Below are 57671 nucleotides of genomic sequence, written 5' to 3' on the forward strand. Positions count from 1 at the left end.
TTAATTTTAAGTTCTACAACTTAAAATTACCTTACACTTGTAATCAAAATCTTGTTCAGTTTTCAAAGATCTACTCTTGATTGTTGCCGTTTGATTCTTCCTTAACGCAACATACATAACTATACTACGTTGTGTTTTCAATGTCAACAGATAAACTCAATTATTTTAAATTTATTTGTTAGCAATCGGCAAAACCATTATTGCAACATCAAATATAATACAGTATTTTGCACTTTAGTGCAAGAGCAATATTTATGATAATTAACTTAGTTCATAATCAGTGACTTATTAATTATTATCAAATCATTTTTCTCTCTCACTGAGCATTTACTACTATACATGCGCTCAAATACTTTGTCAACACTTTTGGTCAAAAAAGGTCAAACTTTTTTCAATTTTTATTTTCCATCTAATAAATGAACATAATCGGACAAGTGATCAATCTTTACAAAAGCTACTCTAACAATGTTTCAAATCATTTTTGTACAAATAAAAAGAGATGATAAAAATCATCTCTTTTTCTATCAAACAAATCTATTTTTTATTATCTTCATCCTGTGGATTATCAGAATTATCTTCTGGTCTCATAGTTGGGAACAAGAGAACATCACGAATGGATGGTGCGTCAGTCAAAAGCATTACCAAACGATCAATTCCAATTCCTAATCCACCTGTAGGAGGCATGCCATACTCAAGTGCTTCGATAAAGTCTTCATCGATACCCTGAGCTTCATCATTCCCCTCTTCACGTTCCTTAGCTTGAGCTTCAAAACGTTGACGTTGATCAATTGGATCATTTAATTCAGAAAAAGCATTAGCATATTCATTACCAAGAATATATAATTCAAAACGGTCCGTAAATCTTGGGTCATCAGCATTTTTCTTTGCCAAAGGAGAAATTTCAATTGGATGACCATAGACAAACGTTGGCTTCTTTAGCTTTGGTTGAACGAACTGTTCAAAGAAAGCATTAATGATATGACCAACTTTCCAGTATGATTCATAGTGCACACCGTGTTTATCAGCCAACTTCTTAGCGTCATCATCCGACATCTTAGGCCAAAAATCAACTCCCGTATATTTTTTCACGGCATCAACCATATGAATTCGATCGAATTCTTGGTTCAAATCAACTTCTTCACCCTGATACGTAACCTTACCATTATCACTAACGGCTTTGGCAGCGGCTCTAAAAATTCCTTCAGTTTCATCCATTACATCATGAAAATCAAAGTATGCAGCATAGGTCTCAAGTTCAGTAAATTCAGGATTGTGTTCCTTATCCATCCCTTCATTTCTAAACACACGGCCAATCTCGTAGACACGTCCCATGCCACCTACAATCAAACGCTTCAAATGAAGTTCCAGTGCAATTCGCAAATATAAATCAATATTTAAGGCATTATGATGAGTTATAAATGGACGAGCGGATGCTCCACCGGCAGTAGTGTGTAATACTGGCGTCTCAACCTCAGTAAAGTCCATCTTATTATCCAAAAAGTTTCGAACTGCCTTAATAATTTTACTCCGCTTCTGGAAACGCTCAAAACTATCACGATTTGAGATTAAATCAAGGTATCGCTGACGATACTTTTGTTCCTTATTTTGTAATCCGTGATACTTATCAGGAAGTGGACGAAGTGCCTTTGATAGGAAAGTAATGGACGTAGCACGAACGGTTAGTTGTCCCATGTCTGTCTTAATTACTTCACCAGTAAAGCCAAGAAAGTCCCCGATGTCAGCACGTTTAAAGATATGATACTGTTCTTCTCCAACAACATCTTTTCGAACGTAAACCTGGATTTTGCCAGAACGATCAAGGATATCGGCAAATCCAACTTTACCTTTGCCCCGTTTAGCTACCATTCGTCCAGCAATCGTAGCCTTGACATCTTTTTGTTCTAATTCTTCCTTATCGTACTTATCAAACTCTTTGTCTAAATCTTTTGCCAAATAAGTTGGCTTAAAGGCATGACCAAAAGGATCAATTCCCTCATCTCGTAGCTCTTGCATCTTTTCTCTACGAACTTTTAATTGGTCATTCATTTTCTTCTCTTGTGCCAATTCAAATCCCCCAAACTAGTAACTTACATTCATAATAACATAGTTAAGCATCGTAATTATGCATTTTTCCGTGCGTTTCTCATCGCATCTTTTTCTAGAAAATCATCGAAGATCTGGTCCATCTCTACTTCAGACTCAGCATTGTTTAACTTCACTTTGGTTCGAGCCGAATGAGAAATTCCCTTCAAGTAATAAGCTGCCTGACCTCTGAATTGTCTTGGTCCAACATATTCACCCTTAATTCGAACTAACCCATGCAAATGTTCCTTAGCAGTGTTGATTTTTTCCTCAACACTTGGTTCCGGGATTAATTCACCAGTTGCTAGATAGTGCTCAGTTTGCCTCAAAATCCAGGGATTTCCTTCAACGGCACGGCCCATCATTACTGCATCACAACCTACTTCATCAATCATTTGTTTAGCCTGTTGTGGAGTAGTCACGTCACCATTTCCAATGAACGGAATCGTCAATGCATCGGCAACTTCTTTTAAAATCTCCCAGTTAGCATGTCCGGTATACATTTGTTTTCTAGTTCGACCGTGCATCGCAACAGCAGAAGCCCCAGCCGCCTCAGCAGCAAGCGCATTTTGCACCGCATAAACATGATCCTCATCCCAACCAGTTCGCATCTTAACCGTTACTGGCTTTTTAACGGCAGCAGTTACATAAGACACCATTTCATAAACCTTATCAGGATCAAGGAGCCACTTAGCCCCGGCATCGGTCTTAACGACCTTATTTACGGGACAACCCATGTTGATATCGATAATATCAGCAGCCGTCTTCTGATCAATAAACTTAGCAGCCTCCACTAAAGTTTCTTTGGTTCCACCAAAAATCTGAATACTCATTGGGTGTTCATTAGGATCAACGTTAACCATGCTTAACGTTTTTTTGTTGTTATACATAATTCCACGATCGGAAATCATTTCACAAACAACTAATCCCGCACCAAACTTTTTACAAATGATTCTAAAGGCTGAGTTCGTAACTCCAGCCATTGGAGCTACTACTAGTTGATTTGGAATCGTTACGTTTCCAATTTTCCACTCCATTTTTTCACCTCATCTAAATTGTTTCCAAACATTTTATATAATACCATACCAGTACAAAAAAGAGCGAACCGTATGACAGCACGCTCTTTGATACTACTTATCCCTCTCATTCAGTAAATCAACCAATTCATCTTCCGAAAAGTTATACTTTTTACCACAAAAATTACATACAACCTGTGCCCCATGATCTTCATCAATCAATTGCTGCAGATCCTTCTTACCAATTCCCGCAATGTCTTTGGCAAATTTTTCTTTGGAACAATTGCAGACAAATTCGACTGGCATATGATCAATAACGTCCAGATTATCCGTACCAAATAACTCATCCAAAATGTGATCAGGATTAGGATCCTTTTCTAACATGGACGAAATACTGGGCGCATTCTTTAAAGTCTGCTCCAACTTATCAATTGCCTCGTCAGAAGCACCAGGCATGACTTGAATCAAATATCCCCCGGCACTTTGGACGTTGTTTTCTCCGTCAATGTCAACTGAAACTCCAACGGCTGATGGAATCTGTTCTGACTTTGCTAAATAAAAGGTAAAATCATCACCAATTTTACCGCTTGCGAGTGGAACATCACTAGTGTAAGGCTCACTTGTTCCCTGATTTTTAACGACTTCTAAAAAACCATTCGTTCCTACACCCTTAGAAACATCAACTTTCCCATCCTTTGTGAGTGGCAAGTTAACGTGAGGATTCTGAATGTATCCCTTAATGTGTCCCTTAGCATCAGCATCAATAACCATTCCGCCGACTGGACCACGTCCATTTAAGCGAACGGTCATGCTTTCTTTTCCCTTTAACACTGAGGCCGACAGCATCAAGGTTGCAGCAATCGTTCTTCCAAGTGCTGCCGTTGATGTACTCCAGGTATCATGAATTTTTTGAACATAACTGACAATTCCAGTCGCGTTTAAGCCGTAAACCCGAAACATCCCATCTTTAGTAAGTGCCTTAACTAATACATCATTTTTATCATTCATTTTATTCCCTCCTTAGATTAAAAAAGAACGTGGGCTTTGATCCCAACGTTCTTTTCGTTTATTGATCTTGATTATCAGAATCTTGGTGATCTGAATTACTATCATGATTTTCATCGTGTTTTTCTTCAGAATGATCAATTTCTTGTTCAAGTTTCTTTTCGTGCTCGTGCTCCTTAGCGTCAATGGCTTTCTTAGCTTGTTCAAAGGTTTCATTTTCACTAGGGTACTCATCACTATTAGTTGAATGTTCAGGCATTTTACCGGTCTTGTAGAGACTCAAAATTTCCTTTTCATCCAACGTCTCATATTTAAGCAACGCATCCGCAATTGCCTTGTGCTGATCACGATGACCCTCAATAATCTCCTTAGCTTCACCATGAGCTTCATCAATAAAGTACTTCACTTCATCATCAATCTTAGCTGCGGTTTCCTGTGAGTACTTAGGAGCAGCGTATGGATCTTGGTTAGGACTTTCGAGTTCCACGGTTCCAATCTTGTCACTCATTCCATATTGAGTAACCATGGCACGAGCAAGATTAGTGGCTTGCTCAAAGTCATTTGAAGCACCTGATGATTCAGAATGGAAAACGACTTCTTCAGCAGTTCTACCACCCATTAACCCAGCTAATTGTTCTTGAGCGTTCTTCTTTGAGATCAATTGTTGGTCTTCCTTAGGCAGCATGATGGCATATCCACCAGCACGACCTCTTGGAACAATGGTAACCTTATGAACAACTCGAGCGTCATTTAATACTAAACCAACGATGGTATGACCAGCTTCATGGTTAGCCACAATTTGACGTTCGTGTTCGTTAATAACCTTATTACGTTTAGCCGGTCCAGCAATAACACGATCCTCAGCTTCATCCATATCAGCCGCATTAATCTCATTATCACCATTTCTCGCGGCCAGTAAGGCAGCTTCATTTAGCAAGTTCGCTAAATCAGCACCAACAAATCCGGGAGTCTGTTTAGCAATTTCATGAAGGTCAACATCAGAAGCAAGTGGTTTGTCTTTGGCATGAACTTTCAAAATTGCTTCTCGTCCACGAACATCAGGCTGACCAACTAAGATTTTCCGATCAAAACGACCTGGACGAGTTAAGGCTGGGTCTAAAACATCAGAACGGTTCGTGGCGGCAATGACAATAACACCTTCATTACCAGTAAAACCATCCATTTCAACCAACAACTGGTTAAGGGTTTGTTCACGTTCATCGTGACCGCCCCCCATTCCGGATCCACGTTTTCGTCCAACGGCATCAATTTCATCAATAAAGATGATGGCCGGTGAATTCTTCTTAGCTTGAGCAAACAAGTCTCTAACACGACTCGCACCAACCCCAACGAACATCTCAACGAAATCAGACCCTGATAATGAGTAGAATGGAACGTTTGCTTCACCGGCAACCGCCTTGGCTAACAGCGTCTTACCAGTACCCGGAGGTCCTTCAAGCAAGACACCTTTTGGTATAACGGCACCCAGCTTAGTAAACTTCTTGGGATCCTTTAAAAATTCAACAACTTCGACCAGTTCTTGTTTTTCTTCATCTTCACCAGCAACGTCACTAAACTTAACGTTACTCTTAACTGGTTTAGCCTGGCTCTTTCCGACTTTCATGACGCCACCAGCGCCACCACCTGCTCCACCAGCTTGCTTCATCATAATGTAGAACAAGTAAATGAAGATTAATAATGGTAGAACTGAGATTGCTAAGTTTAACCAAAAGCTATTCGATTGTGTTTCTTTAGTACTCATCGGCACCTTATTCTTATTAGCTAACTTGGTAATCTGACTAACCGATGAGTCATTCTTTAAAATGCTAGTAGTGAATCCATTTACCTTAGTGTAAGTATTGTTGCTCGACTTGGTAAGTTTTCCATTACTAAAATTAAGCGGAATTCCGTTATTTTTCTGCTTAACATTTTGGGGCTTCTTGTACTGACCAGTTATTTTATATACACCGCCAGAAGGTTGAACAGAGAAGTTTTTAACCTTGTTCGTCTGCAAATCATTTGTAAATTGACTTGAACGAATTCCCTGAGTTTGAGTTCTTTGTGATCCGCTGCCACCACCAGTGACAAGCATAATCACACCCATGACAACCACAAAGATGATGATATAAAATAGGCTACTCTTAAAAAGCCCATTTTTATTATTTTTCATTTGTGCCTCCCAATCTAATTTCTCGAAAAGATAACAAATAGAATGTTATCACTTTTACTTTAAATGGACGACCGTTTAGGCCGAATAAATTGAAGGTTTTAAAATTCCAATGTACGGTAAGTTACGATAAAAACCCTTGTAATCAAGTCCATAACCGACAATAAATTCATTTGGAACGTTAAAACCCACATAATCTGCCTTGGCAGGGACAACTCTTCCCTCAGGTTTATCAAAAATGGTACAAACTTTAATTGAATTAGCTCCTCGATCTGAAACCAAATCCTCAAGAAATTGAAGGGTGCGTCCTGTATCAATAATATCTTCAACAAAAATGATATCACGGCCACTAACATCACCATCAAGATCACGGATGAGCTCAACTTTTCCGGTTGAAGCAGTCCCACCCTTATAGCTTGAAACATCGACAAAATCAAGATCTAGGTATATGTCCATCTGGCGAATAATATCGCTCATAAATAGCACTGCCCCAGTCAGCACACAAACTACTAGTGGCTTTTTGTCTCGATAATCATTACTTAACTGCTTCCCTAGCCTTTTTACTGCAGAAGCAATGTCTTTTTGACTATATAAGACCCGCTCAATATCGTCATTCATTTGTTATATCCTTTCGCGTAATTAAAAGTTCATACCCGTGAGTTGCACCCTTAGGCAACCACTTGCTTTCCTTATAACCAATGACGGCCAACACACTCTCCTTACTGTCCACCAGTACTTGCACGTGACGTCGCTTGGCACTTGGAACTTTCTGATTAATTAACAATCTTCTTAAACTCTGATGACCGCCATTCTTGAGTTCAACGGTATCATCCGGTTTAAAGGCTCTTTTTGACAAAGGAAACTGAGAGTCCGCCAAATCAAAATGACTTCGACGCCAAAAGTTTCCCTTTGGAACATGATTTTCATCAAAAATACCAAAATTAAATCCGTTAACGTTGCGGTTCCACTGGTTTAATTCTACCACAAACGAACTTTCATCACGGTGATCATCGTAATTGTTAGGAGATTGTTTAAAAAACATGATTTTATTATAACTTTTTTCAAAAAAATAAGCATTTGAAATTCGCAATTTCCCCTGTGGTTTTCCAAAATCTTTAACTAAAGTCAAAATTTCAGTAATTTGATTATCAGAAAGAGTAACCGTTGACGTCAACTGTTTTAACAATGCGCGAAGTAAAATGGAAAGTTGATTAATTGACGTTGTATCGTACTCGGCACTTACGCAGTCTCTTTTAACCTTTAAGTCATGTCTCAAAAGATCGGCTTGAGCGAAACCACTTGATCCGTCGAGTTCCGACTGCAAATTACTAGCAAACTTAGCAAAATGAGAGATAACATTAGGATTTTCTTTAATTAATTCTGGTAAAACCTGGTTGCGAATCCGATTACGGAGGACCGTATTTTCAAAGTTAGTTTTATCATCATACCATGTTAACGAATGATTTTTAGCATACAAACGGATGGATTCTTTCGAAAACTGTAGTAATGGTCGAACCATCGTTCCTCCATTAAAGGGATGACTCTCTTTAATTCCTTGAACCTCAAACAAATTCCCACTGCGAATGAGTTTCATAAGGATGGTCTCGGCTTGATCATTTTCTTGATGAGCCGTTAACAAGACTGAAGCATTAAAATCATTCATGACTTCCGCAAAAAAATGATAGCGAAACTTACGAGCTTGATTCTCCACCCCACTACTAATCTGGTCGTGATTCCAATTGCCAACCCGCAAATCAAGGTGGTGTTTCTTACAGTAATCAATCAGAAACCGTTCTTCAACCTCACTTTGTTTTCGTAAATGGTGGTTAACATGAGCAACAATAATATGAGGTTTAAAATCTTTTAAGTGTTGGAGTAAATCTAACAAAGCCATGGAATCAACTCCAGTTGAGACCCCAATCACAACATTTTCGTCTTTTTTCCACCACTGTTTCTTCTTAACCAACGAATTAATTTGATTACGTAAATTCAAATTAACCTCCAAAACAAAAAAGCCGAGCAATTTGCCCAGTTATTCGTTCATTAACTACGACGACCACCACGACCGCCGCGTTTTCCTTCTGTGTTTTTCTTAATGACGGACATCCGACTTTCGCTTTCTTTCATGAAGTCTGAAAGCAAATCATCAAAGCTTTCATTCTTACCCTTATGGCCATTACGATTGTCGCGGCCACTGCGATGTCCATGATTCCCGTTATTTGAGTGCCCGTAATGTGAATGCTCATCATGATTATGTTCACCATGATGTTGATGTGATTCTTTTTCTGGATGATCGGAAGCTTTGCGAATTGATAGGCCAATCTTACCGTCATCCCCAATGCTCAAAACCTTAACGGTCACTTCATCGCCAACCGACAGAATATCATGAATATCTTTTACGTAACCATCAGAAACCTCACTGATATGAACTAGTCCAGTCTTATGATCGCCTAGATCAATGAAAGCTCCAAAATTAGTAATTCCTGAAACTTTCCCAGTGACCTTCTCTCCAACCTTAATTGTCATAAAAAAGCCATTCCTCCTAATAAATGTTGTGTTAATTATAACATAATCCTTTAAAGTAAAATAAAAGAAGATTACATCCTAGTAATCCTCTATTCATTACCAATCTTACTATTCTGTGGGAAACTGTAAACAGTTTCGCCTGGTTTTGTATAATAATATTTAGCTCGCATCAATTCTTGAAGATAATTCTTGTTATTTAAAAGCTTAATTTGTTCATTAAGATTCTTTTCTTTTTGTTTTTCAACCTGGTAATCCTGTTTTTTTCTGGTAATTTGGGCATTCACACCGTGAATTTGATTCATTCCACTAACAATTTGCCACCCGAGCGCCAAAAAAGCCACGGCAAATATTGCCACGAGAGCAACCAGTCGCTTGGTTCTTTTACTTAACTTCTTATTATCTCTTTGCTGTTGGTTTGCTTTACTTTTCCTTGAAGCAGAATTCAAGTATTCAACGTTGTTATTTCTGTTCATCAGGAATGCCTCCACGAATTTATATGAACATAGTACCACATGTAAAGCCAGAATATAATATTAATTCAACAATAATTATTCTAATTCATCATTTTCAGCCCGATAGTCTCGATCATAGGTTTCACTGATGGTCTTATACATGGTGTCTGAATCAGACTTTTTGGTGGTATCTAACAGTTGTAGCACCTCTACGGTTAAATTTTTATTTCCAAACTTAATCAGAATTTGATCGCCAACCGAAACCTTACTTGATGATTTGGCTGGCTCGCCGTTTACAAAGACTCGCCCTTGATCGGCAATCTTTTTGGCAACTGGACGACGTTTTATAATCCGTGAAATTTTTAAAAATTTATCAATTCTCATTTTTGCTTATCTCCTACAAACCGTTTCATAATTGGAACCATCGCTAACTCCGAAGCAGTCAAAACTTTTCCTTTCAGACACATTCCTAAAAACACGAATGCCCCAATCGGAATAACAATCATTAATTTAATAACATCCACCAGTCGACTGGTATCTCCAAGGACGTGGTTCAATCCTAATTCAGTTAAAACAACGACAATCACCATTACCATACTGATTAATGATACCTCTAATAGGAACTTCCAACTAAAAATGTGCTCATGAACCCGCTTTGGACTAGTATACCAGTTAACTAATAACACGATTAACAGAGCAATGATAGTTGATAATGAAGCACCAATGATTCCGAAATGAATTACGCACCACTTAGTGATCATTATTTTACAAATTAGGCCCAACAAAATAGCGGTCACCGTACTTTTAAAGTCATCAATACTCTGTAAAACCGAGTTAAGGGCTGTCACCATCGTAGCGAAGAGGATGCTCAAACAGTATACCGAAAGCGTGATGTCTAAATCATAACTCCCAAACAAGAGATGATTTAATTGAGGCATAATACTAATCAGTCCGAAGGTAACTGCCATCGTCACTACCAGTGTAATGCGCATACTGTATTTTACAAGGGTCTTAAATGACCTTTCTTTTCCAGCATGATGATAATACGCCATCTGCGGCAAGACGGTTGAAGAAATGGCCGTTCCAATCACTAATCCTAGTTGAACAATGGGCTGAGCGCGATCATAAATCCCCTTTTGGGTCTGAGCCATTAGATTACTTACACCACTTACTACCAGCCCATTTTTTACCGTAAATGAATCGACCAATTGCATTAACACCATTAGAGCAGCTAAAACACTAAGCACACCACCCTGTAAGATGATTTGCTTCGCTAATTTCAGGTAGTTAAATTTCAAATCTTGAAAGTGAAAATGAGCAAGTATGTCACGTGCATAATATCCCAAGATAAGTGCTGAAAAAATCGCTGCTAATGGAGCCGATAACATTGCTAACGTCCCCATCTTGTATAAGTTCCAGTGCTGGACGGCTGCTAAATAGGCTACCACAATGATCATTGAAACCCGCACAAACTGCTCTACCACTTGAGAAGTCGCCGTTGGAATCATCTGCATGCTAGATTGAAAGTACCCCCTCACATCCGCTAAAAGGGGCATCAACAAAAACATCCAGCTTACCGCTTGAATTACGGGTTTTAATTCAAAGTCTCCCATTAAAGTAGCAATTTCTGATGAAAATAACTGTAATCCACCAAAAATAATCACCGAAATGATCATTAAGATCACCATGATTTGGAAAAACAACGTTTGTTTCTCCCCTTCAGTCTCCCGTTCCACAATCATCTTGGAAACAAACGCTGGAAGACCGGTCAAGGCAAACGCAACCCCAATCCCATAAATAGGATAAACCTGCTGATAGATGTAAAATCCAACGTTTCCAACAAAATTTTCCAGTGGAATCCGATAAACGGCACTTAGTACCTTTGAAATAATGGCAGCTACCGAAAGGATCAAGGTTCCACTAACAATCTTTTTACTTGTCTTTTGATTCATGTTCTTCTTGATCCAATCTTATTTTACTCAAGCTTTTGACAAATTGATAAAGCTGTTTCAACCAATCGGCATCTTTCATCGTTGGTTGAACAACTAACTTAATTTGAAAACACCCGTTAACCATTTTCACTGAGGAACGAAAATCCGTATCAGCAATGGCTTTCAAAATTTCCTTACTAGTGAATCTTTGGGTTCCTACCTTACTCATGGTAACGGTTAAATTATTTTGATCTTTGCGAATTTTATCAATCAGATCATAATCGGCAAGCATCTTAATGCGGTCAATTTCAAGCAGATTAGCTACTTCATCAGGATATTCACCAAACCGATCAATTAAATCACTTTGTAGTTCGGTAAATTGTTCCTCACTATCCATCTGTCGGATTCGCTTGTATAATTCAATCTTTTGTTGCTGATCCTCAATGTAAGTCGCCGGAAGATAAGCTTCAATCCCGAGTTCAACCTTCGAATCAGACTTTTCAACCACGCGATGCTGGCCCTTCTTCTTGGAGACAGCGTCAGACAACATCTTAGTATACATATCATAACCAACTGAATTAATAAAACCGTGCTGCTGCTTTCCGAGCACGTTTCCAGCCCCACGAATCGAAAGATCACGCATGGCCACCTTAAATCCTGAACCCAATTCAGTGAAATCCTTGATGGCTTCTAGTCGATTCTCAGAAACTTCGGTCAACGCTTTATTTGGCTGGTACATAAAGTAAGCTTGTCCTACTCGATTACTTCGACCAATTCTTCCCCGAATCTGATAAAGCTGGGAGAGTCCCATCCGATCCGCATCCTCAACGAACAGGGTATTCGCATTAGGAATGTCAACTCCCGTTTCGATGATGGTCGTCGTAACCAACACATCATAATCTCCGTTAACAAAGTCGTACAGGATCCCTTCCATTTGATTTTCGGACATCTGGCCGTTGATGGAAGCAATCCGCGCATCAGGCAAAAGGGTCTGCAACTTGTCGACCGTCTGATCAATATCTTTAACCCGATTATGCAAATAAAAGACCTGTCCCCCGCGTTGCATCTCCCGTCTGATTCCGTCCACAATCGAACCCTCATTTTGCTCCATCACGTAGGTTTGAATCGGATAGCGATTAGCCGGAGGAGTTTCAATAACTGATAGGTCACGAACGCCCATCATTGACATGTTTAAAGTCCGTGGAATTGGTGTGGCAGTTAGCGTCAACACATCGACATCCGACCTCAATTCCTTGATTTTTTCTTTGTGTTTAACCCCAAATCGTTGTTCCTCATCGACGATTAAAAGACCTAAGTCATTGAACTTCACGTCTTTAGACAGCAAACGGTGGGTGCCAACCACGATATCAATTTTTCCGTCCTTTAGGTCTTGAATGGTTTGGCGGGTCTGTTTGGGCGTGTCAAAACGCGAGAGAACTCCGATTTTAACCGGAAAGCCATTAAATCGTTCAACCATGGTCTCATAATGTTGTTGAGCTAGTACCGTTGTGGGCACCAGAAAAGCCACCTGTTTCCCGGCTTCAACGGCTTTAAAGGCCGCTCTCAAGGCTACCTCAGTTTTCCCGTAGCCCACGTCTCCAACCAGTAAACGGTCCATCGGATGGGGACTCTCCATGTCTTTTTTAATTTCATCAGTACTTCGAAGCTGATCGGGTGTCTCCGTGTATGGAAACGCCTGCTCAAACTCAGCCTGATATTGGTCATCAACCGGAAAGGCATAACCCGACTCGGCCTCCCGTTTGGCGTATAAGTCAACCAGATCATCAGCAATGTCTTCCACCTTAGAAGCCACCGAACGCTTCGTCTTGGCCCATTCCGTTCCACCAAGTTTATTAATCTTTGGATGTTTGTCCTCTGACGAAACGTATTTTTGTACCAAATTCAGTTGGTCAACGGGAACGTAGATCTTGGCACCCTTTTGATAGGTTAAAGTCATATAGTCCTGATGCCTACCATCGACTTCCATAGTCTTCATCCCATCGTATCGTCCAATTCCGTGATTAACGTGAACAACGTAGTCACCGGGTTTTAAATCGGTATAGCTTTTGATTCGCTCCGCATTAGAAAAGGTCTGTCTTCTAACTCGTTTCTTTTTCCCTTGTTCATTCACCCGTTTAAACATATCTGATTCAGAAACAATCGCTAGGTTAGCGGCCGGCAAATCAAAGCCATTTTTTAGGTTAGCTAAAACAATCTGAGTCTTTCCCTTAATAATGTTATCAGTGGTTGATTGAATGGCATCAACACCAAAATCACTCAACGTTGACGAAACCTTTTCCACTCGTTTTTCATCACTAACGGCAATGACCACGGTTCGTTTCTCAGCTTGATAACGTTGCATTTCTGCTTTAAACATCGGCATTTGTCCAAAAAAACGCTGCATTGGGTGAACCTTGATGTCGATGATGTCAGAAAGCTTCATTCGCCCTAGTCCTTTTTGAAACAAAGAAAATAACAAGGTCGCATGATGATCAGTTCCGGTTACCGTTCTAAAATTAAGCGACAGTTTCTGGTCAGAAAACAGTTCATGATTATCTTCAACTGAATCACGCCAGTTCTGTTCGTCACTTTCAAGTTGCTTATTAGCATCCCTTATGCGACTGTAGTCATCATAGACTACCATCCCATTTTCAGGTAAATAATCTAAAATTGAGGTTTCCTTTTCAAAAATAAACTGACTGTACTCACTCCATTTTTGGTCAATCGATTGGCCTTTGAGCCCGTCAATCACCTGTTGAATGTTATCAACTAAAACGTCACTGCCGTCGTCTTTGATGGTTTGGTTCAATCGTTTGGAAAGTTCCTTGATTCCATGCTTGCGATCGCTTTCGCTGGGTAAAAAATCAGAAGCTGGTAGCACACTAATCTCATCAATATTTGCCACACTTCGTTGGGTAGCAGCATCAAAATAACGCATGGAATCCACTTCCGTATCAAAAAAATCAATCCGAATTGGATAGTCCGAATTAAGTGGGTAGATATCCAAAATTGACCCACGATTAGCAAATTCACCGGGGGCGGAAACCATGTTCTTCTTCTCGTAACCCATTTGAACCAACTGTTGTTGAAGTTTTATAAGGTCCAAGTCGTCTCCAACCTTGACGTGTAATTGGCTTTGATTAAAACTAGCTGGCTCTGGTAGATATCGTTTAAGACCAGCCGTTGAAACAATCACCACCACTGGTTTCTCTGACTCAAGCGCGTTTAGGGCCCGCACTCTTTGAGCTCGATACTGCGGAGAGCTGGTTGCAATCTCTGCCGCGACGAGTTCTTCAGCCGGGAACTCAAAGACCTGATCTGAATCCATTACTTCATTAAAAGACTCGGTAATTTGATCCGCATGGTTCATCGTATCGGTTACGTATATCGTAGGTTTTTGCTTATCATTAATTAATTGTTTTAATAATAGAGTACGAGCGGATCCACTAGTCCCAGTGATCAGTTGCTTGGTATCAGGAGCAAGATTAGAACTGATTTTTTCATACTGTGGCATTTCTTTTAACGTTTCATCTAGCTTCAAAAACTCATCTCCTCTTTTATTAATTATACGAATTAATTAAACTGATTTTCTAACTTACTGAAGGGAGTACCAGAAACCCACTCGTCTAATGCTTTAACCGCATGATCCTCCGCTTCTAAAAACGGTGCCCGTTGTTCCAGACTAAATTTACTCAAGACATAGTTCACAACACTTTCACGTTTGGGATGACTGGTTCCAATCTTAATCCGATTAAACTGATCGGTCCCAAGGTGAGCAATGATGCTTTTGATTCCATTATGACCACCAGCCGAACCGTGGTTTCTTAGCCGAATTCGTCCCACTGGTAAATCCATGTCATCGTAAACAATTACTAAATCATCAAGATCTAATTTGAAAAATTGCATCAAGGGATGAACTGCGCGCCCTGAATCATTCATCATCGTCGTTGGTTTGACTACCATTACCTTTTCACCATTGACTATTCCCGTACCATACATGGCATCCATCTTTTGTTTATTAATCGCGATCTGGTTTTGATCAGCAAACTTATCAACCACCATAAACCCCGTGTTATGCCTGGTACCATCAAATTCAGCACCAACGTTGCCTAATCCCACAATCATTTTCATTGCTATTGTCTCCCATTTACTTCTAATTAACCTAAAATGGCCGAAATGAATAATTACTCACTCGGCTTAATCATGTTTATTGTATCATAATAGATTAACGATTTGAGCTGATCCCGTACCATTAAGAATATGGTTCTGTATAAATAAATTCGTTCATGATATAATCAGTTTGTGAACAAACTAATTTCAAAAGGGAGAAATATTATGGCTGAAAAACACGAAAAAGTTGTTTTAGTTGGTGATGGTGCCGTTGGTTCATCATACGCATTCGCAATGATGCAACAAGGGATCGCCGAAGAATTTGTCGTTGTTGATATCGACAAAAACAGAACTGAAGGAGACGCATTGGACCTTGAAGATGCCCAACCTTTCACTTCTCCAAAAAAGATCTACTCTGGTGACTACAGTGACTGTAAAGACGCTGATTTAGTTGTGATCACTGCTGGAGCTCCACAAAAGCCCGGTGAAACTAGACTTGACCTGGTTAACAAAAACTTGAAGATTTTGACTACCATCGTTAAGCCAGTTGTTGATTCTGGTTTTGATGGAATCTTCTTAATTGCTGCTAACCCAGTTGACATCTTAACCTACGCAACCCAAAAGATTTCTGGCTTTCCTAAAAACCGTGTCTTTGGTTCAGGTACATCACTTGATACCTCACGTTTCCAAGTTGCCGTTGGTAAGAAGTTAAACGTTAACCCACAAAGCGTTAATGCTTACGTTATGGGTGAACACGGTGATTCAGAATTTGCTGATATTGATGAAGCTTCAATCGGAAACGTTCCGTTGGTTGAATTTGCTAAACAAAATGGTGTTAGCAAGGACGACTTATTGAAAATGGAAGACGAAACTAGAAACAAGGCCTACGACATCATTAACAAGAAGGGTGCTACTTTCTACGGAGTTGGAACTGCTTTGATGAGAATTTCAAAGGCCATTTTAAGAGACGAAAACACCGTTTTACCAATCGGTGCCCCAATGAATGGTGAATACGGTTTGTCCGATATTTACATTGGAACTCCTGCCATTGTTAATGCTTCAGGAGTTGCCAAAGTCCTTGAAGTTCCATTAAGTGATGACGAAAAAGACAAGATGAGTGCTTCAGCTAAAACTTTAAAAGAAACCATTGCTAAAGGTATGAAGACCATCAACCTTTAAAAATAAGTTTAAAAAGAACAGACATTTATGTCTGTTTTTTTATGCTCCCAGTTATTTTGTGTTAATATTAATTAGAAATTACTTATGTGAGGAGCCTTAGCCATGATTTTGCAATCTTTAGTTAAACCTAAAAGTGACCTGATTACTGTTGATGAAAACACTGATCTCGACACCGCATTAAAATTAATGGAAAAGAATCATTTTCGTTGCATTCCCGTTTTAGATGCCACTCATAAAGCCTTCAAGGGTAACATTTATCGCATGCACATCTACAAACACGAAGCCGATGGCGGCAAGATGTCCGACTCGGTTATGACCCTGATTAGAAACGAAACTAAATTTGTTAACCTGAATTCAGCTTTTTTCAAGGTCTTCTTTACGATTAAGGATCTTCCATACATTGCCGTTCTTGACGAGTTCAATAATTTTTATGGCATTTTAACTCACACGAAATTGATGGAAAGCTTGTCACAATCATGGAACGTGAAATTTGGTAGCTACGTGATTTCAGTTGTCTCACCTGGTGAACGTGGGGACTTAGAAGAGATGGCTCACATTATTACTAGATATACCGCCATTTCAAGTGTGATCAGCTTGGATTCAGTTGATCGTTCTGGTAAAACGGTCTATCGAACCATGTTTACCCTCCCGTCTAAGGTGACTAAGGATCGTCTGGACCGCATCATTGCAGCTCTAGAACGAAAGGGATTCAAAGTTCCAGAAGTTGAAGATCTAAAACAAGAATCAAAAGAAACTCCAATCGAAGAAAATTAGATACAAAAAAGAACGTGGAATAATTCCACGTTCTTTTTTGTATCTTATGTATCATCAGACTTCGTGCGTGCTCTGACTGAGCCCTAGACTTAAACTAAGACCAGCATCAACTTTTCTCATGATATCTTTACTTAAATGAGTGACATGATCTTTAAGACGCTGCTTATCAATCGTCCTAATTTGTTCTAACAGAATCACCGAACTCTTCTCAATTCCGGCATTCTGAGGTGTAATACCCACATGAGTAGGCATCTTTGGCTTAGTAATCCGAGCCGTAATTGCGGCTACAATCACAGTGGGACTATAATGATTTCCAACGTTATTTTGGACTACCAAAACTGGTCGCATTCCACCCTGTTCAGAACCAACGACTGGAGATAAGTCTGCATAGAAAATATCGCCACGTTTAATTTCAACGTTTTCCATAGACTATTCCTTCCGCATAAATAAACTTACAACCGTGACTTCTCGTCTTCATAATTGTCAAAGAGCCGTCTTGCAATCTCATCCTCACATGGAGAATATTCATCAACAATTATTGAATTTAGATTGGCCATGATTGAGTAGCCATAAATTAAAGAATTAATTAGAGGGTCTTTATCAAACGAGTCACAGTCCATGGCAACTTTGTGGTTGTCAAAAGAAAGTCCTAGTTTGGTGAAATATTCTTCATTTTTCTGAGACCAAATAGCATCAATCGTGTATTTGTATGTCATGGAGAACTCCTCCTTACAAATAGTTACTTCAAATGATTACTTGATTTATACACCCGTGGTAATCGATCCGAATACCCACATGCAATCTCATAGTGAATAGTATGACAGTAGTCAGCAACGTCTTGGAGAGTAATAGTATGACCGTGATCAGTTCCCACCAAGGTCACCTTCGTTCCAATTGGTAACTGATGTGGTAACTTCACCATCAGTTGATCCATACATACTCTTCCGACAATTGGACAATACTGTCCATCTACTAGAAGTGAAAATCCCTGCATTGAGCGACGAACTCCGTCTGCATATCCAACAGGAACCGTTCCAATCCACTCCTTTGAGTTGGATGTATAAGTTGCACCGTATCCAATTGAACGACCAGCATTAACTTCTTTAACGTAAACTAAATCACTGGTAAAGCTCAGTGCTGGTTTCAACTTAAATGGTGAAGCAATCTCAACCCCCGATGGATTCAAACCATAGCCAGCCACTCCAAAGCGGACCATGTTTCCACCCGCTGCTTTATGCCACATACTAGTAGCTGAATTTGCCACGTGAACATAACGAGGTTTATCGGGAATCGCAGTCATCAATTCGTTAAAATTATCCAATTGATACTTAAAATAATCATCATTAGCGCTATCTGCGGTAGAAAAATGAGTAAATACTCCCTCAAAGTCAATATACTCGCTAGTTCGGTTCAACTCAACTATTGCATCTCTAACTTCTGAAACAGTTTGGAGTCCGATCCTTCCCATTCCAGTATCCAAAGCCAAATGAACCCTAATCTTGTTCTTTAATTTCAGTTGCTCAGCTAACTTAGCTGCCTGCTTAATCCAATCAATCGAGCTCACCGTAACCGAAACATTGTACTTCGCAATTAATGGAACATTTGAAAGGTCACAAAGACCCAAAACAAGAATGGGTTCAGACACAAATCCAGCTTCTCGAAGCTGAATTGCTTCGTCTAAAATGGCAACACAAAAACCAGTAGCTCCTGCTTGTTTAGCAATCCTCGCTACTTGAACCGCACCGTGTCCATAAGCATTAGCCTTGACAACCATGAATAGATCCGACTTGGCATCCAATCGTTTTCGTTCCTCACTAATGTTATGAAAAATGGCATCTTCATCAATAACTAGTTGTGCATTTCGATTTCTTCCCACTGCCATAACGTATACTTCCTCGAATAAAGTACTATCTAATTATTCTTTGATAATTATTATAACACTTAATAAATTAATTTTCTAAATAAAAGAGAGAACCAAGAAGGCTCTCTCTTTGCTACTTATTCTTAATAACAAAATTCTTTGATTTACCGTGGTTACCACCATTATGACCTCGTGAATCACGACGTCTTGAGTCGTGACCACCGCGATGATTGCCAAAGCGTTTGTGACTGTTCCGGTCATTTCTCTTACCGCGATAACCGCCACCACGATGACCACCAAAGCCACCATGATTTTTAAGTGGTTTTTCGGCCGTAATGTGAACCTTAACCTGATCTCTTGTCATGTCATTCAAAAGAGCAGAAACCAAATCGACACTGTCATACTTTTCAAGGAGCTTTTTTGCGACCCGCTCAAACTTGGCAGTATCCGTCTTCTTTACTAACTTTTCAATATCATCTTCAGCAAATTTTAACTGACCAGCAAGGGCTTCGTCTTCTGAAGGTGGCTTTAAAGGAAGCATCCTAACTTTGGTAAGTCGTTCAATTCCCCTTAAATAACTCATCTCATTTGGAGTGACAAACGTTACTGAAGTACCATGATGACCGGCACGACCAGTTCGTCCAATTCGATGGACATAACTTTCTGGATCCTGGGGAATATCAAAGTTATAAACGTAAGTGACACCCGAAACATCAATTCCTCTAGCAGCCACATCAGTAGCCACTAAATAATTAATCTTGTCATTCTTAAATTCGTTCATAATCTGAGTTCGCCGTTTTTGGGTTAAATCACCGTGAAGACCAGCTGCCCGATAACCACGCGCAATCAATCCCTTAGAAACTTCGTCGACTCGTCGTTTAGTTCGACAAAATACGATGGTAACCTTAGGTGTTTGAACGTCAAACAAACGGGTCATCGTGTCAAACTTTTCGTTATCTTTAACCTTAACGTAGTACTGATCAACTAGGTCAGTGGTTAATTCCTTCGACTTAACCGTGATCTGCTTTGGATCTCTCATGAACTGAACCCCAACTCGTTTGATTGGTGCTGGCATGGTTGCTGAGAAAAGCAAAGTTTGCCGATCTTCTGGAATGTTCTTAATGATGCTTTCAATATCATCTAAGAATCCCATGTTAAGCATTTCGTCGGCTTCATCTAACACCAAGTACTTAACGTGTCCTAGTTTTAAGGTGCGACGATTAATGTGATCAAGAATTCGTCCTGGAGTCCCCACCACAATCTGTGGCTTCTTCTTCAAATCTCTAATTTGCTGGCGAATATCTGAACCACCATAAACTACTTGAACTCGAGCTCCTTCAACGCCACCAAGACGTTGCATCTCTTTTTGTGTTTGAATGGCAAGTTCTCTAGTTGGTGAAATTACAAGTGCCTGCACATCTGGATTATTCAGATCGATTTCTTGCAGGATTGGAAGGGCAAACGCAGCTGTTTTCCCAGTTCCAGTTTGAGCCTGTCCAATAACATCCTGACCCTTTAACAATAATGGAATTGTCTGAGCCTGAATTGGAGTGGGTTCGTCAAAGCCTGATTTTTCCACGGCTTTTAATAGACTATCAGATAGTCCTAAATCTTTAAACTTCAAATGTGTTCCTCCTATTGAAACTACAATTGTGAATTCAATGATTTGCTTGGAAAAAATCCGTTTTCCATAATGCGCAAATCGTCTGATTCACATTTATTTCTATATTCTTCAGCGATTACGTGTCTAAAACATATTACACCATCTGGCCTAATTTCACAAACCGAAGAACCTATTCTAACGCTTTTAAAACTCGTTCTAAGTGAATTCCGTGACTCCCTTTTAACAAGACTTCATCCCCAGTAGACAACTGGGAGTCTAGGCTTTTAGCTAATTGATCAAGCTGATCAATTGGATAATAATGAAGGGCATTTTGATTGGGATATTTTTTTTGCAACATTTGATATAGAGACTTCATAAGTGGTCCAACTAGGTAAACCTGGTTAATCAATTGCGGATCGATTGCATCAGAAATATCCTCATGCATCTCCACTCCCTTATCACCAAGTTCCAGCATGTCACCTAAAACTGCAACTCGCTTCCCTTGTAAATGAGTGGATTGAAACGCCTTTAAAACGGCTTTTAGAGCTGATGGGTTCGAATTATATACGTCACTTAAAATCATTTCACCATTTTGACCCTTAACCCATTCAGTTCGATTATTAGTAAAACTGGCATGGTTTAGTGCTGACTTCATGTTGACCGGCAGTATTTCCGCTAGTTCACCAACTTCAATGGAAGCAAGGGCATTGTTGACGTTATAGTCACCAATTAGCGGAATGGTGAATTTCATGTTTCCAAACAGATTGGTCTTAAACGTCGTTTCGTGGTCGCCGTCATAGACATCCTTTGGGTAAATATCGTTAGTGTCTTTTCTTCCAAAGGTCAACTTTTCAACGTCAAGTGATTTAGCCCGTTCGTTTAATAAAGGTTCATCACCGTCATAGACAAACACCCCATCTGGCCTAAGTCCATGGGTAATCTCCATTTTGGCATCCGCAATCTTAGCACGGGTTCCGAAGAATTCAATGTGAGCTTCACCAATCATGGTAATGACGGCGATATCTGGTTTAACTAGCTTACTTAAAAAGTCAAGTTGGCCGGGTCGATCCATCCCCATCTCTACCACCAAATATTCTGTGTTAGATTCCATGGAAAGGATCGTAATTGGAACTCCAATCTCATTATTAAAGTTAGCGTGCGTCTTAGTAACATTAAACTGAGTGGCAAGAATTGAAGCAATCATGTCTTTAGTAGTGGTCTTGCCATTACTTCCGGTAATTGCCACCACTTTAGGATTAATCTTATTTAAATAGTGTCGACTGAGATCCTGTAAGGCTTTTAACGTATCATCAACTAAAATAACCGGAAAATCCTTCGGAACATCACTAATTCGACTTTGACTCCAAAACGTTGCGTTAGCCCCGTTTTTGATGGCACTAGCAATGAAATCGTGCCCATCGTGATTCCCAGTGAGTGGAACAAAAAGATCATGCGGTTTTAACTTCCGACTATCAAACGAAACTCCCGTTATTTCAACGTTTTCGTATTTTTTTGAATTTAAATTACCATTAACGGATTTTGCAACCTCTAAAAGGTTCATTTTCATAACAAAAACTCCTCTTAATTCGATGTAAATGCATTTAAAGTATATCAGAAAAAAATCAATAAAAAAGCGACTCAGCTGGTTTAAACCAAATCGTTTAATTCTCCCTCATCATCAACGTCTCTTTGAAGTTCCCACGTTTTAGTGGAAATATCATAAGTAATTTGACCAACTTTAAAGGCTCCACTTTTCAACTGGTCATAAGAGTTCCAAATTACCTTTGGAGATCGTTTTTTGTGTCTCATTAAGGGAATCTCAAGCTTCGGTCTCTTCACAACTATCATATCATACGGAATAATAACTCCCGTAATTCCCAGTTTTAACAACTTGGTCATGGTACGTTCGTCGATATCCCTAAACGGCACTGACTTTACGAACATTCGTCTACTGTTCCACTGCTTTTTTAGATGCCGTTTAATGCAGACAGCTAAAATTTGATTAATGACACTAAAATGACGCATGTATACCTTTGTAAAGCCAGTGGATTCACCCAAAAACACAAATTGATTCTTCAATTTAACCGAAAATGGACTCGTTTGATTGAGTGGGATACCCATGTGACTCAAGTACAATAAATCTGCGATTTCATCCTCATTTAAAGAATCCAGATCCTCCCGGTTTCTAAAATCAACCCATTTCTTGGTACTAATTTTATTGTTAATCATGTACTCTCTAATTTCATTTTGACCGGTAATTAAATCAAATTTAGTGGACATATTGAAATCATTTGCGTAACGATAATCATCATTTAATAAAATAATATTTTGGGGATCGTTCTTAATTCCGTTTAAAAAATCCGACGGAAGAATTCCCCAACTGTAGGCAAAATTCTTAACTGGATTAACCTGAAAATACACTGTGTTAATTAACATATTTGTCTTGCTCCAATCCTTATTACCCCTTTCACCATAAAATAAGATTTTAATAACCATTTTTCCAACTCACGTCATTTTCTTACGTTATAATTAGCATTCATTTTTATATATATGAAGTTCAATTACTGTTAATATAGTAATAACGATTTAAATTTCGGGAGTGTGGATTATGAAAAAAACTAACGTTTTATTTGTCTGCTTGGGGAACATATGTCGATCTCCCATGGCAGAAGCAATGTTTAAAAAAATGCTTATAAATAAAGGACTTTCAAATCATTATTCAGTAAGTTCAGCTGCCACCGAAAACGATGAGGCAGGTAGTCGTCCTCATCCTGGTGCTCAAAAAACCATGGACGCTCATCACTTGGATTATAGTGGGAAACAATCCCATCCAATCACCGCTTACGACATCGATCATGCTGATTACATTATTACCATGGATGACTACAATATCAGTGATCTTAAAAAGATGATTCCCAAAAGTCAATGGAATAAGCTTCATTTATGCATGGACATTGTTCCCGGTAAAAAGGGAGTCAACATCGTTGATCCTTGGTATACCCATCGATTTGAGGATACCTATCAAATGCTGGATCAATCTTTGCCCTTGTGGCTAAAGTACATGCAAGAACATCATAACAGCAAACAGGAAGGAAGCGAATCATTTGAATCAGAATAAAGCCCAAATCTCTGATCCGGTTCCTTCAGAAATATGGCACAAAAACCTAGTAGCACTATGGTTTGGGATGTTCATGAATGGATTAGGTTTTAGTGAAGTCATGCCTTTTCTCTCCCTGTTCATCGCTACCCTAGGCCACTATAATTCTAGTCAACTAAGTATCTATAGTGGGCTTGCTTTCTCAGCCTCTTTCATTGTTACCGCCGTCGTCTCTCCCATTTGGGGATCTTTGGCTGACAGATACGGACGAAAAGTGATGCTTTTACGAGCATCACTTGGAATGGCAATCTGTCTAATATTGATGGGCTTTGTTACTGCTGTTTGGCAGTTAATTGCCCTTCGATTTATTCAAGGAATCTTCTCTGGATACATGAGCAATGCCAACGCCTTACTTGCGACTCAGGTACCAAAGCGAGAAAGTGGGAAAGCCCTTGGAATTTTAACCACCGGCAACGTCTCAGGAACCCTTTTTGGTCCCTTCATTGGCGGAATTTTAGCTTCTGTCTTTAGTTATCGTCTTACCTTCTTCATTACTGGTGGTTTACTCATTTCCGTCTTTTTTGTCACGCTATTTTTCGTTAAAGAACACTTTAAACCGGTTGCAAAAGAAGATAACCTATCTACCAAACAGGTTATTTTCGAACTTTCAAACGTCAAACTGATTTTTGGAATGTTCTTGACCACCCTGATTATTCAAGCCTCTAATTTCTCCATTTCACCCATTCTGTCACTGTACGTCAAAGAAATCATGCACAATAGTCCTCAAGTCACCTTTTACAGTGGAATTGTTGCCGCAGTTCCGGGAATTGCCACGCTTTTTGCCGCCCCCAAACTGGGAGCATTAGGCGATCGAATCGGGACCTCCAAGATTATGCTAGGCGGTTTCATCTTTGCCATCTTGGTCTACATCCCCATGGCGTTTGTAACCAACGTCTGGGAATTAATGGGACTCAGATTCCTGATTGGAATCTCCAACGCCTGTATGTTACCTGCCGTTCAAACCATTTTAGCTAAAAACACCCCATCTAACGTTACTGGTCGAATTTTTAGCTGGAACCAGTCCATGCAAGCAGCTGGAAACTGTATCGGACCCATCATCGGCTCCATTGTTTCTTCTTTGTTTGATTACTCAAGTGTGTTCATTTCAACCGCAATCCTTGTCTTCATTAACTTCTTGTTAGTATTAAACGAAACCAGAAACGAACAGAAGACCGTAAACTAAATTTAGACAAAAAAAGAGCCAACTAGAAGTTGGCTCTTTTTATTTATTATTATTTGTCGGCAAGACCATATTTCTTGTTGAAACGATCGACCGCACCATCTGCTTGGTTGAACTTTTGCTTACCAGTGTAGAATGGATGTGAATCAGATGAAATTTCAACTCGGATTAATGGATAAGTGTTGCCGTCGTCCATTTTGACGGTTTCATCAGAGGTTGCAGTTGAACCAGTAATGAATTTAAATCCAGTACTTGAATCTTGAAAAACAACTTGATGAAAATCTGGATGAATTCCTTTTTTCATAATATTTCGCTCCTTTTGCCCTAAACACAGTTCAGAGATTGATTATCGAATATAACATCAACAATAATAGCTTAACATTATTTTTTGACGTACGCAATAGGACTCAGGAGTTAGTCGTCCTGGTCAATCATCTGGACGTTAGCGTGTAGATTGGTTAATTTATTAGTAATATTATCATATCCGCGTAAAATATTGTCCGCATTTTCAATGACGGTCTTACCACTAGCCATCAGCCCAGCAATGACCAAGGATGCCCCAGCGCGGATCTCTCCGGCTTGAACGGTTGTCCCATGGAGGTTCTCACTCTTACTGATAATAATTGAATTATCAGTTGGATTGACCTTGATATTAGCCCCCATCTTCTGGAGCTGGGCAATGTGATTCTGACGTTCCGGATAAATCGTATCGTGAATCACACTATCCTCGTCTGCTTTAAACAGCATGGGGGTAATTGGTTGTTGTAAATCCGTCGCAAACCCTGGAAACGGTGCCGTTTTAATCTCGATACCATTTAATTTCCCAGTCTTTGGAACATAAATACTGTCTTCGCCAACTTCTAATTGAACGCCTGCTTCAATCAACTTAGCTGTGTAGGCTTGTAAATGCTCAGGAATTACGTTCTTAACGTTAATTCCTTTCCCAACAGCGGCGGCTAACGTCAAGTATGTCCCCGCTTCAATTCGATCAGGGATAATCGTATGCGTCGCCTTGGCCTGGAGATAATCAACGCCTTGAATCCTGATGACGTCGGTCCCAGCTCCTCTGATCTTAGCTCCCATACTATTCAAAAATGATGCAATATCAATAATTTCCGGTTCTTTAGCGGCATTACTAATGGTAGTAACCCCATTAGCCTTTACCGCTGCCAGAATCGTGTTGATCGTTGCTCCAACCGAGACCATGTCAAAGAAAATTGAAGCCCCATGAAGTCCATTTTCCGTTGCATTAATATCGACCGAATCATCACTTTCATTGACTTCTGCACCCAAGGCCTTAAAGGCGCGAATGTGCTGGTCAATTGGCCGTGGTCCGATATTGTCTCCACCAGGGAAACTAATCGTGGCACGATGAAACTTGCCAAGAAGCGCTCCCATAAAATAATAGGAAGCACGTAGACTTTTAATTGCTTTACCGGGCAACTCACCCTCAAGTATATTAGTTGGATCAATGTTTAAGACACCATCTGAAAAATCAGATGTTACGTTCATCGACTGGAGGATTAGCATGAGATTATGCACATCCAAGATATCGGGAACCATGTCAAGTTCCACTGGACTATCCGCCAAAATAGCGGCCGGTATCAAAGCAACCGTACTATTCTTAGCTCCGCCAACGGTGACGTCGCCATATAGAGGATGTCCTCCTGATATTTTTAGTATCGTCATAATTGGTAATCCTCACTTATATCATATCTTTTAATAATAATCATAGGAAAGTTTTCACCAAAACACAATACAAAATCAGAAATTATTTTATTAAGATTATAAAGAAGCCTGGTTACTTCTTGTGATTATGCATGTGTTCTTTGTCGGCAGCGGCGACAAACGCCTTGAATAATCCCTCGGGACGATTTGGCCGTGATAAAAATTCGGGGTGGTATTGGGCTGCAACGTAGAAGTGATTATCAGGAACTTCGACCACTTCAACCAAGTGATCATCTGGTGAGGTCCCAGAAATAACTAAGCCAGCATCTTCCAGGTCTTTTCTAAATTTATTATTGAATTCATAACGATGACGATGACGCTCTGAGATCTCCCTTTTGTTGTCGTATGCGGCGGCGGCTTTACTTCCTGCTTTTAACTTAGTCTTATAAGCACCCAAGCGTTGGGTTCCACCAGCATCAGTAACATCATTTTGATCGGCCATGAGATCAATCACATTGTGCTTAGTTTGCGGATCAAATTCAGTTGAGTTGGCATCATTATAACCCACAACGTCTCTAGCATATTCGATGGTAGCAATCTGCATTCCAAGGCAAACACCTAAATAAGGAACATCATTTTCTCTAGCATATCGAGCGGCTTGAATCATTCCTTCGACCCCTCGATTACCAAATCCACCAGGAACCAAGATTCCGTCCATTCCCTTTAACTTCTTAGAAACGTTGTCTCTGTTAATCGTACCCGCATCAACCATGTGAATGTTAACCTTATCGTCAGCAGCATAACCGGCATGTTTTAAAGCTTCATTGACGGACAAATAAGCATCGTTTAGATCAACATACTTACCAACAATGGCAATGTTAACCTCACCCTTGAGATTTCTGATGTGCTTCTCCATCTTCTTCCAGTCTTTCATGTCAGCCTCTGGAGCTTTAACGTTAAAGTGCTTTAAAATCTCATCGTCCATGTCCTGTTTTTGAAAACTAAGCGGGATTTGGTACAAGTTAGGAGCATCGATGGACTCGATGATATCCTTAACCGGAACATCACAGAACATGGCAATTTTTTTCTTCATCTCATCACTAACTGGTTTCTCAGCACGAAGAACCAACATATCGGGTTGAATGCCAATTCCCCTTAATTCTTTAACACTGTGCTGGGTTGGTTTGGTTTTCATTTCCTTTGCGGCGTGCAAGTACGGAACAAGCGTAACATGAATATAAAAAGTATTCTCGTCACCGACTTCATGTTTCATTTGACGGATGGCTTCCAAAAACGGTAGGGACTCGATATCTCCAACCGTTCCACCAATTTCTGAAATAACGATATCAGCGTCCGTGCTTTGAGCGGCACTCATAATCTTTTGTTTAATCATTCCAGTAATGTGAGGGATGACCTGAACGGTTCTCCCAAGATAATCTCCGTGACGTTCTTTTCTTAAAACTTCTTCATAGATTTTACCGGTCGTAAAGTTAGAGTACTTGTTTAAATTGTTATCAATAAAACGTTCGTAATGACCTAAATCAAGATCAGTTTCAGCACCATCATCGGTAACAAAGACTTCTCCGTGTTGATAAGGATTCATTGTTCCCGGATCAATGTTGATATATGGATCAAATTTTTGGATCGTAACGTTAAAGCCACGATTCTTCAATAATCTTCCGATTGAAGCCGAAACAATTCCCTTTCCTAAGGAAGAAACTACTCCACCGGTTACAAAAATATACTTAGTCATGCTTAACTCCTCCATCAAATTTAGGTTACAACATAAAAAAAGCTCCCCATTCATTGAATAGGGAGCGGTTACTTATTCGAAATACTTCACATGTCTGTAAAGTGCCCAAATAGTATGTTAAGTGATTCTACATAATTAGTCAAGTTTAATCATTGTCGTCGTCATCATCTTTTTTATCGTCATCGTCATCTGGATTGACCTCTGAGAGGTCGCCTTCAACACCGTCATCATCGTCAATGGCGTCATCATCAGTATCAGGATTTTCTTCATCAAGATCCTTATGATACTTATCCTTGTCGTCAGGGGTATCATCAAAATCATCCTGATCTTCTGGATCATCGTTATCATAGTCGATCACGTCATCATCGTCAGCTGCATCAGCCATAAAAGCATTCACCTTACGATGCTTTTTGGGAGTATTACCGTTGTCTTCTTCACCTTCATTGATGGTGGCTTCGTTAATGGATTCATATGGGTACCAAGTACGAAGACCCCAAACGTTATTGCCAAGGGAAATAAAACTCCCATCAACATTAAGGTCTGTGTAGAATTGAGGTAAACGATCACGAATTACTTGGTTGCTGTCCCCCAAGTATTTTTGTACTTCGTTGGTTAAATCAACGAATGACATGGTTTTACCAGCATCAGCTAAAATTGCATGAGCCACTTCAACCATTGATAATTCGCTTTTATCTTGCTTGTCTAATTCTTTAAGTTCCAATTCGACCACGCCTTTCTAGATTCCTAACAGACTAATAATACTAGTTTAACATTTAAATTGCAATTTGACTCGATAGTCGCCGACTTTCTGTCCGTCGGTGTACAACTCATAGTTAATCTCAATCATTTGCCATCCGTTTTTATCATCTCTAGATTGTTTAATGCTAGTGGTATGTGCCCCAATTTTCAAATTACCAAATGGCGTTCGGTACAAGTCTTCGATTGTTTCGTTCGGTTTAAAATGAAGTTCAAGATGATTTTTGCCAGCACGAGTTAACCGAATCGCATCTTTTCCAATCCGGTAGGTGACAGGAACGTCCGGTTGTCCGTCAACGTGTTCAACGTAACGTAAATAACGATAGCCGTTGAGCATAACTAGTTGCCCATTTTCTTTAAAATGATGGTGTTCGACGTTTTCGTCCTGTTTTATTTCGATTGCAATCTCAACTTGAACTTTTTCGATCTTTTCGTTTTCTGCCAAAAATATCACCTCACAAATTTGATTTTACGCCGTTAGCAATGGAAATGCACTAACTTTGAGTTTGTCATGACGTTTATTTTTATTTCAGTTATAATGAAGAGAGATTAGTATAAGTGGAGGTCTTTTATTGAAGTATTACAATCAACCATTGAAATATGACAAAGTTTTTCGTGACCCAGTTCTGGGTCACGTTTACGTTGAACACCAAGTAATTCTTGATCTCATTAATACGCCTGAATTTCAACGTCTAAGACGAATCAAGCAGTTAGGAACTACTTCATTAACCTTTCACGGAGCAGAACACACCCGATTTAGCCACTCTTTAGGAGTGTATGAAATTACTAGACGAATTTGTGATAATTTTAAGCGAAATTATCCGTCTAAAAAAGCGGGTGATGGCTTATGGGACGATTCAGAACGAATTGTGGCCCTGTGTGCCGCTCTACTTCACGACGTTGGTCATGGAGCTTATTCACATACGTTTGAACACATTTTTCACACCAATCACGAACAGATTACTCAGCAAATCATCACTTCAAACGAAACGGAAATTAACCACGTCTTAAGTGAGGTCGGTCCTGATTTTCCCGAACGCGTCGCCAGTGTCATTAACAAGACCTATGACAATCCGCAAGTCGTCCAAATGATTTCAAGTCAAGTTGATGCCGATCGGATGGACTACCTTCTAAGTGATTCATATTACACCGGAGCACAATACGGTAATTTTGATTTGGATCGGATTCTTCAGGTGATGCGTCCGTACTCTGGCGGGATTTGTTTTCGGGCAAGTGGTTTACACGCGATTGAGTACTACATTGTTTGTCGTTTTCAAATGTATCAACAAGTATACTTCCATCCCGTCTCACGTTCGATGGAGGTTATTTTAAGTCACCTACTGATGCGGGCAAAAGAATTAGCGTTACAACCTAAGAGCACCTTTAAGCCTAGTCTTTTAATGCCAATCTTTTCTAATAACTATTCCCTAGATGATTATTTACAAATTGACGATGGGGTGCTTAACACCTACTTCGTCATGTGGCGCAAGTCGGAAGATCCGATTCTCTCTGACCTCGCCAAACGTTTCTTAAATCGGCGTCCCTTTAAATCCGCTAAATACAACGATCAGACGGAATTTTTAATCCCTAAGCTACAAAAGATCATTGAAAAAGCCGGATTTAATCCAAAGTACTACACTGCCACTGACAACAGTTTTGATCAGCCCTATGATGTCTACGATCCCAAAAGTAAACATCAAAACGCCCAGATTGAACTGATGGAAAATGATGGTAATTTGGTAGAACTCTCTCAAACTAGTGACCTAGTTCGTGCCATTACCGGAAAACTAATTGGTGACAAGCGTTTTTTCTTTCCACGTGAAATGCTTAAGCCAACAAAAAACGTTGAACTTTTTCAACCTTTATACGATGAATTTCAAAAATACATTGATAATGACAACCTTATAATTCCAAAGGAGAACTAACATGGATATCAAATTAATTGCCATCGATATCGACGGCACCCTATTAAACGAAAAAAATCAATTAGCAAAAGCAACCATCGAAGCTATTACTAAAGCCTGCAATCAAGGCATAAAAGTGGTTCTTTGTACTGGTCGCCCCATTACTGGCGTAAAGCCATACCTTGATAAGCTCGGAATTGACGGAGACGATGAATACGCCATCACTTATAATGGTGCCCTAGTCGAAACGGTTAGTGGCAAAGTGTTAATCAAAGAAACGGTTAAGTATGATGACTTTTTAGAAATTGAAATGATGTCACGAGAAATGGGAGTTCACTTCCAAATCGAAACGGTTGATTCCATTACCACTACCGATCGTGATATTAGTCCCTTTTCCGTTGAAGAAAGCCATCTTGTTTCGATGCCCATCAAATATCGAACTCCTGGTGAAATCACTCGTGACGTCAACATTTACAAACTGATGTACGTTGATTATCCGGACAAGATTACCAAAGCAAAGGGCAATCTACCAAAATCAATCTACGACCGAATGAGTGTCGTTCAGAGTTCACCGGTCTTTCTTGAGTTTATGAACTCAAATTCAAGTAAAGGCAATGCCTTACGGGATCTTTCCGAAAAGCTTGGTTTAAAGCCAGATAACGTCATGGCCATTGGCGATCAGGGGAATGATATTTCGATGATCAAGTTTGCGGGACTGGGAGTGTCCATGGGTAACGGAATCGATGAAGTTAAAAAGAACGCCCAATTTGTTACTAAACCTAATTCAGAAGATGGGGTAGCATACGCCATCAATAAGTACGTTAATCAATAACAAACGAGCGCAAAAAAATAATCTTAGCATTTTAAGCTAAGATTATTTTTTATCCATTACTTTTTTTCATCATCCTTACCATAGTCAAACCGATGACTAAACAGCGGACTAACGGGACGATTTTCGTTAATTCTAGTAATTGCGTCTCCAATTAATGGTGCAACTGAAATTTGTTTGATCTTGTCAATTTTTTTATAATCGGGTAACTGAATGGAATCAGTCACAACCAGTTTCTTAATTGGCGAAGCTTCGATTCTTTCGGTTGCTGGCCCTGATAAGACGGGATGGGTACAACATGCATAAACTTCTGAAGCACCAGCATCCATTAAGGCTTGCGCACCTTTCGTAATGGTTCCAGCTGTATCAATCATATCGTCAATCATAATACAACGCTTCCCCTTTACATCCCCAATGATGTTCATAACTTGAGCAACGTTGGCTTTTGGGCGACGCTTATCAATAATAGCAATTGGAGCCTTTAAAAACTCAGCCATGGCACGAGCTCGACTCACCCCACCATGATCAGGTGAAACAACTACCGCGTCTTTTGCGAGTCCGTTCTTGATGAAGTAGTCAGCAAGAAGCGGTGCCCCCATCAAATGATCAACGGGAACATCAAAGAATCCTTGAATTTGAGCAGCATGTAAATCAAGGGCTACCAAACGTGTGATTCCATCTTTTTCCAGCATGTCTGCCACTAACTTAGCGGTAATTGGTTCACGACTTCGTGCTTTTCGATCTTGTCTAGCGTAACCATAGTATGGAATAACCACGTTAATGGTTTTGGCACTTGCTCTTCTTAAAGCATCGATCATGATTAATAATTCCATTAAATTATCATTAACGGGATCAGAAGTTGATTGGATAATATAAACGTTATCGCCACGAATGCTTTCTTCAATATTAATTTGAATCTCACCATCGCTAAAGCGACTGACGGAAGCTTTTCCCAAGGGAACTCCCACTCGTTTAGCAATCTTTTCTGCAAGCGGACGATTTGAATTTAAAGAAAAAATCTTTAATTTTGGATCAGCATACTTTTCAGCCATTATAACCCCCACATTTTTTTCCTACCTAATCAATTCCATTATATTATTTTCAGAAAACAATTTCACTATTTAGCTCAAATTAATTAGCGCCTTTAAAGGGAAGTTTTTTATAATAACCCGGCTTGTTAGTCTGGCGCTCTCTAGCAATTCCCATGTCGTACTGATCCATGTCGTCGGTAATGGTCGAACCAGCCGCAATAAAAGTATGATCAGCGATGTGGACTGGGGCGATCAAGTTGGAATTACTTCCAATAAAAGAATCATCACCAACCGTTGTGGTGTGCTTATGGGCTCCATCGTAATTCGCAAAAATCACTCCGCAACCAATATTAATGTGTTTACCGAGTTTAGCATTGCCAACGTAAGTCAGATGACCCATCTTGGTTCCCTCGCCAATGGTGGCACTTTTGACCTCACAGAAGTTGCCAATGTGAACATTCTTTTCAATCTTAGCACCCGGTCTTAAATGACTATCTGGTCCGATATCAGAACCTGGCATCATCTCAGAATCTTCAATTACCGAAGAGAAGACCTTAACGTTATCATGAATTTTACTGCCAGAAATTTTAGAGTGGGCACCAATGATACAATTACTACCGATTTCCGTCCCATTTTGAAGTTGAACTCCTGGTTCAATAATGGTATCCTGACCAATTTTAATGTCACTATCAATATAGGTATCATCGGGATTAACAATCGTAACACCATTTTGCATGTGCTGACGATTAATCCGGGCTTGCATAATTTGAGTGGCACGGGCCTGAGCGACCCGATCGTTTACACCCATCGATTCATTAAAGTTCGCCATTTTGTAGGCAGCAATTGTGTGACCTTCATTTTTTAAAACTTCAATGGCATCAGTTAAATAATATTCACCCTGAGCGTTATCATTATTAATCTTGTGCAAAGCCTCAAATAACGAATGATTATCAAACACGTAAACCCCAGTGTTAATCTCATGAATGGCTTGCTCTTCCGGCGTAGCATCCTTTTGCTCCACGATCTTTTCTACAATCCCAATGTCATTTCTAACAATCCGGCCATAACCAGTCGGATCAGGAGCTTTAGACGTCAAAATGGTCGCGGTGGCCTTTTTTTGTTCGTGATACTCAAAGAGTTGCTTAAGAGTAGAGGAGGTAAATAATGGAGTATCACCACTAATAACTAACGTCTCACCATCTGAGTTCTTTAAAAGTCCTTCAGCTCGTGCAACGGCATCGCCAGTCCCAAGTTGTTTATCTTGGACGACGTACTCACAACGATTGCCAAGTTCGTTTTCTACATCTTCAGCACCGTAACCAACAATCGTGATGATGTTATCCATATCTAACTTGGATACCTGCGTCAAAACATGGTCAACCATTGATTTCCCACAAATTCGGTGGAGAACTTTATATAACTTGGACTTCATCCGGGTGCCCTTACCAGCCGCTAAAATAATCGTATTCTTTGAACTCATTTTTGTTCCCCTTGTAATTAATTTTTAATTTGTACTCCCAAAAATTTTTTGGGCATAATTGCCAGGTTTAATCTCAATCTGATCATCTTTAATATCCATTTTAAGTAATGAAGTAAAATCAGTAACCTTTCTGTGACCTGGGTCATCGGTTTCAACAAAAACCGTACTGCCCACTAGATGACAATCAAACTCATCAATCAGGGACGTCAGACCAGAAATCGTTCCGCCACCACGCAAAAAATCATCAACAATCAAAACGTTAGAACCTGGCTTCAGGCTTCTTTTTGAGATTGTCATTCGTTTAACTTCTTGACTAGATGCCGAAACGTAGTTAACACTCACGGTCGACCCCTCAGTAATTTGAGAGTCGTGCCTAGCAATTACCAGTGGCACATTTAAATACGTGGCAGAAGCTTCGGCAACTGGAATTCCTCTCGTTGCCACCGTTAGTACTGCGTCAACTTTCTGAAACAGGTATTGGGTGGCAATGATCCGCCCAATGGTTTTCAACTTCTCCGGTTGGCCTAAAATATCGGACATATAAACATAACCACCAGGAAGATAACGATCGTTATCGTTTAAGATGTCAGAGACCTCTTTAATAAACTGATCAGCCGCCTCTTTTAAAATGTATGGCGTAAATTTGGCGCCCCCAGAAGCTCCGGGAACGGTCTCAACCAGACCAATCCCACGTTGTTGAAATGCTTGCTTCACAATGGCTAAGTCCTCACTAATGGAAGATTTAGCAGAATTGTAGCGCTTAGCGAAAAAAGTTAATGGTACTAATGTATGAGGACGGTTTAATAGATAGTTTGTCATATCTACTAATCGTTCACTTCTTTTAAATTTCATGCTTTCACCTCGTCATAAATTGGCACACAAGGAAATTTTAGCATAAATGTTCGTGTTTTACTTCACTTTATCGAAAAAAGAGTAAAAAAAAGAGGAACTAAATCAAATTAGCCCTCCCTAAAGTGATTATAAATCAGTGATCCAAAGTAAATGGCAACCTCAATAACAGCAATAAAGAAACTTACCGGCCAGTTCGTGTAGTATCCAAGCGTTAATCCAGCCCAAACTCCGATCAAACCAAAAACAATGGCCAGTCCAATCATTTTTCCGACTGAATGGGAAAAGTATTTAGCACTCGCAGCTGGCAAAGTCAAAAGGATAAAAATCAAAAGTGCCCCGACAATTTGAGCAGCCACGGAGACACTTAAGGCCAGCATCACTAGGAAAATCAATGAGAGGATTCCACTTGGAATTTTCTGGGCTCTGGCTCCTACTGCATCAAACGAATCAAATTTTAAGTCCCGATAAATACATAGGGTCACGATTAACACAATCACCGATAACCAAATCATCTGGTGGACCTCAGCGGCACTGATCCCAACAATACTTCCGAACAGGATATTAGTGGCATAACTAGCACTACTGTTTGAAAGGGCTAGAAATAAGACTCCTAGTCCAATAAAGAGGGCCGAAACAGCACTGATGGTATCTTCTCGTCTTTCGGCAACGGAGCCAGCACTCATTCTCCCAACGAGAACCGAACTAATGGTGGTAAAGAGTAGCATCCCGTTTAACGGACTAATCCCAACAAACATTCCAAAGGAAGCTCCAGCAAACCCAATCTCAGATAAAGTGTGGGTCAGAAACGGCATGTTTCTTGAAACGACAAACACCCCGATGACCCCACAGACCACCGCAATGATGGTACTGGCTAAAAAGGCATTACGCATAAATTCAAAACTAAACATCGGCTTGTCCCTTCCAAAATTCTTCAACATTTAAGTTCTTAATTGGTCCAAATTCATAATTATCAGGACGCAAAAACAAGTATTCGTTAGCGAACTTCTTTGCTAGCGGAATGTCATGCGTAACAAAAATTACGGTTAACCCACTTTTGACGTTTAGATCGGAAACCACATTAAGCAGGTTCTCCTTGGCCTCTGGGTCAAGACTTGCCGTCGATTCATCCAAAATCAAAAGATCGGGTTTCACTACCAGCGCCTGTGCCAGATAAGCTCGTTGTTTTTCCCCACCGGAAGTTCTTCCTAATGGTTCTTTGGCAATATCAGTTAGGTTAGTCTCAGTTAGGACCTGATTTAACGTTTCACGATCTTTTCTTGAAAGCCACGGTAGTTTAAAACCACTAAAAGCTAGAGCAACAAAATCTTTTACCGACAACGGATATTCGGTATCAATGTTTCTAAACTGGGGCACATACCCAATCTTGACCTGAGAACGATCCGGGATAAACTGAACCTTTCCACTGGTGGGCTTCAATTGACCAAGAATCACTTTGATCAAGGTGGTCTTCCCTACTCCATTCTGGCCTACAATGCTTAAAAAACTACCACGTTTCACGTTAAAGCTCAAATCACTTAAAACGTGTTTATCCGCAAAATTAACGGTTAAATTTTCTATCTTTAAAACTAAGTCATCCATATTTAAACTCCTACCATTTCGAGCTTCAATAGTACTAACGAAGCTTACTAACTAATCAATAGTTCTCAACTAATATAACACTGTTATCTTAAGATATGCAACTAACAGCTCGGGGAAATCATGGATTATCTTGACTAATTTAAATACCCACATTATCTTACTAACTACTAATAATATAAAGCAAAAAAAAAGACCTTTCGGTCAATTCATTAAACAAAGTTAATCTCGATGTTCTTGGTTAAAATATCAGTATAACTGTATGATACTTGTCCTAACTTCTCGTCTGGATCAAGTGTAATTAAAAATACAGCGGGAAATGTCTCAGCCAGAACCCCATCATATTCGTTAGTTCGTTTTCTTCCGGCTTGTGCAGTTACATGGATTTCCTGTCCAATGTGATTATCTAGAAATAATTTAATCTTAGATAGACTAGTTGGCATTATCAATCACCTCGCGTATTACTATTATACATTAAAATCAATATAATGTAAAGGTAATGGATGAATAGCTTGTTATGCCAGCAATCCACTTACGTGAAACTGATTTGCCATTTTCACAAATTGATCAACCGATAACTGTTCGGGACGGTCTGACTTATTAATGCCTAACCGTTTTAAATCCTGTTCAATTTGTTCTTTTACCTCAGGTTTCTTCCCAAAAATACCCTGCAAATTATTCCAGAGTGTTTTTCTTCGGTGCATGAAGCATCCATGAGCAAAGCCAAAGAAAGCTTTTTCATCGTAAGCAATCACCTTTTTATCTGTTTTCGGGGTTAACTTGACCACCGCAGAATCAACTTTTGGTGAGGGAATAAAGGACTTGGCCGATACGTTAATTGCAATCTCAACGTTTTCTAGATACTGAGTGATAACCGTCAAAGCCCCATAGTCGCGATTGCCCGGCTTTGCACTAATTCGTTTTGCCACTTCTTTTTGCATCATCAACACCGTTGAATCAAATTTAACGTTGCCCTTTAAAATATCCATCAAGATTGGTTTGGTGACATAGTAAGGCAAATTAGCCACAACTTTTAGGTGGTGTTTTCCATCAAAGTTTTCTTTAATTAATTTTGGCAGATTAGCCTTCAAGAAGTCTTCATTAATAATTTTAATGTTGTCATAGGGACTGAGAGTCTCATCTAAGATTGGGAGAAGATTCTCGTCAATTTCAAAGGCCATTACGGCGTGAGCTGATTGAGCAATTTGTTCAGTTAACGCCCCAATGCCAGGTCCAATTTCAATTACATCATCGGCTTCTGATATTTGGGCAACTGCAACGATCTCCTTTAAAACTCCAAGATCGTTCAAGAAATTTTGCCCCAAGCTTTTCTTCGCGTTTAAACGGTATCGGTTCAAGATGGCCTGGGTCCGAGCTGGACTGCCGATTGCTGGAACTTTACTCATCTAATCCCTCCTTATCATCAACTTGTTTTAATGCATTGTTAAACTGTTTTTTGGTAATCCCAAACATTCGCAATCTTTTTTGCATTTGTTTAGCGTTAACATACCCCAAATGAAGCAATTCACCAAGTTCCAGTCGGCGTTCTTTGGCTTCTTTCGTTCCTACTAAACCAGCTTGAATCAAATCCCGCTTGCTAATGACTTCTGGATTCTCATCGCTTTCGGTGTACACTTCAGACAAGGCATTCCGAATTGCTTCTGGACTAGCATGCTCAACCCCAAGGGATCCCTTCTGTGTATCAGGAACTGCTTCCGACTTTTTCAAAAAGGCATGCTTTGCTTCTGGAATCTCATCTGAAATTATTTTTCTGATTTTTTCCCCAGAAAAATCTGGATCAGTAAAAACGATGATTCCACGGGTTTGTGCCAACCGATCGATTAGATCGAGGGTCTCATCCGAAATCGCAGAGCCACGGGTTTCAATCGTATCAGCATCAACGGCTCGTTGAATTTGTTTGGTATCATCTTTTCCTTCAACCACAATTACTTCTTTAATTCTTTTCATTTTAATTATCCAATCCAAATATTCGATTCGTATTTTCGTACGTCGCCTTTGCGACCACATCAGGATCAATGTCTTTAAATCTGGCAACTGCTTCTAGGGTATACAAAGAATAAGCCGGTTCATTTTGTCGTCCGCGAAACGGCTCTGGCGTTAAATACGGGGCATCCGTTTCCACTAGGATTTTATCCAGCGGAGTTAAACGAGCGGCTTCATGAACCTCTTTGGTTTTCTTGAAGCTCACGACCCCACTGTATGAAACCACCATCCCTAAATCAACGAATTTCTTCATCCATTCACTATCTCCGTTAAAACTGTGGATAATGCCACCGACTTCACCAATATTTTCATCTTTTAAAATCCGATAAACATCCTCAAAGGCATCCCGGTTATGAACTGAGATTGGTAAATGCATGTTTTTGGCAATTTCAATCTGTCGCCGAAAGACTCGTTCTTGCACGTCTTTCGGTGTGACATCTTGAAAATAATCCATTCCAATCTCACCCACAGCGACAACTTGCGGATTTTCTAGTTGCTTTTCGAGCAGTTCTTCCTGCTCGTGATTGTAATTCATAGCGTCTTCTGGATGCCATCCAATAATTGAATACAGATTGTCGTACTGAGCTGAAAGCTCCAAGGAACGCTCATTTAGCTCAGTATTGGACCCGACGTTAGCCATTCTAACAACACCAAGTCTTTTGGCGTGTCGAACGTAGCCCTCAATATCATTTTGGAATGGTTGATCGTTTAAATGAGTGTGGGAATCAAATATTTTCATTGACTATTCCTTTCATAATCGAAAAAGTTTCACTAATCATTGACTAGTGAAACTTTTTTACTACTCTAAAGTACTGCCATTATCTAAAGTTTGGTCAACAGTTGCTACTTTAATTGAACCGTCTTTTTGTTCAACGGACAAAATCATTCCCTGACTTAACTCACCACGAAGTTTCTTTGGCTTTAAGTTAGAAACAATGATCACTTTTTTACCAATTAACTGTTTAAAATCTGGATACCACTTGGCAATTCCAGAAACAATCTGACGGTCACCGTCATCGCCAGCATCAAGTTGAAACTTCAGTAATTTGTCTGCGTTTTCAACTTTAGCTACGTTTTTAATTTCTGCGACCTTTAATTCAACTTTTTCAAAATCACTAAAATCCAAATTCTTTTTCTCTGATTTTAAAATTGTCTTTTCTGGGTCAAAGGCATTCTTTTGGTCAGCACGTTTCATTGCTGAACGACCCTTGGTTTTGTCAGATTGAGTCATCTGATCCTTAATGAATTTAACTTCAACGTCGTGATCTAAACGAGGGAAAATTGGTTCACCATTCTCAATTACCTTTTGTTTTTCAGGAAGTCCAGAAAGAGTGGCATTCTTGATATCAAACCCATCCATCTGATCAAGACCTAATTGACGATACATCTCATTAGCAGCATTTGGCATAATTGGACTTACTAAGATTGCAATCAAGCGCAGACTGGCAACCAAATGACTCATGACGTTTGCTAATTTAGATTGGTCATCTGCGTCATCCTTGTTCTTAGCCAAGGTCCATGGCTCGGTCTGATCGATGTACTTGTTGGTTTGAGAAACTAATTTCCAAATCTCAGCCAAGGCATCAGATAAATGAGTGTCATTCATTAACCGTTTAAATTCTGAAACGGTTGTTTTAGCAATTTTTTGTAAATCAACACTCGGTTGATCATTGGAATCGTGATATGAAGGTGTTACGCCATCTTCGTATTTATTGACCATTGCAATCGTTCGGTTCAACAAGTTACCAAGGTCGTTAGCTAGGTCATAGTTAACCCGATCAACAAAGTCTTCAGGAGTAAAAATCCCGTCACTTGCAAACGGAATTGCTCTAATCAGATAGTATCTGGTAGCGTCTAATCCATAACGATCGATTAACGTCTCAGGATAAATTACGTTGCCCTTTGACTTGGACATCTTTCCGTCCTTCATGGTCAGCCAGCCGTGGCCATAAATTTTCTTTGGCAGTGGGAGACCAAGGGCGTGAAGAATAATTGGCCAATAAATGGTATGGAAACGAACGATTTCTTTTCCAACCATCTGTAGATCAGCTGGCCAAAACTTCTTAAACAACTCGTCATTATCACTGTCATAACCAAGGGCAGTGATATAGTTTGACAAAGCATCAATCCATACGTAAACCACGTGCTTAGGATTTGACTTAACGGGAACTCCCCACTTAAAGGTGGTTCTCGAAACCGCTAAGTCATCCAAACCTGGTTTTAAGAAGTTGTTAACCATTTCGTTCATTCTAGAATGCGGCTCAATGAAGTCAGGATGCTCTTTGTAGTAATTCATTAACCAATCAGAATATTTACTCATCTTAAAGAAGTAACACTCTTCGTTAACAAGTTGAACTTCGTGTCCAGATGGGGCTTTTCCGCCAATCACGTTGCCTTCAGCATCACGATAAACCTCTGCTAATTGTGATTCGGTAAAGTATTCTTCGTCTGAAACCGAGTACCACCCCGAATACTGTCCAAGATAGATGTCGCCTTGGTCTTGTAACGTTTGAAATATTTTTTGCACGGCTTTTACGTGTTTATCATCAGTGGTTCTGATGAAATCGTCGTTAGAAATATCTAAATTAGCCCACAAGTCAGATATTTGAGTGGCCATCCTATCAACGTAACTTTTAGGATCAACACCCAACTTTTCTGCTTTTTGTTCAATTTTTAGTCCGTGTTCATCGGTTCCGGTTAAATAAAACACGTCGTAGCCAGATTCCCGCTTAAAACGAGCCAGTGCGTCACAGGCAACCGTCGTATAAGCGTTCCCGATGTGTAACCTTCCTGATGGATAATAAATTGGTGTTGTAATGTAATATGTTGGTTTTTCAGCCATCCCAATTCGCTCCTTTATTCCTATCGTACAAATTAAATCGTACCAATATTATACTACTTTTGCCCCTTAAAACAGATCGAGTTGCATGGGAGCTAACCCACCAAAGTTCAATCCTAAAATCTTTTTTAACTGAAGGGCATTGTCAGCCGCATCATGACCAGAATTGTTGTTAAAAATGACGCAAACTACCTTAGCTTTTTGGCGTAGATCATCAACAACTTTGGCAAAATGCTTTAATTCCTCTTCGTTATAACGGTACAGAGTCCGTTTCTTACGCCACTGGGAGCTCTTTTCAAACCAGCCCTTTTGGTTTTGACCGTGCAGTCGAAGCATGACGAAATTTTTATCCGTAACAACAGGTTCAAAGGGCACGCCATCTGACAGGTTATGAGGCTCGTCAGCGATCACTTCACTCATTTTAAGGCTCTTTAGATAATCGTGGACATCATTTGAGATTTCATCACCATACCAGCTGGGATTTCGAAACTCAACTGAGATGGGTAAACTTCCCATCCACTCACGAACTAGTCGAAGGTACCTAATGTTATCGTTGTTTAAATGGAAGTACGGCGGAAATTGAAATAAAACGGATGCCAACTGGTTACTATCAACCAGTGAAGCAACCATCTCACCATACCGCATAAATTGCTCCCTTCTAACCTGCTCATTATCTTCACCAAACTGTGGCAAATGATGTTTGGTCATCAAATAATTGGCCTTTAAGATGAATTGAAAATTGTTTGGAACCTGCTTTTGCCAATTCTCCACCGTCTTAATTTTAGGGATGCCGTAAAACGGATTATCAACTTCAACAACGGGAAAATGTTCCGCATATTCTGATAAAGTAACTTTGCGATCTTCCCCATTAATCAGTGATGGATGATCAGACCAGGTTGTCAGTCCAATTAAAATCACGTTACCACCTATACTTTCAGTTTATCAAAGAAATCAACGGCATCTTCTTGCACCATGGTGAACGGAAACGGAAAATTAAGTGCCTCTTGGTTAATCGCAATCACATCGGCACTGGGATTACGGTAATCAAGTAATCCGGCAAACGGATAAACTCGCATTGAAGTCCCGACGATCACAATTAGATCACTTTGACTCATCAATCGAACACTATTTTCAATTGTTTGAGGATTAATTCCCTCACCATATAAAACAATGTTAGGGCGCAAAATTCCGCCACAGTTTTGATGATACATACTCTTCATATATTCCTGATAATCAACGTGTTTGCCACATTTTTGGCAGTAAATATCATAGAGGTTGCCGTGAAACTCATTCAGGTTCTTTGCGTCAGCTTTTTCGTACAGATTATCAACGTTCTGAGTGATAATACTAGCCCGATTTTGACGGGTTAATTCCGCCTGCTTTTTGTGAATAACGTTGGGTTGAGCATCTGGATAGTACATGTTCTTTTTGACGTACTCGTAGAATACCTCAGGTTCATTTACTAAGCAGTCGTGACTCAAGTAATATTCCGCTGGTTTACTGCTCTTGTCATTCGTATACAATCCGCCCTTAGAACGATAATCGGGAATTCCAGAAGGGGTAGAGATTCCGGCTCCCGTTAAAAATACGATGTTTTTAGCATTATCAAACTTTTCTTGAATATTATCTTGATTCATATTGTCACCTTATCTCAATAAATATGGAATCCGTAAGTCTTGATACAACTCTTTAACCGTCTTTGAATATAGTTCTTTGAAATAGTCTTCACTTGCCTTTTTACCAGCTGGACCACTTGTCACAAACGAATTTTGGTCATCCGATTTGGTAAAGCCCACGTACGCTCTTTTGTTAGTCTTGGTCTCCTTTAATTCTGAGTGATAAAGGTTAAAAACCTGTTTCACTTGCAAACCGAGTTGGCGCTTTGAGAAGACTGCCGTTAGCATCACAAAATCATTTAATTGTAAGGCTGGTAGTCCCCAGTTCTTCATCTGTTTATCAAAATCACGGTATAGTTTGACCACATCGCGTCTGAGGGTAAATGGTGAGTCCACCGGCTTCTCTGTGAGCATTGCGTAAAGTTCCTTAGCGGCCTTTAAAGAAATGGGAAAACTCGTTTGAAATACGTCTTCGTACTGATCAAAGTGGTCGCCAAGAAAAATCATGGCATCCAGAATGGTCACCAATCGTAACGGCATTTCATCGTCGACCTTCCCAGATTCAGGGGTAATCGTCTGTCTAACACCCTTAACATATTCTTTTTCAACCGCTTCATCAACTAAACCGTGCTTTCGCTGTTCAGCATACACGACAAAGTGACACACATCATCGTACAACTCAGTTCCCATGTACATTAACTGTTCATCAAGTTGCTTATCCCCACTAGTAAGGGGAAAGTAAATCTGTGGAAAACCACGGAGTGTCATTAACAAGTGTAACAACTCATGAGTAGCAGTAAAATCCGGTTCGGTTAGATCTCTAATCTGCACGTAAAGTCGATCACCATCTTGCACGACTTGCGCTTGGTCATGTCGCACATAACCGGACTTTAAGTTGCCAATAAATTGAACCTCAACATCCCCTGGAAAAAAGTGACTGACTTCGTTAATTAAGCCTTGCGTCGTCTTACTTAATTGCACATTATCATTATTTTCGGCCATCTGATCCAAACTTCCCTTCTATAATTTGTTTTGCGTTTTCTAAGTTTCTTTGATTTGTTGGTAATTTCTTTAATGCGTTAATCACCATGTCCAAGTTCTTACTGGAAGCTCCAGCAGACATGGCGAGTGATTTCATCTGAAGGTTCATGTGACCTCTTTGAATCCCATCGGTTACAAGCGCCTTTAGGGCTGCCAGGTTTTGTGCTAATCCCACAGAAGCAATCACCTCCATGAACTGCATGGCAGAGCTAACGTTTAAAATTTGATAGTTAATCCTACTCATTGAAAAGAGCCGAGTTGCACCACCAATGATTCCTGAGGGTACCGGAATGGTAATTTCTCCCTTTAATCCGTCAGGAGTAACTCGCCATTGACTAACCCCACGATACTGACCATCCCTTGCGGCATAGGAATGAACCGCACTTTCAACGGCGCGCCAGTCATTACCAGTGGCAACGAGAACCGCATCAATCCCATTCATGATCCCCTTATTGTGAGTTGCTGCCCGTTTTGGGTACTTATTTGCAATTAATGAGGCTTCTGCGATTTTTTCAGCAACGTTTTTTCCGTCCAATTGACCTCGTTTTAGGGCCCGAAACGGAACGGTTCCTGATGCTGTAACCAAATTTTTATCCCCATAATTCGATAAAATACTCATTAAAGATGATTGACTAGTGTTGATTTCAATGTATGTCGAAAGAGCCTCAAGCATCGAATTCATGATGTTAGCCCCCATCGCATCACCGACATCAACGAACAGTTCAATCACCAAATAATGATCGTAAAGAGGTGAGACGGTCAAATCGTGGACACCACCGTATTTATCAATTGTGGGATGAGCATCGTGTGCAACCTGCATTAATTTAACTCGATGAGCTTCAACCCATTCGGTAAATTGAACCGGATCCGAGACTCCTAAAATGACTTCACCAGTCAAGATGCGACTCTGAGACTTAGCCTGAATGCCGCCACCAACACGAAGCATGTTGGCGCCGTTACTAGCGGCCGCAATGACCGAGGGTTCTTCAATCACCATCGGAATTAAATGTTCGACTCCGTTAATTACAAAGTTAGTTGCAACCCCCTCTGGCAATCCGTAGTCGGTAAGGTAGTTTTCAATCATGTGGCTACTAGCATCTACGAAGTGACTTTCAATCACATCAAGTTGTGTTCGATCAAGATCGGCAAATTCGGCAACCTGCTGTAACCGTTTTTGATATGATTTTTTATAAAATCCATTAAAATCGTTCAAAATGACACCTATTTTCTAAAATGAGGACTATTCTCAATGTATTCATTAATCAGTCCCTCACGCACGCCACCGTTTGAGAAAATGACCCGCTTGGAATCAATAAAATGCATCATGACAGTTAAACAGAGGGAACCACCAATGATGACGTCGGCACGGTCGTTTTCAAGCCCATTAATCTTTTGACGCTCAGCCAAAGTCTTACTCAGAAACATTTCCATCGTACTATTGACTTGTTTTCTGGTTAACTGAAAATTTTGGATGTGATCAACATGGCTTAAATGTTGGTACTGCCGATTAATTCTTGCAATTGCGCGGGCAGCTCCACCAATCAAAACAATCGGATAATGAAGGGGCTTCTTAATCCAAGGAATCCGACTATACACTTCGATAACGTAAGACTCAGCTGCAAATAAATCAGCTGGAGTCACCTGGTTAATCAAATGAAATTGTTCCGAAATTTTTACTGCCCCAATGGGAACGCTGATACAATGGATATCTTTTTGGTTTCTAACCTGAATAATTTCAACACTAGCACCACCAACATCCATCAAGAGATAATCTTTAACCGCCAATCGATCAGAGATTCCTAGATAATCATAGTAAGCTTCTTCCTTGCCGGTTAACACGCGAATTTTAATGTGAAGCTGCTTATAAACATTGTGTAAAAAATCCTTTTGATTTTGAGCTTGGCGCACCGCTGCCGTAGCAATGGCACGAACCACAACGTTTTTATACTTTGAATACTCTGACTTAAAGGATCGAAGCGCCGAGATCGTACGATTCATTGCAGTTATCTGTAAAATGTTATTTTGTCCGATTCCCTCAGACAATCTCGTATCGTTCTTAACGCGTTTAATCTCATGATAACTTCCATCGGAATCGATGCAATAAATTGCCATTCTGACTGAGTTTGAACCGATATCAATGATAACAAAGTTCTCCATTCGATTCTCCTCCTCAAGTATTTATTCATATTTAGTGCTATGACAACTTATCTACTTAAAATAATTAATCCCCATGGCATCGCGAACTTCTTCAAGGGTGTTTTCTGCAACAATGTTAGCCGCGTCGCTTCCGTTTTTTAAAACCTGGTAGACATACTCAGGATTCTTAGCTAACTTTTCTCGACGTTGTCGAATTGGCTTGAGTTCATCTTGCAAAACTTCATTTAAATACAACTTAATTTTAACATCTCCAAGACCACCGTGTTGATATTGCTTTTTAAGTTCACTAACTTTTTGCTTGTCGTGAGCGAAAATATCCAGATACGTAAAGACCGTGTTCCCTTCAACTTGACCTGGGTCATCAACGTGGACGTGCTTTGGATCCGTGTACATGGACATCACTTTTTTCTTAATGGTATCGGCATCGTCAGCAAGGTAAATAGCATTGTTAAGCGACTTACTCATTTTGGCATTTCCGTCGAGGCCGGGAATGCGCCCCATGCCTTTCGGTGGAAAGAAACCTTGTGGTTCAACCAATACGTCTCTGTGATAGGCACTATTAAAGCTTCTGACAATTTCCCTGGTTTGTTCGATCATTGGCTCTTGATCTTCTCCAACCGGAACCACGGTTGCTTTAAAAGCAGTGATGTCAGCGGCTTGACTGACCGGATAGATGAAGAAACCAGCCGGCACACTTTCACCAAAGTTTTTCTGTTTGATCTCAGTTTTCACGGTCGGATTTCGTTTCAGTCGGGAAACCGTTACTAAATTAAGATAAATCATGGTTAGTTCATTTAAGGCTGGGATCTGAGATTGGACAAAGATCGTTGATTGATTTGGATCAAGTCCGACCGCTAGATAGTCCAAGGCTACCTGCAGCAGACTGTTTTGAATCTTCTTTGGATCACGAGCGTTATCGGTCAAGGCCTGCATGTCAGCAATCATGATGAATGGGTCGTAGTTACCCGAATTCTGCAATTCTAAACGGCTCATTAACGAACCAACGTAATGTCCAATATGAAGTTTTCCGGTTGGACGATCACCAGTTAACACGATTTCTTTTTTTGCCATAGTAATTTTCCTTTCTTTAATAAAAAACGTCCTATTGAATAATCAATAGGACGCCTTGCACGTGGTACCACCTAAATTGCAGAGGTTTCTCTGCCACTTAAACTATAAGGTTGTTACCCATTATCCAGTTCGTGTCGTCTGACTAATCTCAGTAAACATAGCCTCTCTGTTATTTGACTCCACTACTTACTAAACTAAATACATATTAATTTCATTTTATGCGATTTATGACGGGTTGTCAAAGCACGAAAAAATTGACAGTACCGGCTTTTCAAATTAGAATTATTCACGAATTAAAGGGAGGAGTATGCACTTGAATAAGGATGAAAAAAACAAAGAGCAAGAGCGGGTCACCTGGGTTGGTTCCCAGTTGGACGAAAAAATCCAAGACACCCAAACCGAATATCAAAAAGCCAAGGCAGAAACTCAACGAGTTCAAAAAGATTACGGGACTAACACGTCCGCAAATTATTTGGAAGCTGATGACCGGATTGAAACTAGTGCCGACCTGCAACAACAGCGAAGCTTAACTAACAAAGTGGTTGAGGATCAAGCCATTGTTGAAAGCCAACTAGCTACTTACCAGGATCTTAAAAAATCCCCTTATTTTGGTCGAATTGACATCTCAGACGAGGGCTTTTCTGACGTTGATCACCTATACATTGGGAAGGCATCTTTCATCGATAAAAACGGTGAATTCTTAATCTATGATTGGCGAGCTCCCATTTCAAGTGTCTACTATAATGGTACGCTTGGAAAAGTTGCTTATGACACTCCCAATGGAAAACAAAACACCGACCTTTTAAAGAAGCGCCAGTTCCAGATTAAAAACGGTAAGATCATCAACATGTTCGACACTAACGAAACGGTTGGTGACGAACTCTTACAAAGTGCTTTAAGTGATGAAAATAACGAAAAGATGCAAAACATCGTGGCCACCATTCAGCACGAACAAAATGACATTATTAGGGATACCACCAGTAACTTGCTGGTGGTTCAAGGAGTGGCCGGATCAGGAAAGACCTCAGCGCTCTTACAACGGATTGCTTTTCTGTTATATCACAGTCGTGACTCTCTAAATGCTGACCAAATTTTACTCTTTTCTCCGAACCTCCTCTTTAGTAACTACATCAAGGACGTATTACCAAGTTTAGGAGAACGTAGTATGCGTCAGGTTACGTTAGCTGAATTTTTTGCCCACCGCCTTGAAGGCATGAGGGTTCAGACCCTTTTTCAACGTTACGAAGCTTCCAATCATGATTCTGATTCTCAACTTCGCGAATTCAAGAATAGTCAGAACTTCATCGATCAGATTGAAAACTACGTCAAAAATATCACCTCTGATCAAATTAAGTTCGATGATATTCACTTTAATGGTGAAGTTTACTTTTCTAAAAAGGAAATTCGTGAGATTTACGCTAGTCTACCAAGTGGGATGACCAGCAGTGAAAAACTCCTTCAAACGAAGAATCGTTTAATTAAGAGACTGAAGAATCGTATTCACGATGAAACTAAGAAAAAATGGGTCGCTGACATCATCGACACCATGAGCGAAGAACAGTACCACAATCTTCTGGGTGAAAAACACTTAAATGACTTTGAGGAACTAGACGATGAACGAAACTACATCGCCACGCGACTAGTTAAAGATCGACTTAGTACCGTATACGATGCTATCTACAACGATGAGTTTTTCGATCCGTACGTTCAATACGCCGATTTTCTTGACCACGTTAAGTTGCCTAAAAATGTTGAACCAGATGCTTTTAAACAAAGCAAAAATGATTTCCTAAATCACATTGAATTCCACCAAATTGGTTTGGATGACACTGCCCCATTACTGTACCTGAGGGATCGTTTCAGTGGGGAAAATAAAAACGTTAACATTAAATACCTCTTCGTCGACGAGATTCAGGACTACTCAATTGCCCAGATTATGTATCTCAAGCTCATTTTTCCGAGAGCTAAGTTCAACCTGATTGGTGATAGTGAACAGGCCATTTTCAAGGATGTCGAATCAGCCCAAACGTTATTGGACAAGCTTAATGATGCCATCCCTAGTAAACATTCCCGGCTAATTCAGCTGAATCGTTCATACCGCTCAACCTATCCCATCACGTCCTTTGCCAAATCATTACTACCAGATGGGAATAACATCGAGGCCTTCAATCGAAATGGAGAAAAGCCTGAGCTAATCGTTAAAGATGGATCAGAAGAACTAACTAAAACCCTTTTTAATGTTATTAGTGACCAACTTCAAAAACACGAAACCGTCGCGGTCATTACTAGAGATGCCACATCTGCCAAACAAGTTTATCAAAAGGTCAACGCTCACTACGATGCTACATTATTAAAAGATAGTGACCGAGATATGACCTCACCAGTTGTTGTACTTCCCGTCTACCTGGCCAAGGGACTCGAATTTGATTCGGTCATTGCCTGGGATGTCTCAAAAAAGAATTACCCTGATCAGCACTCACTCGGAGTCCTTTACACAATTCTGACCCGCGCCATGCATTCGCTAACCCTGTTGTGTAACGGCGAGGTTTCGCCGTTGATTCCCAAACAAGCCATCAGTGATAATTTAATTAAATTCAGCAAAAATTCAACGGCCGAATAAAAAAACTCTCACTATGATTACGTAGTGAGAGTTTTAAACTATGAAAATAAATGATAAGCCATTCCCGGGAGTCGAACCCGGCACCTTTTCCTTACCATGGAAATGCTCTACCTACTGAGCTAGAATGGCATTCCTATTTTACCACACCAAAAATGGTACACTAGGATAGAATTCATAAAGATTAGAAAAGGACGATAATATGAAACGACATTTTAAACTTTCCCTCCTAGTCACTTGTCTCGTACTACTGATGATTCCACTCACAGCCTGTCACAAATCGGCAGCCCATGACCCAAAGAAAATTCAGGTTGTAAGTTCCGTTAACTTCTATGGGGACGCGGCCCAACAAGTCATTGGAAAGTACGGTCACAACACGTCCATCATCAATTCAGACGTTGATCCACACGACTTTGAACCAACAACTAACAACGCGAAAGAAGTTGCCAAGGCAAACGTGGTCATCTCAAATGGAATTGGTTATGACGATTGGATGAACGAATTAATTCACAACGCTGGAAACGATCATCAACAAGACGTGAACGTTGGCAAATTGATGCATAAAAAAGATGGCGACAACGAACACATTTGGTATAAACCAACTACCATGGACCACTTGGTTGATCATCTAGTTACCGTCTACAGTAAGATTGATCCGGATCACCATGAGTATTTTGAAAAAAACGCCCAAACCTACAAACATGAATGGGGCCAAACGCAACGGTTAATCAAGCAGTTATCAAAGAATTCGCACGGTCAATCAGTTGCTACCAGCGAGCCCGTCTTTGACTACTCGCTTTCAGCCCTTGGCTATAAACTTAAGGACTACGGGTTCTCAAATGCCATTGAAAAGGGCGTTGATCCTTCAGTCAGTGACATCTCCAACCTGCAAAGTGACATGCGCAATCATAAGATTGCCTTCTTCGTTAATAACACTCAGTCTGATAGTCCGGTGGTTACACAAATGGTTAAATACGCTAAAAAGTATCATGTGCCCATCCTAAACGTGTCAGAGACCGCTCCAAAGGGGCAAAATTACATGCAGTGGATGAATAATCAGTACCGAGAACTTGGAAAAATCCAAAAACAACAATAAAAAATGATGCTCAAAATTTGAGCATCATTTTTTATCTAGTTAACTTTTAAAGCTTGTTCCATTGCCTTTTGTTCCATCTGATTTTTAGCTTTGTTCTGCATTTGCGCCTTAAATTCATTCTCTGCTTGTTTTTGCAGCTTAGCTTGGTCCTTTGGTGACATCTTTGGATTTTCGGCCATAGCTTGTTGTATCTTAGCTGATACAAACTGTTTCCCAGAAGCGGCCATCTGTTGCTGAGCTTCAGGACCTTGTTGTGACTGCTTCATTTGAGCAGCCTCTTGTTTCATGGCCTTCCCAAATGCTTTAGCTTGTTCAGGTGTGAATACCATATAACCGGATTTTACGTGGAAGGTATTCGTACGTTTAATAAAGGCTTCTTTTTGAGCAAACATGAAGAAGACTTTGTAAAATTTATTTTTGTAGACCCAATCTTGTTGCTTCGTAACCAGTTTGTTTGAATCGCCACCTGGTTTGATTTCATTCGTAGTGTCAATCGCAGGTGTTACGGTTGGCTTCTTTTGATTTGCATTCTTTTTGTAGATCACAACTTTATCATTAGTCTGACCAATCTTCTTATACAATATCATGTTGGCTTGATTGTTCACTGATGTAAACGAAGTGGTCTTAACCGTGGTCTTCTTTTCCATCCCAAAGTGATTGTGGTAATTGGCAATCATTAGACCAATCGTAATGATAATCAAAGCAGCAAATATAAGGCCTAAAGAGGTTGCCACTTTTTTATTAGCAATCAAATTCCACGTTAAGAAAAAGGCAATTACAAAAATAATTAGTAAGATAAATATCATTATTTTTTACCTCCCTTTTCAAAAACAGGATCTTCAGTAACATGACCCTTTTTCAACGCAAACGTCAAAAGAAAGGCAATTAATGAGATTAAGAATGCGACTCCAAAGGCTGCCATGTATCCTTTCAAATTAGCGTTAATTGCTCCAGCTCGATATGCCAATGGATTAATTTTAAGTAAGTGTTTTGCTGGCATATTATTGGTAGTAACGTTGGCTAGAATTGAAATCATAACGGCCGTTGAAATTGATCCACAAACCTGTCTAAAGGTATTGTTAGCAGCAGTTCCATGCCCCATTTCAGAAACTGGAAGAGCATTCATTCCAGATGTCGTTACTGGCATCATGGACATTGCCACCCCAAACATTCTAATCGCATACAAAATAACAACGTAAATGGTTGGAGTATCCTTTGTTAAAAACAAAAATGGAAAAGTTCCAACCGTCAATAAGAACAATCCACCCATTGCTAAACGACGGGCCCCAAACTTATCGAATAGTCTTCCAGTAATTGGGCTCATAAATCCGGTTAAAAGTGCTCCGGGTAATAGAGTCAATCCGGAATGAAAAGCACTCATCCCTCTAACAATTTGTAAGTAGAGAGGTAAGACCATTTCAACTCCGACCATTCCCATGAAGACCACCGCACTGACAATGGTTCCAAGTCGAAATTCACGTGATTTGAAAACATTTAAATTCAAGAACGGGTTCTTCATGACCAGTTGACGCCATCCAAAGAGAATAATAAAAATGATTCCAATAATTAATCCCCAAATGACAGTTGGACTGCCCCAACCGTCATTTCCAACTGACGAGAATCCATAAAGTAAACTACCAAAACCAATGGTAGACAAAACTAATGAGAGATAATCTAGCTTACTTTTCTTAGTTGGAAGAACTGGTTTAACAAAAAACAGTCCTAAAACAATGACTATGGCAACAATGGGAGCAATAATCCCAAACAAATTTCGCCAAGATGAAGTATCAATCACCCATCCAGACAAAGTTGGTCCAATGGCAGGCGCTAAACCAACGACGATTCCAGCAAGTCCCATGGCAGTGCCCCGTTTTTCTGCTGGAAAAATTGACAACATGATAGTCTGAAGTAATGGCATGGCAATACCAACTCCAACACCTTGAATCAAACGTGATCCAAATAAAAACCAGAAGCTTGGAGCTATCCATGACCCCACCGTTCCAATCTCAAAGATGATCATTGCTGATAAGTACAGCCATTTAGTGTTAAAACGTCCACTCAACCAGGCACTAACTGGAATCAAAATTCCGTTAACCATCATAAATCCGGTGGTTAACCACTGAACGGTCGAGGTATTAACATTAAAGGCACGCATTAATGTTGGAAAAGCCGTTGACAAAATGGTTTGGTTTAAAACCGTACAAAAAGTTCCAACCAAAAGAATAATGACAAACATGGTTCGATTATACTTTTTGCCATTAGCATCAACAGCAGGAATATTATGCATTATATATGCCCCTTTCAAAAGCTTAATTAATTAATATTTGCTCAAAATTACAACACCAACTACTATACAACCATCCGATGTTTATGTCAATTTAATTGACACGTGCATTATTTTACATATAATTAGTATTGTATTATTTAATGAATTCATCGAGTTTGATTAAGCATAGAAAGTAGGTAAACCCTTGGAAAATGAGAATGATCAAGAAGTAGCTGACCTCAACGGACGACTCGGAAAAATCATCAAAAAAAATAACATTTCGGTTGGCATTGGTGATATTTCCAAGTGCTCCGGTCTTTCCCAAAGTAAGATTCGCTACTGGGAGCAGCGAGGATACATTACTTCTTTACCAGTTCATAAAAATCAAAACAAGCGATATAGCATCTATACTCTAGTAACCGTTTTATTAATCAAATCCTATCTAGAGTCCGGCTTTACTTTAGCCACGGCAGTAGATAAGGCAAAACGTCACGAAGAAATCAGTAAAGTTTTTAAAAAATTAATCCTTGATCGGGTTCAATACGTTAAAACTAAAAATGACGACTACTGCATTAATATGGGACCTCTTTCAGACGACCCCAGTAAATCGGTTATTATCAAAGTAAGCGATCGTGGTAGTAAAATCACATTAATGGATACAAAAAAGACACTTCCTAATTAATTAGGGGGTGTCTTTTGGTTTAGATTAAATTATTTATTTTCGCCTAATTTAACCTTGTCTAAAATGTTTAAGTCAGAGTCAATATCATAAACAATTGGTTGACCAGTAGCAATCTCAACGTTCATGATGTCTTCATCAGAGATTCCTTCAATGTACTTAGTTAAAGCACGAAGAGAGTTACCATGGGCAGCAACGATCACATTCTTGTTGTCTAACAATTTAGGAGCAATGTGATCTTGCCAGAATGGAATAACTCGTTCCAAAGTAACCTTTAAGTTCTCACCACCAGGGATCGCCTTTGGATCTAAGTCAGCATAACGACGATCTTTGGCAGCTGAGCCTTCATCATTTGCGTCCAAAAGTGGAGGCAAAACATCGTATGAACGACGCCAGATGTGAACTTGTTCCTTACCGAATTTTTCAGCAGCTTCCGCCTTATTTTGGCCCTGAAGTGCACCATAGTGACGTTCGTTTAAACGCCAAGACTTCAAAACTGGAATCCATAATTGGTCACTTTCATCCAACACATAATTTAAAGTCTTGATGGCACGCTTTAAAACTGAAGTGTAAGCTTGGTCAAATTGAATTCCTGCTTCAGCAATTAATTTACCCGCATTTTTAGCCTGCTTAACTCCTTCTTCACTTAAGTCAACGTCAACCCAACCAGTGAATTGGTTCGATAAGTTCCATTCACTTTGGCCGTGTCTAACAAATACTAATTTAGCCATTGTAATTACCCCTCTTTTGTTTTTATACTAACTCATTTTACATCATTTAAAACTTTTTTTCACTAACTTACTGATCTTACTAAACCAACCTGGTTTTCGATTTCTCGCCACTTCATCAACGTTTTGGACTCCCAAGACGTCCAGTAAAAAGGTGAAAACAGGAACCGAAACGATTAATCCCCACGTCCCAAAGATGTGTTCACCAACCAAGAGGACTACGAACGTAAAGAAGATGGGCAGCTCGGTCTTAGCCGACATGAACTTGGGGTTTAACACGTATGCTTCAAGTAGATGAACCAACATAATGATAATGAAGATGTATACCACGTATCTAAATCCACCTACAGTATAACCAATCAAGGTTAGAGGGATTAACGAAATGATAACCCCAGCCACCGGAATGAGGCTCAAGAAGAAAATCATGACAGCTAAGATCAAAAGCTGTGGAATTTGCATGATCCATAAACAAATCGTGGTAATGGTCGTGTTACAGATTGCGATAAAGAATTGGGCTTCAATCACAACCCCAAAGGTTTTGACGAAAGTCTTCGCGAAAAACAGGATATCCGAGAAGAACCACCCAAAGGTACTGGTTAAAAACTTCTTAGAAAAGCGCTTCACCTGCTTAAGTTCCAAGGTAAAAAAGAAACTCAAAAGTAGTGACAGGAACATAGCAATCCCAGTTGAACCAATGCTTGTAATGTAACTCCAAATTAGGTTCATACTTCCCTTAATCTGGTTTGGTACATTAAAGTTCTTTAGTAACCATAAAACCCATGAACGTAATTCCGGGTTTTTAATCGAATGGGGACTTTCATAAAAGGTAATTAGCGTCTTGGTTATTTCAACTCCCTGCTCAGCAATCTGGGGAAGGTACAGGACACTTACCAGTACGATGGCTCCCACAATTAATAAGTAAATCACAATGACCAAGATTGGAATCGGAATCTTAATCCGGGCCCGAATCCAAAGTACTAGCTTGGTTATTAATAACGTAAAGATAAAGGTCAAAAGAATGGTGGTCATCATTGAGCGACAGAGATACAGAACAACGACAATTAGCAACAAGACCACTGCCCGTCTTAATTTTGTGTTATTTAAAAATTTTTGCCACCAATTGGTTAAATTCTCCATTTTGGTTTTAATCCATCCCCTCTCCATTCATAATTCGTATTTAACACTTTACTCAAATCAATTTTAATAGTAATACGTAATATTTTTATTATAGCATCTAATGTAATTTGTTAAAATTCATGTCAGTCTATTTTACGAGTTTCACAAAAAAAGGTTATAATGGCCATATAACTATTGAATTAAAGAGAGGTTTTTATATGCTTGAAAAGACGTTTTACAGTGAATTTATCAAACACAGTTTTAATATTCCATTAAAGGTAACATACTGGGATGGTTCTACCAAGACTTATGGTAAGGGTGAGCCTAAAGCTCACATTACCATCCACAAGGCAATTCCAATTAAAGATATTACCAGTAATGCTTCAATCGCTTTAGGTGAAGCATACATGGATGGTGTAATCACTGTTGAAGGGATTTCTTTAGAAGATTTAGTTGCAGCAGCCTACCTGGATAATAGCAGTTTCTTACACAACAAGAAATTCATTAAGTGGCTACCAAAGTCTTCTCATTCAGAAGCGGCAAGTAAAAAAGATGTGCAAAAGCATTATGACATCGGAAATGAATTCTACAAAATTTGGCTGGATAAGACCATGACCTATTCATGTGGTTACTGGGAAAGTCCAGAAGATAGCCTGTACGATGCTCAGATGAATAAAGTTCATCACATCATCAAGAAACTAAACCCACAGCCTGGTGGTACTCTTTTAGATATCGGTTGTGGTTGGGGTACTTTAATGTTAGTTGCCGCTAAAGAATACGACCTAAAGGTTACTGGTGTGACTCTTAGTCAGGAACAATGCGACTACGTTAACGAACAGATCAAAAAGTACGGTCTTGAAGACGTCGCTGAAGTCCGCCTTCAAGATTACCGTGAACTACCAAAGTCAGAAAAGTGGGATTACATCACGTCTGTTGGAATGTTTGAACACGTTGGGAAAGAAAATCTTGATGAATACTTCAAGGTCGTTTCAGACCACTTAGCGAAAAACGGAAACGCCCTCATCCATGGAATTACCAGACAACAGGGTGGTGCGATCAATGGTTGGTTAAATAAGTGGATCTTCCCTGGGGGTTACATCCCTGGTTTGACCGAAAACTTAGACCATATTATTGATAATGGCATGCAAATCTACGATCTTGAATCACTAAGAAGACACTACCAGAAGACTACGGAAACATGGGACAAAAACTTCAATGCGCACCGAAAAGAAATTGAAAATATGTTTGACGAACGTTTCTGCCGCATGTGGGACTTGTACCTTCAAGCCTGTGCCGCTTCATTTAAGGTTGGAAATATCGATGTCATGCAGTACCTCATTTCAAAGGGACCGGCTGGTGCATCACTTCCAATGACCCGTGACTACATGTACAAATAACTTAATATAATAGATAGTAAAAGACGTAACTTCATCAATTAAAGTTACGTCTTTTTATTATCAAATATTCATTAAAGGACAAACGTTAACAGAAACACCGCCGCTAGTCCTGCCATCACTGAAACTAGCATA

General features: G+C 39.8%; 54 protein-coding genes and 1 tRNA gene (1 of these 55 running past the window's edge). 10 read left to right on the forward strand and 45 right to left on the reverse strand.

All coding sequences use genetic code 11. The features are described 5' to 3' along the window. Nucleotides 1–534 precede the first annotated feature (534 nt). The 12 genes from lysS to pth all read right to left on the reverse strand — a co-directional run bounded on the left by lysS (nt 535) and on the right by pth (nt 15310). A complete protein-coding gene (gene lysS, locus AC6UDE_RS05985) occupies nt 535–2064 on the reverse strand; it encodes a lysine--tRNA ligase (protein ID WP_500695756.1) in 1530 nt (509 codons plus the stop codon). Between the two features lie 56 nt (nt 2065–2120). After that, nucleotides 2121–3119 carry a tRNA dihydrouridine synthase DusB gene (gene dusB / locus AC6UDE_RS05990; protein WP_500696907.1) on the reverse strand — a complete coding sequence of 333 codons (999 nt, stop codon included), beginning with the start codon at nt 3117–3119 and terminating at the stop codon, nt 2121–2123. Nucleotides 3120–3212: 93 nt separating this feature from the next. Next, complete coding sequence (gene hslO / locus AC6UDE_RS05995; RefSeq protein ID WP_500696908.1) at nt 3213–4106, reverse strand: Hsp33 family molecular chaperone HslO; 894 nt, start codon at nt 4104–4106, stop codon at nt 3213–3215. Nucleotides 4107–4164: 58 nt separating this feature from the next. Beyond that, complete coding sequence (ftsH, locus tag AC6UDE_RS06000) at nt 4165–6273, reverse strand: ATP-dependent zinc metalloprotease FtsH (protein ID WP_500696909.1); 2109 nt, start codon at nt 6271–6273, stop codon at nt 4165–4167. Between the two features lie 75 nt (nt 6274–6348). Further along, nucleotides 6349–6888 carry a hypoxanthine phosphoribosyltransferase gene (gene hpt / locus AC6UDE_RS06005; protein ID WP_500693970.1) on the reverse strand — a complete coding sequence of 180 codons (540 nt, stop codon included), beginning with the start codon at nt 6886–6888 and terminating at the stop codon, nt 6349–6351. Then, the gene (gene tilS, locus AC6UDE_RS06010) at nt 6881–8263 is read right to left on the reverse strand and encodes a tRNA lysidine(34) synthetase TilS (protein ID WP_500696911.1); all 1383 of its coding nucleotides are present in this window, start codon (nt 8261–8263) and stop codon (nt 6881–6883) included. Before tilS ends, hpt begins: the two co-directional genes overlap by 8 nt. 50 nt (nt 8264–8313) lie before the next feature. After that, a complete protein-coding gene (locus AC6UDE_RS06015) occupies nt 8314–8796 on the reverse strand; it encodes a S1 domain-containing RNA-binding protein (RefSeq protein ID WP_500693972.1) in 483 nt (160 codons plus the stop codon). A gap of 89 nt (nt 8797–8885) precedes the next feature. Further along, a complete protein-coding gene (locus tag AC6UDE_RS06020) occupies nt 8886–9269 on the reverse strand; it encodes an FtsB family cell division protein (RefSeq protein ID WP_500696912.1) in 384 nt (127 codons plus the stop codon). A 75-nt stretch (nt 9270–9344) separates the two neighbouring features. Then, complete coding sequence (locus AC6UDE_RS06025) at nt 9345–9632, reverse strand: RNA-binding S4 domain-containing protein (RefSeq protein WP_500693974.1); 288 nt, start codon at nt 9630–9632, stop codon at nt 9345–9347. Further along, nucleotides 9629–11200 carry a putative polysaccharide biosynthesis protein gene (locus tag AC6UDE_RS06030; protein WP_500696913.1) on the reverse strand — a complete coding sequence of 524 codons (1572 nt, stop codon included), beginning with the start codon at nt 11198–11200 and terminating at the stop codon, nt 9629–9631. The genes AC6UDE_RS06025 and AC6UDE_RS06030 overlap by 4 nt, the downstream gene beginning before the upstream one ends. Then, a complete protein-coding gene (mfd, locus tag AC6UDE_RS06035; RefSeq protein ID WP_500696914.1) occupies nt 11181–14720 on the reverse strand; it encodes a transcription-repair coupling factor in 3540 nt (1179 codons plus the stop codon). The genes AC6UDE_RS06030 and mfd overlap by 20 nt, the downstream gene beginning before the upstream one ends. 32 nt (nt 14721–14752) lie before the next feature. Continuing rightward, nucleotides 14753–15310: an aminoacyl-tRNA hydrolase gene (gene pth, locus AC6UDE_RS06040; protein ID WP_500696915.1), complete on the reverse strand. Its 558-nt coding sequence runs from the start codon at nt 15308–15310 to the stop codon at nt 14753–14755. A 204-nt stretch (nt 15311–15514) separates the two neighbouring features. Here pth and AC6UDE_RS06045 point away from each other — a divergent pair, with 204 nt between their 5' ends. Next, a complete protein-coding gene (locus AC6UDE_RS06045; RefSeq protein WP_500693978.1) occupies nt 15515–16468 on the forward strand; it encodes an L-lactate dehydrogenase in 954 nt (317 codons plus the stop codon). 102 nt (nt 16469–16570) lie between these two features. Further along, a complete protein-coding gene (gene cbpA, locus AC6UDE_RS06050) occupies nt 16571–17242 on the forward strand; it encodes a cyclic di-AMP binding protein CbpA (protein ID WP_500693979.1) in 672 nt (223 codons plus the stop codon). 54 nt (nt 17243–17296) lie between these two features. On the opposite strand, the gene AC6UDE_RS06055 is transcribed toward cbpA, so the two are convergent. From AC6UDE_RS06055 to AC6UDE_RS06080, 6 genes are all read right to left on the reverse strand, one after another. Continuing rightward, complete coding sequence (locus AC6UDE_RS06055; protein WP_010022835.1) at nt 17297–17668, reverse strand: type II toxin-antitoxin system PemK/MazF family toxin; 372 nt, start codon at nt 17666–17668, stop codon at nt 17297–17299. Between the two features lie 26 nt (nt 17669–17694). Next, complete coding sequence (locus AC6UDE_RS06060) at nt 17695–17958, reverse strand: hypothetical protein (RefSeq protein WP_500693980.1); 264 nt, start codon at nt 17956–17958, stop codon at nt 17695–17697. Between the two features lie 23 nt (nt 17959–17981). Further along, nucleotides 17982–19124, reverse strand: a complete 1143-nt coding sequence (alr, locus tag AC6UDE_RS06065) for an alanine racemase (RefSeq protein WP_500696916.1) — start codon at nt 19122–19124, stop codon at nt 17982–17984. A gap of 112 nt (nt 19125–19236) precedes the next feature. Then, on the reverse strand, nt 19237–20727 hold the full coding sequence (gene cshA, locus AC6UDE_RS06070; RefSeq protein WP_500695764.1) for a degradosome RNA helicase CshA: 1491 nt from the start codon (nt 20725–20727) through the stop codon (nt 19237–19239). A 169-nt stretch (nt 20728–20896) separates the two neighbouring features. After that, a complete protein-coding gene (locus AC6UDE_RS06075) occupies nt 20897–22273 on the reverse strand; it encodes a UDP-N-acetylmuramoyl-tripeptide--D-alanyl-D-alanine ligase (protein WP_500696917.1) in 1377 nt (458 codons plus the stop codon). Between the two features lie 80 nt (nt 22274–22353). After that, nucleotides 22354–23142 (reverse strand): hypothetical protein, encoded by a 789-nt coding sequence (locus AC6UDE_RS06080; protein WP_500693984.1) that lies wholly within the window; start codon nt 23140–23142, stop codon nt 22354–22356. Between the two features lie 172 nt (nt 23143–23314). Here AC6UDE_RS06080 and AC6UDE_RS06085 point away from each other — a divergent pair, with 172 nt between their 5' ends. Together AC6UDE_RS06085 and AC6UDE_RS06090 are read left to right on the forward strand one after the other, a co-directional pair. Beyond that, on the forward strand, nt 23315–23824 hold the full coding sequence (locus AC6UDE_RS06085) for a low molecular weight protein-tyrosine-phosphatase (RefSeq protein ID WP_500696918.1): 510 nt from the start codon (nt 23315–23317) through the stop codon (nt 23822–23824). Next, entirely contained in the window at nt 23811–25046 is a 1236-nt protein-coding gene (locus tag AC6UDE_RS06090; protein ID WP_500693986.1) for a multidrug efflux MFS transporter, read from the forward strand. The genes AC6UDE_RS06085 and AC6UDE_RS06090 overlap by 14 nt, the downstream gene beginning before the upstream one ends. Nucleotides 25047–25095: 49 nt before the next feature. On the opposite strand, the gene AC6UDE_RS06095 is transcribed toward AC6UDE_RS06090, so the two are convergent. The 5 genes from AC6UDE_RS06095 to AC6UDE_RS06115 form a co-directional block, all read right to left on the reverse strand. Further along, nucleotides 25096–25347 (reverse strand): type B 50S ribosomal protein L31, encoded by a 252-nt coding sequence (locus AC6UDE_RS06095; RefSeq protein ID WP_500693987.1) that lies wholly within the window; start codon nt 25345–25347, stop codon nt 25096–25098. A 110-nt stretch (nt 25348–25457) separates the two neighbouring features. Beyond that, nucleotides 25458–26732, reverse strand: coding sequence for a UDP-N-acetylglucosamine 1-carboxyvinyltransferase (gene murA / locus AC6UDE_RS06100; protein WP_500696919.1), 1275 nt, complete (start codon nt 26730–26732; stop codon nt 25458–25460). 112 nt (nt 26733–26844) lie between these two features. After that, nucleotides 26845–28464: a CTP synthase gene (gene pyrG, locus AC6UDE_RS06105; protein WP_500696920.1), complete on the reverse strand. Its 1620-nt coding sequence runs from the start codon at nt 28462–28464 to the stop codon at nt 26845–26847. Nucleotides 28465–28609: 145 nt separating this feature from the next. Continuing rightward, nucleotides 28610–29185, reverse strand: coding sequence for a DNA-directed RNA polymerase subunit delta (gene rpoE / locus AC6UDE_RS06110; RefSeq protein WP_500695768.1), 576 nt, complete (start codon nt 29183–29185; stop codon nt 28610–28612). A gap of 45 nt (nt 29186–29230) precedes the next feature. After that, nucleotides 29231–29665 carry a YwiB family protein gene (locus AC6UDE_RS06115; RefSeq protein WP_500696921.1) on the reverse strand — a complete coding sequence of 145 codons (435 nt, stop codon included), beginning with the start codon at nt 29663–29665 and terminating at the stop codon, nt 29231–29233. Between the two features lie 127 nt (nt 29666–29792). Between AC6UDE_RS06115 and AC6UDE_RS06120 the strand changes: the two genes are divergently transcribed. Together AC6UDE_RS06120 and yidA are read left to right on the forward strand one after the other, a co-directional pair. Then, nucleotides 29793–31145, forward strand: a complete 1353-nt coding sequence (locus AC6UDE_RS06120) for an HD domain-containing protein (protein ID WP_500693992.1) — start codon at nt 29793–29795, stop codon at nt 31143–31145. A gap of 1 nt (nt 31146) precedes the next feature. Then, the gene (gene yidA / locus AC6UDE_RS06125; protein WP_500693993.1) at nt 31147–31956 is read left to right on the forward strand and encodes a sugar-phosphatase; all 810 of its coding nucleotides are present in this window, start codon (nt 31147–31149) and stop codon (nt 31954–31956) included. 56 nt (nt 31957–32012) lie between these two features. On the opposite strand, the gene AC6UDE_RS06130 is transcribed toward yidA, so the two are convergent. The 16 genes from AC6UDE_RS06130 to trpS form a co-directional block, all read right to left on the reverse strand. Next, nucleotides 32013–33005, reverse strand: coding sequence for a ribose-phosphate diphosphokinase (locus tag AC6UDE_RS06130; protein ID WP_500693994.1), 993 nt, complete (start codon nt 33003–33005; stop codon nt 32013–32015). A gap of 79 nt (nt 33006–33084) precedes the next feature. Beyond that, nucleotides 33085–34464 carry a bifunctional UDP-N-acetylglucosamine diphosphorylase/glucosamine-1-phosphate N-acetyltransferase GlmU gene (gene glmU / locus AC6UDE_RS06135; RefSeq protein ID WP_500696922.1) on the reverse strand — a complete coding sequence of 460 codons (1380 nt, stop codon included), beginning with the start codon at nt 34462–34464 and terminating at the stop codon, nt 33085–33087. Between the two features lie 24 nt (nt 34465–34488). Further along, on the reverse strand, nt 34489–35316 hold the full coding sequence (gene purR, locus AC6UDE_RS06140; RefSeq protein ID WP_500693996.1) for a pur operon repressor: 828 nt from the start codon (nt 35314–35316) through the stop codon (nt 34489–34491). A gap of 107 nt (nt 35317–35423) precedes the next feature. Then, nucleotides 35424–36224 (reverse strand): metal ABC transporter permease, encoded by an 801-nt coding sequence (locus AC6UDE_RS06145; RefSeq protein ID WP_500696923.1) that lies wholly within the window; start codon nt 36222–36224, stop codon nt 35424–35426. Further along, complete coding sequence (locus tag AC6UDE_RS06150) at nt 36217–36915, reverse strand: metal ABC transporter ATP-binding protein (RefSeq protein WP_500695771.1); 699 nt, start codon at nt 36913–36915, stop codon at nt 36217–36219. The genes AC6UDE_RS06145 and AC6UDE_RS06150 overlap by 8 nt, the downstream gene beginning before the upstream one ends. Before the next feature lie 209 nt (nt 36916–37124). Then, nucleotides 37125–37355 (reverse strand): Veg family protein, encoded by a 231-nt coding sequence (locus tag AC6UDE_RS06155; RefSeq protein WP_500693999.1) that lies wholly within the window; start codon nt 37353–37355, stop codon nt 37125–37127. A 72-nt stretch (nt 37356–37427) separates the two neighbouring features. After that, nucleotides 37428–38318 carry a 16S rRNA (adenine(1518)-N(6)/adenine(1519)-N(6))-dimethyltransferase RsmA gene (rsmA, locus tag AC6UDE_RS06160; RefSeq protein ID WP_500696924.1) on the reverse strand — a complete coding sequence of 297 codons (891 nt, stop codon included), beginning with the start codon at nt 38316–38318 and terminating at the stop codon, nt 37428–37430. Further along, complete coding sequence (gene rnmV / locus AC6UDE_RS06165; RefSeq protein ID WP_500696925.1) at nt 38311–38880, reverse strand: ribonuclease M5; 570 nt, start codon at nt 38878–38880, stop codon at nt 38311–38313. Before rnmV ends, rsmA begins: the two co-directional genes overlap by 8 nt. A gap of 1 nt (nt 38881) precedes the next feature. Beyond that, nucleotides 38882–39655: a TatD family hydrolase gene (locus AC6UDE_RS06170; RefSeq protein ID WP_500696926.1), complete on the reverse strand. Its 774-nt coding sequence runs from the start codon at nt 39653–39655 to the stop codon at nt 38882–38884. Between the two features lie 60 nt (nt 39656–39715). After that, nucleotides 39716–41758 carry a methionine--tRNA ligase gene (gene metG, locus AC6UDE_RS06175; RefSeq protein WP_500696927.1) on the reverse strand — a complete coding sequence of 681 codons (2043 nt, stop codon included), beginning with the start codon at nt 41756–41758 and terminating at the stop codon, nt 39716–39718. A 66-nt stretch (nt 41759–41824) separates the two neighbouring features. Further along, nucleotides 41825–42673, reverse strand: coding sequence for a DUF72 domain-containing protein (locus tag AC6UDE_RS06180; protein ID WP_500696928.1), 849 nt, complete (start codon nt 42671–42673; stop codon nt 41825–41827). An 8-nt stretch (nt 42674–42681) separates the two neighbouring features. Beyond that, on the reverse strand, nt 42682–43392 hold the full coding sequence (locus tag AC6UDE_RS06185) for an NAD-dependent protein deacylase (RefSeq protein WP_500696929.1): 711 nt from the start codon (nt 43390–43392) through the stop codon (nt 42682–42684). A gap of 9 nt (nt 43393–43401) precedes the next feature. Then, nucleotides 43402–44373 carry an IpaB/EvcA family protein gene (locus AC6UDE_RS06190; protein WP_500696930.1) on the reverse strand — a complete coding sequence of 324 codons (972 nt, stop codon included), beginning with the start codon at nt 44371–44373 and terminating at the stop codon, nt 43402–43404. Then, nucleotides 44360–45625, reverse strand: a complete 1266-nt coding sequence (locus AC6UDE_RS06195) for a hydroxymethylglutaryl-CoA reductase, degradative (RefSeq protein WP_500696931.1) — start codon at nt 45623–45625, stop codon at nt 44360–44362. Before AC6UDE_RS06195 ends, AC6UDE_RS06190 begins: the two co-directional genes overlap by 14 nt. 8 nt (nt 45626–45633) lie before the next feature. Beyond that, nucleotides 45634–46569 carry a Ppx/GppA phosphatase family protein gene (locus AC6UDE_RS06200; protein WP_500694008.1) on the reverse strand — a complete coding sequence of 312 codons (936 nt, stop codon included), beginning with the start codon at nt 46567–46569 and terminating at the stop codon, nt 45634–45636. Between the two features lie 51 nt (nt 46570–46620). Then, nucleotides 46621–47640, reverse strand: coding sequence for a tryptophan--tRNA ligase (gene trpS, locus AC6UDE_RS06205; RefSeq protein WP_500696932.1), 1020 nt, complete (start codon nt 47638–47640; stop codon nt 46621–46623). Between the two features lie 307 nt (nt 47641–47947). Between trpS and helD the strand changes: the two genes are divergently transcribed. Continuing rightward, complete coding sequence (helD, locus tag AC6UDE_RS06210) at nt 47948–50260, forward strand: RNA polymerase recycling motor HelD (RefSeq protein ID WP_500696933.1); 2313 nt, start codon at nt 47948–47950, stop codon at nt 50258–50260. A gap of 56 nt (nt 50261–50316) precedes the next feature. Here the strand turns inward: helD and AC6UDE_RS06215 are convergent. Next, nucleotides 50317–50389 (reverse strand) — tRNA-Thr (locus tag AC6UDE_RS06215). A gap of 70 nt (nt 50390–50459) precedes the next feature. On the opposite strand from AC6UDE_RS06215, the gene AC6UDE_RS06220 reads away from it, so the two are divergent. Continuing rightward, on the forward strand, nt 50460–51353 hold the full coding sequence (locus AC6UDE_RS06220) for a metal ABC transporter solute-binding protein, Zn/Mn family (protein ID WP_500696934.1): 894 nt from the start codon (nt 50460–50462) through the stop codon (nt 51351–51353). A 35-nt stretch (nt 51354–51388) separates the two neighbouring features. Here AC6UDE_RS06220 and AC6UDE_RS06225 read toward each other — a convergent pair whose 3' ends face one another. Together AC6UDE_RS06225 and AC6UDE_RS06230 are read right to left on the reverse strand one after the other, a co-directional pair. Next, nucleotides 51389–52159: a DUF4811 domain-containing protein gene (locus AC6UDE_RS06225; protein WP_500696935.1), complete on the reverse strand. Its 771-nt coding sequence runs from the start codon at nt 52157–52159 to the stop codon at nt 51389–51391. After that, nucleotides 52159–53640: an MDR family MFS transporter gene (locus AC6UDE_RS06230; RefSeq protein ID WP_500694013.1), complete on the reverse strand. Its 1482-nt coding sequence runs from the start codon at nt 53638–53640 to the stop codon at nt 52159–52161. Before AC6UDE_RS06230 ends, AC6UDE_RS06225 begins: the two co-directional genes overlap by 1 nt. 184 nt (nt 53641–53824) lie before the next feature. Between AC6UDE_RS06230 and AC6UDE_RS06235 the strand changes: the two genes are divergently transcribed. After that, nucleotides 53825–54301 carry a MerR family transcriptional regulator gene (locus AC6UDE_RS06235; protein ID WP_500694014.1) on the forward strand — a complete coding sequence of 159 codons (477 nt, stop codon included), beginning with the start codon at nt 53825–53827 and terminating at the stop codon, nt 54299–54301. Nucleotides 54302–54330: 29 nt separating this feature from the next. On the opposite strand, the gene AC6UDE_RS06240 is transcribed toward AC6UDE_RS06235, so the two are convergent. Both AC6UDE_RS06240 and AC6UDE_RS06245 read right to left on the reverse strand, forming a co-directional pair. Next, nucleotides 54331–55029, reverse strand: a complete 699-nt coding sequence (locus AC6UDE_RS06240) for a 2,3-diphosphoglycerate-dependent phosphoglycerate mutase (protein WP_500694015.1) — start codon at nt 55027–55029, stop codon at nt 54331–54333. Between the two features lie 42 nt (nt 55030–55071). Continuing rightward, complete coding sequence (locus AC6UDE_RS06245; RefSeq protein WP_500694016.1) at nt 55072–56163, reverse strand: AI-2E family transporter; 1092 nt, start codon at nt 56161–56163, stop codon at nt 55072–55074. A 197-nt stretch (nt 56164–56360) separates the two neighbouring features. Between AC6UDE_RS06245 and AC6UDE_RS06250 the strand changes: the two genes are divergently transcribed. Continuing rightward, nucleotides 56361–57539: a class I SAM-dependent methyltransferase gene (locus tag AC6UDE_RS06250; protein ID WP_500696936.1), complete on the forward strand. Its 1179-nt coding sequence runs from the start codon at nt 56361–56363 to the stop codon at nt 57537–57539. Nucleotides 57540–57610: 71 nt separating this feature from the next. On the opposite strand, the gene AC6UDE_RS06255 is transcribed toward AC6UDE_RS06250, so the two are convergent. Further along, on the reverse strand, nt 57611–57671 hold the 3' end of the coding sequence (locus AC6UDE_RS06255; protein WP_500694018.1) for an AzlD domain-containing protein. The gene runs 272 nt beyond the window's last position; only the last 61 of its 333 coding nucleotides appear in the window; the start codon falls outside the window, past its right edge; the stop codon is at nt 57611–57613.

The sequence above is a fragment of the Fructilactobacillus sp. X2R5C3 genome (assembly GCF_059901325.1).

Coding starts and splice junctions, on each gene's coding strand:
- glmU (WP_500696922.1), bottom strand. CDS start 34,464: ATGAGTTCAAAGAATACGATTATTTTAGCGGCTGGTAAGGGCACCCGG.
- AC6UDE_RS06030 (WP_500696913.1), bottom strand. CDS start 11,200: ATGAATCAAAAGACAAGTAAAAAGATTGTTAGTGGAACCTTGATCCTT.
- AC6UDE_RS06025 (WP_500693974.1), bottom strand. CDS start 9,632: ATGAGAATTGATAAATTTTTAAAAATTTCACGGATTATAAAACGTCGT.
- AC6UDE_RS06220 (WP_500696934.1), top strand. CDS start 50,460: ATGAAACGACATTTTAAACTTTCCCTCCTAGTCACTTGTCTCGTACTA.
- rnmV (WP_500696925.1), bottom strand. CDS start 38,880: ATGAAAAGAATTAAAGAAGTAATTGTGGTTGAAGGAAAAGATGATACC.
- AC6UDE_RS06055 (WP_010022835.1), bottom strand. CDS start 17,668: ATGGAAAACGTTGAAATTAAACGTGGCGATATTTTCTATGCAGACTTA.
- AC6UDE_RS06145 (WP_500696923.1), bottom strand. CDS start 36,224: ATGTTTAGTTTTGAATTTATGCGTAATGCCTTTTTAGCCAGTACCATC.
- AC6UDE_RS06015 (WP_500693972.1), bottom strand. CDS start 8,796: ATGACAATTAAGGTTGGAGAGAAGGTCACTGGGAAAGTTTCAGGAATT.
- AC6UDE_RS06250 (WP_500696936.1), top strand. CDS start 56,361: ATGCTTGAAAAGACGTTTTACAGTGAATTTATCAAACACAGTTTTAAT.
- AC6UDE_RS06130 (WP_500693994.1), bottom strand. CDS start 33,005: ATGGCTGAAAAGTATGCTGATCCAAAATTAAAGATTTTTTCTTTAAAT.
- AC6UDE_RS06245 (WP_500694016.1), bottom strand. CDS start 56,163: ATGGAGAATTTAACCAATTGGTGGCAAAAATTTTTAAATAACACAAAA.
- AC6UDE_RS06230 (WP_500694013.1), bottom strand. CDS start 53,640: ATGCATAATATTCCTGCTGTTGATGCTAATGGCAAAAAGTATAATCGA.
- AC6UDE_RS06190 (WP_500696930.1), bottom strand. CDS start 44,373: ATGGCCGAAAATAATGATAATGTGCAATTAAGTAAGACGACGCAAGGC.
- hpt (WP_500693970.1), bottom strand. CDS start 6,888: ATGAATGACGATATTGAGCGGGTCTTATATAGTCAAAAAGACATTGCT.
- ftsH (WP_500696909.1), bottom strand. CDS start 6,273: ATGAAAAATAATAAAAATGGGCTTTTTAAGAGTAGCCTATTTTATATC.
- AC6UDE_RS06045 (WP_500693978.1), top strand. CDS start 15,515: ATGGCTGAAAAACACGAAAAAGTTGTTTTAGTTGGTGATGGTGCCGTT.
- pth (WP_500696915.1), bottom strand. CDS start 15,310: ATGAAAATGATTGTGGGATTAGGCAACGTTGGTGCTGAATTTGATGGT.
- murA (WP_500696919.1), bottom strand. CDS start 26,732: ATGACGATACTAAAAATATCAGGAGGACATCCTCTATATGGCGACGTC.
- AC6UDE_RS06225 (WP_500696935.1), bottom strand. CDS start 52,159: ATGATATTTATCTTACTAATTATTTTTGTAATTGCCTTTTTCTTAACG.
- AC6UDE_RS06155 (WP_500693999.1), bottom strand. CDS start 37,355: ATGCCAACTAGTCTATCTAAGATTAAATTATTTCTAGATAATCACATT.
- AC6UDE_RS06200 (WP_500694008.1), bottom strand. CDS start 46,569: ATGGAGAACTTTGTTATCATTGATATCGGTTCAAACTCAGTCAGAATG.
- AC6UDE_RS06240 (WP_500694015.1), bottom strand. CDS start 55,029: ATGGCTAAATTAGTATTTGTTAGACACGGCCAAAGTGAATGGAACTTA.
- yidA (WP_500693993.1), top strand. CDS start 31,147: ATGGATATCAAATTAATTGCCATCGATATCGACGGCACCCTATTAAAC.
- purR (WP_500693996.1), bottom strand. CDS start 35,316: ATGAAATTTAAAAGAAGTGAACGATTAGTAGATATGACAAACTATCTA.
- AC6UDE_RS06085 (WP_500696918.1), top strand. CDS start 23,315: ATGAAAAAAACTAACGTTTTATTTGTCTGCTTGGGGAACATATGTCGA.
- AC6UDE_RS06060 (WP_500693980.1), bottom strand. CDS start 17,958: ATGACATACAAATACACGATTGATGCTATTTGGTCTCAGAAAAATGAA.
- hslO (WP_500696908.1), bottom strand. CDS start 4,106: ATGAATGATAAAAATGATGTATTAGTTAAGGCACTTACTAAAGATGGG.
- alr (WP_500696916.1), bottom strand. CDS start 19,124: ATGGCAGTGGGAAGAAATCGAAATGCACAACTAGTTATTGATGAAGAT.
- pyrG (WP_500696920.1), bottom strand. CDS start 28,464: ATGACTAAGTATATTTTTGTAACCGGTGGAGTAGTTTCTTCCTTAGGA.
- AC6UDE_RS06075 (WP_500696917.1), bottom strand. CDS start 22,273: ATGAAAATGAACCTTTTAGAGGTTGCAAAATCCGTTAATGGTAATTTA.
- trpS (WP_500696932.1), bottom strand. CDS start 47,640: ATGGCAAAAAAAGAAATCGTGTTAACTGGTGATCGTCCAACCGGAAAA.
- cbpA (WP_500693979.1), top strand. CDS start 16,571: ATGATTTTGCAATCTTTAGTTAAACCTAAAAGTGACCTGATTACTGTT.
- AC6UDE_RS06170 (WP_500696926.1), bottom strand. CDS start 39,655: ATGAAAATATTTGATTCCCACACTCATTTAAACGATCAACCATTCCAA.
- rsmA (WP_500696924.1), bottom strand. CDS start 38,318: ATGAGTAAAGTTCCAGCAATCGGCAGTCCAGCTCGGACCCAGGCCATC.
- AC6UDE_RS06080 (WP_500693984.1), bottom strand. CDS start 23,142: ATGTTAATTAACACAGTGTATTTTCAGGTTAATCCAGTTAAGAATTTT.
- AC6UDE_RS06185 (WP_500696929.1), bottom strand. CDS start 43,392: ATGAATCAAGATAATATTCAAGAAAAGTTTGATAATGCTAAAAACATC.
- helD (WP_500696933.1), top strand. CDS start 47,948: ATGCACTTGAATAAGGATGAAAAAAACAAAGAGCAAGAGCGGGTCACC.
- dusB (WP_500696907.1), bottom strand. CDS start 3,119: ATGGAGTGGAAAATTGGAAACGTAACGATTCCAAATCAACTAGTAGTA.
- AC6UDE_RS06020 (WP_500696912.1), bottom strand. CDS start 9,269: ATGAACAGAAATAACAACGTTGAATACTTGAATTCTGCTTCAAGGAAA.
- metG (WP_500696927.1), bottom strand. CDS start 41,758: ATGGCTGAAAAACCAACATATTACATTACAACACCAATTTATTATCCA.
- AC6UDE_RS06095 (WP_500693987.1), bottom strand. CDS start 25,347: ATGAAAAAAGGAATTCATCCAGATTTTCATCAAGTTGTTTTTCAAGAT.
- AC6UDE_RS06150 (WP_500695771.1), bottom strand. CDS start 36,915: ATGGATGACTTAGTTTTAAAGATAGAAAATTTAACCGTTAATTTTGCG.